This window comes from Streptomyces spinoverrucosus (genome assembly GCF_006539505.1).
Classification (GTDB): Bacteria; Actinomycetota; Actinomycetes; order Streptomycetales; family Streptomycetaceae; genus Streptomyces; species Streptomyces spinoverrucosus.
The window spans coordinates 1-50,871 of sequence record NZ_BJND01000064.1 but is presented as its reverse complement, the minus strand read 5'-3'; the positions used below and the strand labels follow the sequence as shown (position 1 = coordinate 50,871).

Genomic DNA, 50,871 nt, shown 5'->3' with positions numbered 1-50,871 from the left:
CCGGCTGGCGACCCGCCGCCTGCGGCTGATCAGCATCGGCCGCGAGCACTGGCTGGACTGATACGGACAGGTCCGGCCCCTACTGGGCGGCCTGATCGCTGGGCTGCAGGCTCGGCATGGCTCCGCCCGGACCGCCACAACCACCCGCCTGGCCACCACCACCGGGACCACCCTGCCCACCCTGCCCGCACCCAGGCGCCCCGCTCGGCGCACCCGACGGCATCCCCGACGGAGCACCGGACGCCGCCCCGGACGGAACGCCCGACGGCGCCCCGCTCGGCATCCCCGAAGGCGCCCCGGACGGCGCCTGGCAGTTCTGCTGCTGCCCGGAGCCGCCACTGCCGGACGACGAGGAGGAGTCACCGGGCTGTGCGTGCGGCAAAGCGCGCCTCAAGACACCGACGGCCCCTCACCGCCCCATAAAGCGGCCAACCAGCCACGTCACTTCAGCCGCACCCGAGCCAACTGCCGAGACTGCGCCACCAACCGGTCGGCGCTGTCCCACACCTCGGCGTCCTCCTCCAGGAACCCACCGGCGAGGTTGCGCGTCGTGATGGACACCCGGAGCGGGCCCGGCGCCGGACGGCAGCGCACGTGCACGGTCAGCTCGACCGTCGGCACCCAGCCGGAGATCCCGAGTTCGAAGGCCGTCGGCGGCAGCGCGTCCACCGCGAGCAGCAGCGAGAAGGGGTCGGCGTCCCGGCCGTCCTTGAGGCCGAACCACGCCCGCATCTCGCCCTTGCCGGAGGGCGAGCCCAGCGCCCAGCCGAGGGTGGACGGGTCGAGCTTGAGCAGCAGCCGTTCGGTGATCGCCGAGCTGCCGTCGACGGGGGCGGGGCCGTCCTCGGGGCCGAAGCACTGGTCCATCGGCGGCATGGCGGGCGGCCGCGCGGTCGTACGGACGTCGTCCGGGAGGGAGCCGAGGTCGCCGTAGGAGGCGAGGACACGGATCCGTTCGATCTCGCGGCCCTGGTCGTCGTACTGGAAGAGCGAGGCCTGGCCGGTGGAGAGGGTGCGGCCGGTGCGGACGACGTCGGTGCGGACGACCGCGGGGCCGGGCTGGGACGCGGTCAGGTAGTGCGCGGAGATGGTGAACGGGTCGGGGTGCGGCAGGGCGTCGGCGAGGGCGCGGCCCAGGACGGCGAGGAGGTAGCCGCCGTTGACGGCGCTGATGATGGTCCAGCCCGCGGAGAGGTCGATGTCGTAGACGCCCTCGGAGCGCCGGGTGACGGCGGTGTCGCGGTCGAACTCGCTGTTGCCGATGGTCGCCTGGGATGCCTGAGCCATGGCGGTACCGTACAACAGCAAATTACTAAGCGGTAGCTTTTGTTGCGGGCTGCCGGGGCGGCTCCTCCTCGCGGACCGTCGAGCGCCGGTTCCACGCCCGGGGCGCCCGCCAGTGGAAACGCATCGCCAGCAACCGCAGTACGAAGGCGGTGGCGGCGGCGAGCGTGCTGGTCAGCGGGGTGAGGGCGTCGTAGCGGATGCACAGGGCGACCATCGTGGCGCCGACGATCGCGGGGACGGCGTACAGATCGCGGTCCCAGCGCAGCAGCGACGGCACCTCGTTGGCGAGCACGTCCCGCAGGACGCCGCCGCCGACCGCCGTGGCGAGGCCGAGGGCCGCGGAGGCGTGCAGGCCGAGTCCGTACTCGTACGCCTTCGTGGTACCCGCGACGCAGAACAGGCCGAGGCCGGCCGCGTCGAAGACGTTGACGCCGGTCTGGATGCGCTCCACGTGCGGGTGGAGGAAGACGACCAGCAGCGCGGCGAGCAGCGGGGTGAGGAAGTACCCCAGGTCCGTGAACGCGGCCGGCGGCACGGCGCCGATGATCAGGTCACGGAACAGCCCGCCGCCCAGCGCGGTGACCTCGGCGAGCACGGCGATGCCGAAGACGTCGAAGTTCTTGCGGACGGCCAGCAGGGCGCCGGAGATCGCGAAGACGAAGATGCCGATCAGGTCGAGGGTGTGCTGAACGGACGGGGTGAACAGTTGCTGGAGCACCCCAATATTCTTACCTGTCCAGCGGCCCCTGCCTTACAAAACAAGGCAGGGGCCGCATGAACCTTGCGTGTCGTCGAGGCTCAGGCCTCGTCGCCGTCGTCCGTCTTCGCCGGCCGCTCGGCCTCCGGCACCAGTTCCGCCGCCTCCTTGGCGGCGGCCAGCAGCGTGGTGTCCTGCGGGGCCTGGTCCTCGAAGTTCTCCGGGTGGTGGCAGGCCACCTGCTGACCGGGGCGCAGCTGGAGCAGCGGCGGCTCGGTGGTCTTGCAGATCTCCGTGGCCTTCCAGCACCGCGTGTGGAAGCGGCAGCCGCTCGGCGGGGAGATCGGCGAGGGCACGTCGCCCTTGAGCAGGATGCGCTCGCTCTTGGCCGACCGGCGCCGGGGGTCCGGGATCGGCACGGCCGACAGCAGGGCCTTGGTGTACGGGTGCATCGGCGACTCGTACAGCTTGCCGCCGTCGGCGAGTTCGACGATCTTGCCGAGGTACATCACCGCGATCCGGTCCGAGACGTGCCGGACGACGGACAGGTCGTGCGCGATGATCACATACGTCAGGCCGAGCTCCTCCTGGAGGTCGTCCAGCAGGTTCACCACCTGCGCCTGGATGGACACGTCCAGCGCGGAGACCGGCTCGTCGGCCACGACGAGCTTGGGGTTCAGGGCGAGCGCGCGGGCGATGCCGATGCGCTGGCGCTGGCCGCCGGAGAATTCGTGCGGGTAGCGGTTGTAGTGCTCGGGGCTCAGGCCCACCAGCCCCATCAGCCGCTGGACCTCCTTCTTCACCCCGCCCTCGGGCTCCACGCCCTGCAGCCGGAACGGCGCCGAGATGATCGTGCCGATGGTGTGCCGGGGGTTCAGCGAGCCGTACGGGTCCTGGAAGATCATCTGCACATCCCGGCGGAACGGCCGCATGCCGCCCGTGCTCAGATGCGTGATGTCCTTGCCGTCGAACTCGATCTTCCCGCCGGTCGGCTCCAGCAGCCGGGTGATCAGCCGGCCCATGGTCGACTTGCCGCAACCGGACTCGCCGACGACGCCGAGGGTCTCACCCCGGCGCACCTCGAAATCGATGCCGTCCACGGCCTTGACCGCGCCGGCCTGCCGCTGGAGCAGGCCCTTCTTGATGGGGAAGTGCTTGACCAGGCCTTCGACCTTGAGCAGCGGTTTGTCGTCGTCGGTGGTCTCGGCCATCGTCCCTGTCCGGGTGTCGGTCTCGCTCACAGCTTCGGCGCAATCTCTTCGGTCCAGATCCGCGTACGGTCCTCCTGGGACAGGTGACAGGCGGTGAAGTGCCGGCCGCCGACCTCCCGCAGCTCGGGCCGCTCGGTGCGGGTGATGCCGCCCTTGGGGATGTCCGCGTAGGGGCAGCGCGGGTTGAACGCGCAGCCGGAGGGGACGTTGATGAGGCTGGGCGGCTGTCCCTTGACCGGGATGAGCCGGTCGGTCTGCTCACGGTCGATCCGCGGCATCGAGCCGAGCAGGCCCCAGGTGTAGGGGTGCTGCGGCTCGTAGAAGATCTTGTCGACCGGTCCGCGCTCCACGCACCGCCCGCCGTACATCACGAGGATGTCGTCGGCGATCTCGGCGACCACGCCGAGGTCGTGCGTGATGATGATGACCGCGGAGCCGAACTCCTTCTGCAGGTCGCGGATCAGGTCGAGGATCTGCGCCTGCACGGTCACGTCGAGCGCGGTGGTCGGCTCGTCCGCGATGAGCAGTTCGGGGTTGTTGACCAGCGCCATCGCGATCATCGCGCGCTGGCGCATACCGCCGGAGAACTCGTGCGGGTAGGAGTCGACGCGCTTGTTCGGCTCGGGGATGCCGACGCGGTCGAGGAGTTCGACGGCCCGCTTGCGGGCGGTCTTCTTGTCGACGTCGTGGTGGACCCGGTACGCCTCCACGATCTGGCTGCCGACCGTGTAGTACGGGTGCATCGCGGACAGCGGGTCCTGGAAGATCATCGCCATCTGCCGGCCGCGCAGCCGCCGCACCTCGTCCGGGCTCGCCGAGACGAGTTCCTTGCCGTCCAGCCAGATCTCGCCGGACATCTGCACGTTCTTGCCCCGGTTGCCCAGGCGGTGCAGGCCCATGACGGCGAGCGACGTCACGGACTTGCCGGAGCCGGACTCGCCCACGATGCCGAGGGTCTGCCCCTTCTCCAGCTGGAAGGAGAGCCCGTCGACGGACTTCACCAGGCCGTCGTCGGTGGGGAAGTGCACCTTCAGGTCGCGCACTTCGAGGAAGGTCTCGGGGGCCTCGGCGGCGCGCACGGGCTCGCCTACGGCGGCCCCGGTCTTGGACAGGTCGGTCACGAGAGCCTCACCCGCGGGTCGACGGTGGCGTACAGCACGTCCACCACCAGGTTGCAGAGCACGACGAAGAAGGCGGCCAGCAGGGTGACGCCCAGGATCGGCGGCAGGTCGTTGTCGGTGATCGCCTGGACGGCGTACTGCCCGATGCCCGGCAGTGAGAACACCGACTCGGTGATCACCGCGCCGCCCAGCAGCAGTCCGATGTCCATGCCGAACACCGTGACGATCGGCGTGAGGGCCGCCCGCAGACCGTGCTTGAGGACGACCTTGCGCTCCTTCAGGCCCTTGGCCCGGGCGGTGCGGATGAAGTCCTCGCTCATGGTTTCGAGCATGCCGGAGCGGGTGAGCCGGGCGTAGATGGCGGAGTACAGCAGGGCCAGCGAACACCACGGCAGGAAGAGGGTGTTGGCCCACTGGGACGGATTCTCCGTGAACGGCACATAGGTCCGCCCGAAGATGTCCAGCTGGTAGCTGAACACCAGCAGCGCCAGCTGGCCGGTGAAGAACATCGGCAGCGAGACACCGGCGAGCGCCACACCCATCGCGGTCCGGTCGAAGACGGAGCCCGGCTTGAGCGCGGAGATGACACCGGCGGCGACACCGGACAGCAGCCACAGCACGGCGGCGCCCGCCGCCAGCGAGGCGGTCACCGGCAGCCGGTCGACCAGTTGCGGCCAGACCTCGGTGTGGTTCTTGAAGGAGTAGCCGAAGCAGGGCACCTCGCACTTGGCCGTCGTGGGGCCGAGGTTGTACGTGGCGCCGGAGACGATCCCCTTGATGAAGTCCCAGTACTGCTCGTAGACCGCCTTGTCCAGCCCGAGGTTCGCCTTGACCGCCGCGATGTCCTCCGGCGACGGGTTCTTACCGATGTACTGCGCGGCCAGCTGGTCGGGCGTCTGTCCGGCCAGTCTCGGCAACAGGAAGAAGATGCCGAAGGTGACCGCTGTGACCACCAGCAGCAGGATCACTGCCGCAATGGTCCTGCGGATGATGTACGAGATCACGGGGACCGGCGCTGGTGCCCGCGGACGCGTGGCCCGCGGGCACCAATGCCTTCACCTGCCTTCCGGGGCTGCTGCTTTGCCGCTACTTCTTGGTCGTGCCGAGGTTGAGAGCGTCGTACTGACCGCTCCAGGCAGCCGAGGACACCACGTTGGTCGCGTTGGGCGACCGGTAGAGCAGGACCTTGAAGTAGGTCAGCGGCACGATGACGGCCTCGTCCATGGTCTTCTTGTCGACCTCGGCGTAGGCGGCGTTGCGCGCCGACTCGTCCTGGTTCTGGATGGCCTCGTCCAGCAGCTTGTTGACCTCCGCGTTGTTGAACTGCGAGAGGTTGGTGTTGCCGGACTGGCTGATCGCCTTGCCGTTGAGGATCTGGTTCAGGAAGCCGTAGCCGGTCGGCCAGTCGGCGCCCCACTGCATCATGATGATGCCGATGCCCTGCTTCTCGGTGAAGGTGGGCACACCCGCGTAGTCGGTGAAGTACTTACCGGACGGGTACTGCTTCATCTCGGCGGTGATGCCGACCTTCTTCAGCGAGTCGATGATCGCCGTGGCCGCGTCGACCTCCTGCTGGCGGTCACTGCGCGCGGCGATGTAGGTCTTGAAGCCGTTCGGCTGCTTGCAGGCCGTCAGGTGCTCCTTGGCCTTGGCCGCGTCGCCCTTGTTGCCCTCGGTCGGGTAGGCGTCGAACTTCTGGTAGCCGATCACGTCCGGCGGCAGCACCGTGGTGGCGACGTCACCGCGGACCGGGCCGCCCTGCGCGGTCTGCACGGCCACCTTGTCGATGGCGTACTGCACGGCCTTGCGGCACTCGACGTTGTCGAACGGCTTGACCTTGGTGTTGATCGCCGCGTAGACCAGCCGGCCACCGTAGGTGTTGTCGGTGTTGGCCTTCTGGTCCTCGCTGTTGAGCAGCTGGGCCTGGGTCTGGGTGTCCACGCCGCGGCCCGCGAGGTCGACGGTCGTGGTGCCGGCCATCAGGTCCTTGTCGATCGTGGCCTGGTTGACCTTCAGGTTGACCACGATCTTGTCCGGGTACTGCTTGCGCAGCGGGTCGGTCTTCGGGTCCCACTCGGGGTTGCGGACCAGGGTGACCGACTTGCCCTCCTGGTAGCTCTCGAACTTGTACGAGCCGGAGGAGACGATCTTCTTGGTGTAGTCGACGCCGGTGTCCTTCGCCCGCGGCACCGGCGCGGTCTGCGGCGCGGTGACCAGGTAGTCGAAGTCGGCGAACGGCTGGCTGAGCTTGAAGGTGATCGTGTACTTGTCCGGCGTCTGGATGGACGAGATGCCCTTGGTGCTCTTGTCCTTGTACGGGCCCTTGTACTTGTCGGCGCCGTCCAGGAACTGGGCGAAGTAGTTCGGGCCGAGGGAGAGCACGTCACGGGCGAAGTTGGAGCGCTCCACCGCGTACTTGACGTCCGCCGAGGTGACCTCGGTGCCGTCCTCGAACTTCACGCCCTTGCGGATCTTGTACGTCCAGGTCTTGCCGCCGTCCGAGGACTGGCCCTTGGACTCCGCCAGGTCGGGCACGATCTCGTTGCCCTTCTCGCCGGGGGCCGGCTGGAAGGTCAGCAGAGGACGCGCGTAGAGACGGCTGAAGTTGTACATGTACGCGTAGTACGTGTTGCCGGGGTCGAACGAGTCCGGCACGTCGGACATCGCGTAGGTGACCGTGCCGCCCTTCTCCGTAGAGGCGTTCACGACCTCCTTGGTGGCGGCGTTGGCCCCGGCGCCGTTGCCGCCGTTGTCGCCGTTGTCATCGGCCTTGCTGCAGCCGGCCAGGAGCATCCCGGCGCTGCTGATGGCCGCGACTACGGCCATTGCTGACCTTCGCATGATGGTCGTCATTCCCCTTCGTAGTTGGACACTTGAGCTGGACGCGGCAGCGGCCGCGACCGCAGACGTCAGCGGCTGCGGGGGTCGAGTGCGTCCCGGAGGCCGTCACCGAGGAGGTTGAAGGCCAGTACGGTGATGAAGATGGCCAGACCGGGGACGATCATGTACTGCGGATCGACCTCGAAGAAGTCGACGGCCTGGTTGAGCATGCCGCCCCAGGAGGCCTGCGGTGGCTGGATGCCGACGCCCAGGAAGCTGAGCGACGCCTCGAAGAGGATGTTGGTCGGGATGAGCAGCGTCGAGTAGACGATGATCGGCGCGACGAGGTTCGGCAGCAGTTCCTTGAAGAGGATGTACGGGCCGGAAGCGCCCAGTCCCCGGGATGCGTCGACGAACTCGCGTTCGCGCAGCGCCAGCGCCTGACCGCGGACGATACGCCCCATGTAAGGCCAGTTGAAGAAACCGATGACAAAGATCAGCACAAGGATGTGCAGGGGCAGCCCCTCCAGGCCGAACGCGCCGCCCTGCAGCGTCGCCGAGATGGCGATGGCGAACAGCAGCAGCGGGAAGGCGAGGAAGGTGTCCATCAGCCGGCTGACGATCGCGTCCACCCGGCCGCCGTAGTAGCCGGCGATCAGGCCCATGACGGTACCGATGGCCACGGACAGCAGCGTCGCTCCGAACGCGACGACCAGGGAGACCCAGGAGCCCTCCAGGATGCGGGCGAGGATGTCGCGCCCGAACTTCGGCTCCACGCCGAGCGGGTGGTCCCAGCTCATGCCGCCGAAGTCGCCCTTGGGGAGGGTGGTGTTGGGGTCGATCAGATCCTGGTTGAAGGCGTTGGGGTCGAGGCCCAGCAGCGACTGCAGGGGGCGGGAGAGGGCGGCGGTGAGGATGAGCAGCACGACAACGATGCCACCCGCCACCGCGACCTTGTCGCGCTTGAAGCGGGTCCAGGCGATCTGTCCGAGAGAGCGGCCCTCGATCCGTTTGGCCTCGATGCCCTGCAGCACAGCCTCCGGCTGGGCCTCGGCCTGCGATCCGGTGGTCTCGATCGGTGCCGTCACAAGCGCCCTGCCCCTTCTCGCCGGTGGTCACCCGGCCTTCACTTGCCGTCGTTCACGGCCTTGATCGCCATCTTGGCGACGCGGCGACCCCAGATGATGAGGACATGCCCGCGTGCTGTCTGACTGCGGAGTCTTCAACGTCCTCACGATCACTCGCCAGAGTTGTCGGAGAAAGTATGCGCAACCGTGATACCGACCTTCACATTCCGTTATCCGAACACACCTGATCGCCCTGCGAACAAGAGTGGATGATGACCGGAAAGTGACGGGCTCAGAAGGTCCTTGGGCCGGGGTAGCCGTAACCGGCCGCCGGGGCCTGGGCCGGGGCGGCGTGGGCCTCGCGGTCGTAGAAGGGGCGGGCGTTGGCGCGCAGCCACAGCGCGACCGGGTCGTACTCGTCGGACATCGCGACCGTCGACACCGGCAGTCCGTCCGGGACCGCGCCGATCGACTGCTGCATCATCGCGCGCACCGAGTCCACGGCGGGCGGGGAGGTGTCGTACACATCGAGACCGATGGCGAGATACGGCGCCCCGAGCGCGGGCTGGACCCAGGCGCGGCGCAGGGAGCGGACGGCCGGGGTGCGGTGGGCGTTCTGCGACAGCAGGGCGTAGAACTGCGGGATCTGGATGCCGGGTTCGGACAGCCGCAGGGGTCCGGCGGGCTGGCGGTCGAGGCCGGTGGCGATGCGGCGCAGGTCCAGCCAGGGGATGCCGACGCCGCCGCCGGGGGCGTGCGGGTTCAGCCAGAGGCCGTAGTGGTCGGGGTAGAGGGTGCGGGCCACGTCGAGGCCGTCGACCACTTCGTAACTGCGGTTCCAGCCGCTCGCCGAGAGTTCCTGGGCGGAGGTGACGCAGGGGGCGTAGCCGTAGCCGTCGACCTCCATGTTCCCGTACTGGGCGTCGGGGCTGCCGGCCTGGCCGTGCCACAGCAGCATCCACACCTGGCCGGAGTGGGGGGTCGCGAGGGCGCGCAGGAGTGCCTCGTAGGCGTCGTAGCGCCCCGGCGTCACCTGGCGCAGCATGTGCTCGACCTGGCCGGCCGCGGCGGTGCCGCTCGCGCTCACTCTTTTACCGCCCCTTCGTGCAACGCCGTCGTTTTCGCACCTAGCTTAAGGCCGCCCAACAGCTCGGGGCTCGGTGTGTGTGGCGAGTGCGGGTTGTTTGTGGCTGGTCGCGCCCACGCGGCGGAGCCGCACATCGATTGCAGCCCCGCGCCCCTGGGTTGGCTGCCCTCAGGGACGTTTTACAGACCCCGTTGGTAGAAGGGACGCACCCGCTCCCGCAGCCAGGTGACCACCGGGTCCTGGGCCACGTCCATCAGGACCAGGTTGACCGGCCAGTTCACAGGGACGTTGCCCAGGGCGCGGCCGAGGGCGTCCAGGGGGGCGGCGCGCAGGTCGCCCTCCCATTGGGAGAGTTCGACGCCTACGAACATCACCGGGTCCGCCGTCTCGATCGCCGCCAGGCAGCGGCGGGCCGTGGTGACGACGCCGATCGCCTCGAACTCCGTGGCCGCCGCGGTGAGGAAATCGACCGGGTCGTCCTGCCAGTCGGGTTCGAAGAGGCGGACCCGGCCGCCGCTCGCGGGGCCGTCGAGGGGGGTGCGGCCGGCGCGGCCGAGTTCGGCGACCGCCGCAGGGGGGAGCGGGATGCCGACGACGCCGCCGGGGTTCACGGCGATGCCCGCCTGTGGGGGCAGGCCGCGGGCGAACTCGACGGCGGGGGCGATGGTGTACGACATGTGGGAGCCGACGACCTGGCGGAACTGTTCCTCGGAGCTGAAGACGGGGACGTAGGCCTGGCCGTCGATCTCCATGCTCGGCAGGTCGAGGGGGCCGCTGTGCGGGCCGCCGCCGTTGGGCAGCGGCACCCACACGAAGCTGCGGCCGAGCACCTCGACGATGCGGCCACCGGCCGACGGGACACCGAGGGAGGCCGACAGCACCTCCTCCAGCTCGTTGCCGGGCCACCCGCCGTGCGGATGGGGGTGCGCCTGCGCCGGAAAGTCCCCCGGGAAGTCCATCTGCCTACCGCCTGCTCCGTACCAGTACTACCGGCTGAAAAGGCTAACCCGCCACCCGCACGACCGGTTGCGCCAGCCCGCGAAGCCGATCCCGCGCACGACACCGACCGAGGCGCTCACTCCGTAAAGCGCGGCGCATGTGGGCGACGGTCAGCCCATGCAGCCGATCCAGCGCAGCCCGACCGCCGCGGCGCGGTCGCGTGGGCGTAAGCCCGTGCCGCCGATCCGGCGCAGCGCGTCCGCCGCCGCGCGGCGAGCACGCGTCAGCCCGTGAAGGCGACCCTACGCAGCGTGTTCCCGCCGCGCTCAGCCCACAAAGCGCAACCCACCCGCTGGCGCGCTCAGCCGTGCCGCCGGTCCGGCGCAGCGCGTCCGTCGCCGCGTGGCGTGCGGGCGTCAGCCCGTGAAGCCGATTCTGCGTAGTGTGTTCGCTGCCGCTCGGTCGAGGAGGATTGCGGCGCCGCAGCCGCGGGGCAGGTCGCCGCGTTCGGCGCGGTGGACCAGGCGGGCGGCGGCGTGGCGGTGGCGTAGGAAGGCGTAGCGCGAGACGCCGCGGCCGCGGGCGCGCTGGCCGGCCAGGGCCTGCTCGGGCGTGACGTCGAGCAGCAGCAGGTGGAGGGTGCCGCCGCGGCGGCGGGCCTCGCGGGCCAGCCAGGCGCGCACCCAGGCCTGCGTACCGCAGTCGTGGACGACGACGCCCTCGCCGGTGCGAAGGGCGCGGCGCAGTCCGGCGTAGTGGGCGAGGCGGACGAGGGGGCGGTAGATCGCGTACGGCAGCCAGCTCGGCGTACCGCGGTCCCAGCGGTCGCGGGTGTCCTGGGAGTCGATGCGCCTGCCCCGGACCGCCCGCCGCATGAGGGTGGACTTGCCGCTGCCGGGCAGGCCCGTGATCACGACGAGGTCGTGGGGGCCGAAGAGCAGCGCGTGCGGGCTGCGGCCCGCGCGATCGCGCAGGTCGCGGACCACGGGGGACGGCAGCGGGGCGCACGCCTCCCGGGCCCCGGCGGCGGGCTGCTTGGGCAGTGCGAGGCCCGTGGTGGTGGCGTACGCCGTGGTCCTGTTCACCGTGATCGTCCTCCCCTGGGGCGGTTCACGAGTTACCGTCCCCGTCGAGTGTAAAGAGAAGGTAATACGCGGTGTCTCGCATTTCCGTCCGCTTCACGCAACAAGGCTGCTACAGCAAAGGTCCCCCTGCCGCACCGGAACGATGCGTGCAATGATGTGCGCGCCAACTGCATACCGGCCGCTTGAATCCGCGCGGGAGAGTCCCCAGGCACGACGTGCCCGGGGCGCCGAAGGAGCAAGTCCCTCCCTTGAATCTCTCAGGCCCCGTTACCGCGCGGGCGAGGCACATCTGAAAAGCGGGCCGCTGCCGCAGTGGCTCCACCCAAGGTGCAAGCCATGCCCACCGTCCCACGCGGACGGTCATGGCGAACCTCTCAGGTTCCGATGACAGATGGGGAGGAACGACCTCGCCGTCATGCCTTGGGAGACCGACCGATGAGCAGTACCCCACTCCGTCGTACCGCGCTCGATGCCCTGCATCGTTCGCTGGACGCGACCATGACCGACTTCGCAGGCTGGGACATGCCCCTGCGCTACGGCTCCGAGCGCGACGAGCACCTCGCGGTGCGCACGAAGGCCGGGCTGTTCGACCTCTCGCACATGGGCGAGATCACCGTCACCGGCCCGCAGGCGGCGCAGCTGCTGAACTACGCGCTCGTCGGCAACATCGCCTCCGTCGGCGTCGGCCGCGCCCGCTACACCATGATCTGCCGGGCGGACGGCGGCATCCTCGACGACCTGATCGTCTACCGGCTCGCCGAGGCCGAGTACATGGTCGTGGCCAACGCCAGCAACGCCCAGATCGTCCTGGACGCCCTCACCGAGCGCGCGGCGGGGTTCGACGCCGCCGTCCGCGACGACCGGGACGCCTACGCCCTGATCGCCGTCCAGGGCCCCGAGTCCCCGGGCATCCTCAAGCAGCTGACCGACGCCGACCTCGACGGCCTGAAGTACTACGCCGGCCTGCCCGGCACCGTCGCGGGCGTCCCGGCACTGATCGCGCGCACCGGGTACACCGGCGAGGACGGCTTCGAGCTGTTCGTGCAGCCGGAGCACGCCGTCGCGCTGTGGGAGGCGCTGACCGAGGCTGGCGCGGGCGTCGGCCTGGTCCCGTGCGGGCTGTCCTGCCGGGACACCCTGCGCCTGGAGGCGGGCATGCCGCTGTACGGGCACGAGCTGTCCACCGCCCTCACGCCCTTCGACGCCGGGCTCGGCCGGGTGGTGAAGTTCGAGAAGGAAGGCGACTTCGTGGGGCGCGAGGCGCTGCGCGAGGCGGCCTCCCGCGCTCAGGAGAACCCGCCGCGCGTCCTGGTCGGCCTGGTCGCCGAGGGCCGCCGGGTGCCGCGCGCCGGGTACGCCGTGGTCGCCGGCGGCGAGGTGATCGGCGAGGTCACCTCCGGCGCCCCCTCCCCCACGCTGGGCAAGCCGATCGCGATGGCGTACGTCGACGCCGCGCACGCGGCGCCGGGCACGCCGGGCGTCGGCGTGGACGTCCGGGGCACCCACGAGCCGTACGAGGTCGTGGCGCTGCCGTTCTACAAGCGCCAGAAGTAGACACTGGGCCCGGGTCCACGTGATCCGGCGCACGTTTTGCCTGCTCAAAGACAGTTCCAGCAGTCCCCCATTCACCAGCACTCCCCCGCGTACAGGAGAATTCAGGCCATGAGCAACCCCCAGCAGCTGCGCTACAGCAAGGAGCACGAGTGGCTGTCGACCGCCGAGGCCGGCGTCGCGACGGTCGGCATCACCGAGTTCGCGGCGAACGCGCTCGGCGATGTCGTCTACGCCCAGCTCCCCGAGGTCGGCTCCCAGGTGACCGCGGGCGAGACCTGCGGCGAGCTGGAGTCGACCAAGTCGGTCAGCGACCTGTACTCCCCGGTCACCGGTGAGGTCACCGAGATCAACGAGGACGTCGTGAACGACCCCTCCCTGGTGAACTCCGCTCCCTTCGAGGGCGGCTGGCTGTTCAAGGTGCGCATCGCCGAGGAGCCGGCCGACCTGCTCTCCGCCGACGAGTACGCCGCCCACACCGCCGGCTGAGGAGTCGTAACGACATGTCCGCCTTGAACACCCCGCTGCACGAGCTCGACCCGGCCGTCGCGGCCGCCGTCGACGCCGAGCTGCACCGTCAGCAGTCCACCCTCGAAATGATCGCCTCGGAGAACTTCGCCCCGGTCGCGGTCATGGAGGCGCAGGGCTCGGTCCTGACCAACAAGTACGCCGAGGGCTACCCCGGCCGCCGCTACTACGGCGGCTGTGAGCACGTCGACGTGGTCGAGCAGATCGCGATCGACCGCATCAAGGAGCTGTTCGGCGCCGAGCACGCCAACGTGCAGCCGCACTCGGGCGCGCAGGCCAACGCGGCCGCGATGTTCGCGCTGCTCAAGCCCGGCGACACGATCATGGGTCTGAACCTCGCCCACGGCGGGCACCTGACCCACGGCATGAAGATCAACTTCTCCGGCAAGCTCTACAACGTGGTCGCCTACCACGTCGGCGAGGACGGCTTGGTCGACATGGCCGAGGTGGAGCGCCTCGCCAAGGAGAACAAGCCGAAGCTGATCGTGGCCGGCTGGTCGGCGTATCCCCGGCAGCTGGACTTCGCCGCCTTCCGGCGGATCGCGGACGAGGTCGGCGCGTACCTGATGGTCGACATGGCCCACTTCGCCGGTCTGGTCGCCGCCGGTCTGCACCCGAACCCGGTACCGCACGCCCATGTCGTGACCACCACCACCCACAAGACGCTGGGCGGTCCGCGCGGCGGTGTGATCCTGTCCACGGCCGAGCTGGCGAAGAAGATCAACTCCGCCGTCTTCCCCGGTCAGCAGGGTGGCCCGCTGGAGCATGTGATCGCGGCGAAGGCGGTCGCCTTCAAGGTCGCGGCCTCGGAGGACTTCAAGGAGCGGCAGCGCCGTACCCTGGAAGGCGCGCGCCTGCTCGCCGAGCGGCTGGTGCGGGACGACGTGGCCCAGCACGGCGTATCCGTACTCTCCGGCGGCACGGACGTCCACCTGGTCCTGGTCGACCTGCGCAACTCCGAGCTGGACGGCCAGCAGGCCGAGGACCGCCTCCACGAGATCGGCATCACGGTCAACCGCAACGCGATCCCGAACGACCCGCGTCCGCCGATGGTGACGTCCGGGCTGCGGATCGGTACGCCCGCGCTGGCCACCCGTGGCTTCACGGCCGAGGACTTCGCCGAGGTCGCGGACGTGATCGCGGAGGCGCTCAAGCCGTCGTACGAGGCGGACGCGCTGAAGGCACGGGTCAAGGCGCTCGCCGACAAGCACCCGCTGTACCCGGGCCTGAACAAGTAGTCCCGAACACATAGCTCGACTGTGGGCTCCACACCGGCGTGGAGCCCACCGCACCACCCCTGCCCTGAGGAGTCACCGTGGCCATCTCGGTCTTCGACCTGTTCTCGATCGGCATCGGCCCGTCCAGCTCCCACACGGTCGGCCCGATGCGCGCGGCCCGTATCTTCGCCCGCCGCCTGCGGAGCGAGGAGCTGCTGGGCTCCGTCGCCACGCTGCGCGTCGAGCTGTACGGCTCCCTGGGCGCGACCGGACACGGGCACGGCACGCCCAAGGCGGTGCTGCTCGGCCTGGCGGGCGACTCGCCGCGCACGGTGGACGTGGAGACCGCCGACGAACGGGTGGAGGCGATCAGGACCGCCGGCCGGCTGAAGCTGCTCGACGAGCACGAGATCGCGTTCGACTTCGACGCGGACTTGATCCTCCACCGCCGTAAAGCGCTCCCCTACCACGCGAACGGCATGACCCTGTGGGCGTACGACGCCTCCGGGGCGGAGCTGCTGACCAAGACGTACTACTCGGTGGGCGGCGGATTCGTCGTCGACGAGGACGCGGTGGGCGCGGACCGCATCAAGCTGGACGACACGGTCCTGAAGTACCCCTTCCGCACGGGCGACGAGCTGCTCCGCCTGACGCAGGAGACGGGCCTGTCGATCTCGTCCCTGATGCTGGAGAACGAGCGCGCCTGGCGCACCGAGGACGAGATCCGCGCCGGGCTGCTGGACATCTGGCGGGTGATGCAGGCGTGCGTGCGGCGCGGCATGACCCGGGAGGGCATCCTGCCGGGCGGGCTGAAGGTGCGCCGCCGGGCCGCGAACACCGCGCGCAAGCTGCGCTCCGAGGGCGACCCGAAGGCCCTCGCCATGGAGTGGATCACGCTCTACGCGATGGCGGTGAACGAGGAGAACGCGGCCGGCGGCCGGGTCGTCACCGCCCCCACGAACGGCGCGGCCGGCATCATCCCGGCGGTCCTGCACTACTACATCAACTTCGTGCCGGGCGCGGACGAGGACGGCGTGGTCCGCTTCCTCCTCGCCGCCGGCGCGATCGGCATGCTCTTCAAGGAGAACGCCTCCATCTCCGGCGCCGAGGTCGGCTGCCAGGGCGAGGTCGGCTCCGCCTGCTCGATGGCCGCGGGTGCCCTCGCGGAGGTGCTCGGCGGCAGCCCCGAGCAGGTGGAGAACGCCGCCGAGATCGGCATGGAACACAACCTCGGCCTCACCTGCGATCCGGTCGGCGGCCTGGTCCAGATCCCGTGCATCGAACGCAACGGCATGGCCGCGGTGAAGGCGGTCACGGCGGCCCGGATGGCGATGCGCGGCGACGGCAGCCACAAGGTCTCCCTGGACAAGGTCATCAAGACGATGAAGGACACCGGCGCCGACATGAGCGTGAAGTACAAGGAGACGGCCCGGGGTGGGCTGGCGGTGAACATCATCGAGTGCTGAGCGCGTCGCCGGCGCGGCGAAGGGGAATCATCAACTCCCGTCCCCCACAGTCACGTCCGGGAGTCCCCATGCTGCGCGGCATCGACGTCAGCTCCTACCAGTCCACGACTTACGACACCGACGGCCTCTCCTTCGTCTTCGTCAAGGCGACGGAGGGCCGTTCCTACGTCAACCCCAAACTGGCCGCCCAGACCAAACGCGGCCGGGACGCCGGCCTCGTCGTCGGCTTCTACCACTTCCTCTGGCCGGGCAACCTCACGGCCCAGGCCGAGTACTTCGTCAGCAAGGCACCCGAGCGGGCCGGCGACATCCTCGCCGTCGACTGGGAGACCACCGGCGCCGGGACACACGCGAGCAACGCGGAGAAGGACCGCTTCATCCGCAAGGTGAAGGAACTGCGGCCGAACAACCGGGTGGTGCTGTACTGCAACCGCCACTACTGGCTGAACATCGACACCACCTCCTACGCCGGCGACGGCCTGTGGATCGCGGACTACGTCACGGCGGGCAAGCCTCGTATCAAGGCGAAATGGCGCTTCCACCAGTACACGGACGACCCGATCGACAAGAATGTCGCCGACTTCGCGAGCAAGGACGCCTTACGGACGTGGGCCAGGGGCGACTGAACAGGGGGCGGAAGCATGGCGGATACGGATCCCGTGGAGACGGCCTGGCGGATCCATGCGGCGCTTGTCGACTGGACCGGGAAGGTGGACGCCAAGGCCGGGTTCGCGTTGACGTTGGAGTCGGCCGCGTTGGGTGCGATCATCGCGTTCTCCGGGTCCCGGCATCAGTTGGGGCAGGTGGAGGGTGCGTTTCCGACGGTGCTGTTCTGGGTGGGTGCGGTACTGCTGGGGGTGGCGGCGCTCGCCGCCGTTTCCGTCGTCAGTCCGCGGCTGGGTACGGCGCAGGGGCACGACTGGCGGCAGAACTTCGTGTACTTCGGGGATCTGCGGCACTGGGAACCCGACCGTCTCGCAGAGAAGCTCGCCGACACCTCTGCGCTGGCTCCGCTGAGCCGTCAACTGGTCGAGATGAGCCAGGTCATATGGGCCAAGCAGCAGCGGGTGCGGCAGTCGTTGATGCTCGCCGTGGCCGGTGTGGTCGTCGTCGTGCTCGCCTGGCTGCTGGGCCGGTAGCCATGGCTCACCGCCCCGCCTCCTTCTGGGAGGCGCTCGATCCCGCCGACCGGGCCCTGCTGGAGCGTTCGGGCACCCGGCTGTCGCTGCCAGCGGACCGGCTGCTGCTCGCGCAGGGCGACGACTCGGACCATCTGGTCGTGCTGCAGAGCGGCTGGATCAAGGTGGTCGCCCAGTCGCACGCCGGTTACCGTGCGCTGCTCGCCCTGCGCGGTCCGGGCGAACTCCTGGGCGAGCAGGCCGGTCTGGAGGGGCGGCGCCGCTCGGCGTCGCTCCTCACGGCCACCGCCGTCGGCGTACTGCAGCTGACGGCGGCCCGCTTCTCCGCGTACGCCCGGTCCCGGCCGTCCATCGCGGCGGCGCTGGAGCAGACGCTGTCGCAACGGCTGCGCGAGGCCGACGCCCAGCGCACCGGCATCACCGAGCCGGTGCCCGCCCGGCTCGCCGCCCTCCTGCTCGACCTGGTCGAACGCTGCGGCGAGCCGGAACCCGACGGCACCGGCCGCCGGATCGGGCTCCCCCTCTCCCAGGACGACCTCGCCGGACTGCTGCTCACCTCCCGGCGCACGGTGAGCCGGGTCCTGGAGCAGTGGCGCGCCCAGGGCTGGGTGGTGACGGGGCGTCAGTCGTTGCTGGTGGTGTCCGTGGACCAGTTGAAGAGGCTGGCGTTCGGCGGGTGACCCGGGCTCAGCAAGGGGAGTGGCTCACCCCCTCCTTCGGTGCCTTGAAGATGCGGTAGCCGTCGGTGGCGGTCAGTTGGTAGGTGATCGTCCAGTCCGTGCAGGTGCTGTTCTCGTAGCCGGCGGGGCCGTAGCCGGGGTCCTGGTGGCTGCGGAAGGTGACCGTGGCGAGGGTGAAGTCGCCGGAGTCGCGTACGGCCGTGAGGGCGATGTCGGACTCCTCCGTGGTGGCCATGACCTCCTTCCACTTGTCGCGGCTCGAGGCGGAGTCGAGGTCCACCGTGGCGGTGTTGGGGTCGTAGTGGCCGAGCGCCTTGTCGTAGTCCTTGGTGTTGATGGCGCCGTAGAAGTGGGCGAACATGGCGGCCACTTCGGGGGCTTGTGGCGCGTCGGACGCCTGGGAGTAGTCCACGGACGCGCCGGGTGCCTCGGCCAGGTACTCCGGTTCGGGTTCCGGTTCCGGTTCGGGGTCCGACGTGTCCTGGGGTGGCGGAGATGTGCCGCCGGTGTCGGGTGCGGAACGGACGGAGGGGTTGTCGGTCGCCGCTCCCGCACTCGACGTCAGCGAGTCCACGAGCTCGGGCCCGTACTGCACGGCGGCCCACAGGCCCGCGAGCACCAGCAGCAGCACCATGACGGCCTTGCCCAGCCCTCCGCCGCCGCCCGTCCCGGACGGGGCCGGGGGCCGCTGCGGCGGGGTCCAGACCTGGAACGGGGCCGGGTTCGGGACCGGGGCCGGGTTCGGGTCCGGTTCCGGGTCCGGGGGCAACGGCTGCTGCCGGGGCGGCTGGTAGGGGTTCCCGGCGGGTGCGGTCGGCGGAGGGCGGTGCATGCGCAGCTGGGCCAGGTCCAGCGCGGTCAGCCACTCGGCCATCGCGGGCCGTCGCGCGGGGTCCCGGCTCTGGCCGCGCGAGGCGAGGCCGGCCAGCTCGGTGGAGACGGCGCGCAGCGGTGCGAGGTCCGTGCTGTCGTGGTCGCGGTTGAAGACCCGCGCGGCGACCAGGGCGAACTTCCAGGAGTCGGATGCCGTCGTGGCCTTCGCCGGTTCCGGCACCTCCCAGCCGGTGGTCTCCACCTGGCGCATCACGTCCCGGCCCCGGCACCGCATCGAGTCGCAGTCGATCAGCAGGCACTTGGGCGTGCCGATCTGGGTGAACAGGATGTTCTTCGGCGACAGGTCGCCCACGCTCACCCCGTTGTGGTGCAGCCGGTCCAGGGTGCGCGCCAGATCGAGCAGCAGCGCCAGCCGCTGCTCGTCGTCGACGTGCAGGCCGATCCGGGCTGCGTAGCCGTCGTCGTTGAGCAGGAACTCCAGGGCCTGGAGCTTCACCTCCGACAGGTTCGGGCTGTGCAGTTCGTACGCCGGTGCCACGCGCGGCATCAGAAAGCCGACCACGCGCATCCCGGCGTTCTGCGACGGCGGCAGCCGCTCGGGCGGGCGGCCCGTGTAGACCATGGCGCACGGCCAGGTCAGCCGGTTGTCCAGCAGGGCGCGGTCGGACGGGCTCAGCAGGTCGCGCAGCACCACCATGTCGTGCAGGACGTCGGCGTCGTACGCGAGGGACGGCAGGTACTCCTTGTAGGCGAGGTACTCGCCCTGGAACCGGCCGGGCGGGCTGGGCACGGCGTACACCTTGCCCTGCCCGCCGGCGCCCAGGGAGTGCGCGGTGTAGTCACCGAGCTGGTCCGGCCGGACCCAGGACACCGTCGTCATCATGGCTCTGTCCGTTCACGGTCGCGGGGCCACAGGGCGATCAGGGTCCGGTCGTCGTCGAAGGTCTCCCGGGCGAAGTCGAGCAGGTGCGCGAAACCCAGCGGCGGTACGGGGCGGCGCAGCTGGTCGGCGAAGAGCCGGCCGACCATGCCGCGCCCGTCGCCGACCGGGTCGCCGAACCCGTCCGTGCCGACCAGCAGGACGCTGCCCGGCTCCAGCCTGAACTCCAGCGGCCGGAAGTCCCGGGGGACGTACGGCAGTGGCTGCACGGCCGAGGAGAGCAGCCCGTCGGCGCCGGCGGTCTTGCCGCCCAGCATCGGGTAGAGCTCCTCGTGTTTGATCTGCCAGACCCCGGAGTCGCCCACCGACAGCAGGGCGACCTGGACGCCCTCCGGGGTGGGCGTGGCGACCCCGGCGACCAGCGTGGTGGCCAGCAGCTCGGCTGTCTCCGCGACCCCGGCGTCCGGGGTGCGCAACAGACGGCCGGCCTGTTCGCGCAGCTGCCAGTGGACCGTGGACAGCAGCTTCTGCCAGTCCGTGACGAAGCCGCCGCCCTCGCGCACCTGCTTGAGCAGCTCGTCGACCGCGCTGCGGCAGGCCAGTTGGGAGCCGATGTGCGGCTGGCGCGCGTCGGACACCCCGTCGGCGACGGCGATCACCACGGCGCCGGTGCTCGGGTCCCAGGCCGCCGCGGCGTCGTCCTCGCGCGGGCGCCCGTCCCAGCGGTGCTGCTGGCCGCGGACCGAGGCCAGCCGCAGATCGAGGGTGTGCGTCGACCAGCCGTCGCACACCGTGTCGGGGCGGTACGACAGCCCGCCCGTCGGCGGCCGCGGCGGGAAGTCGGCGGTCTCCTCCGCGTCGAGGGACATCCGGCGCCACAGGTCCATGCCGATGTTCTTCGGCGATGTCGGCCGGGGCTGCGGCTGATGCGGGGACCGCCAGTCAGCCGCCCCCTGCTGCCAGTCAGACGCCCCCTGCTGCGAGTCCGCCGCCCCCTGCTGCCAGTCGGCGTCCTGCTGCCAGTCGTAGACACCGGCCTGCGCGGGCTGCTGCGGGCGCAGGGGCGGTGCCGGGCGGGGTGGCGCGGGTGCCGGGCCGGTCTGCTTCGGGGGTTCGTCGGGGGCGCGACGATGGGGAAACCTCACGTCAGATCACATCGATCGCGACGGTGAAGCCCTCGGGCTTGTCCACCACCAGCTGCGGGGACGCCGAGCCCAGTGAACGGCCCGAGGAGATCACGCTCTTGGTCAGCGCCGTGCAGAACTTGGCGATGGCCGCGCCGACGTCGACGCCCTTGTTCGCGACGAATCCGAACTCCGGCCGGGTGGCGACCTGGCTGATCGTCTTCGCGTCGGCGTCCACGATCCCGCAGGCGATGATGTTGGGCGCGCCCAGGGTGGTGTTGCGGTCGGTGAGGCGGCGGTGCGGGTCCTGCCAGTCCTCGCCGTGGTTGGGCAGGCCGTCGCTGAGGAAGAACACCGCGGGCCGGTGCACCTGGTAGCCCTCGGCCTTCAGGCGGTTCACATCGGCCGGTATGCGGCTGATCAGGTCCTCGAAGGCGGCCCGGTAGCTGGTCATGCCGCGGGTGGTGAGCCGCGGGAACTCGGCCGCGCTGCGCAGGTCGACCAGGCGGACGCGTTCGATCACGTCGTCGGAGAAGCCGAGCACCGAGAAGCGCACCTTGGCGGCGGCCATCGGCTCGCCGAGCAGCGCCTGGTGCAGGGAGCGCAGGCCGTCGTTGAGGTCGTCGATGTGCTCGTCCATGGAGCCCGACTCGTCGGCGAGGACGTAGATGGGGAGCAAGTGCCCCCGGTTGCTTTCCATCATCGTCTTCCGTTTCTGTTCCAAGTGGGGACTGCGTGGGGTGCCTTGGTGGTGAGGTGTCCGAGGGTCACAGCGCGTCCTCGGCCCGCCGGAAGCCGTCCGGCGGGTTGATGGAGAAGTTCGCCTCGCCGGACGCGAGGCGCTGCCCGTACGAGACGACGCTGTCCCGCAGGAATGCGGCACAGCTGTGTGCGGCCGAGGCGGCGTCCTGGTGCGGGGCGGCCATGAAGCCGAACTCGGGGCGGGTCGCCACGCCCCGCACGGCCTGCGCCTCGGCCCGGCCGAAGCCCAGCGCGATGAGGTGCGGGGCCGCCCGGTTGCGGTCGGTGTCGGTCAGGTCGTGGTAGTCGCTCCGCCAGGCGGCGCCCTCGTCGGGCGCGCCGCCGGTGAGGAAGTACACGATGGGCCGCAGCACCTGGGCGCCGTCGTTCTTGACGACGGTGACGTCCTGTCCGATCAGCGGCCGCAGGGTGCGGAAGGCCTGGCTGTACGACAGCCCGCGCCGGCCCACGAGGAGGGGGGTACGGGTCCCGGGGCCGACCTCGGCGAGGGACAGCCGCTGTTCGGTGGTGGCGGCCATGCCGAGGACGCCCAGCCGCAGGACGCGGGAGACGTCCGGGGCGTCGGAGAGCGCGGAGTGCAGGGCGTCCAGTCCGCGCTGGAGTTCGTCGAGGCAGGCGCGGTCGAGGGACTCGTCGACGACGAGGTAGATCAGGGCGGTGGGGGCGGTCCTGGCGAGCGGGCCGGACGGTGTGGACGGGCCGACGGTGGGTGAGACGACGGTCGGGGTGTAGCCGGGGGCCGGACTCTGATCGGCCGGGGGTAGTTGCGGTGGGTCCCAGGGGCGGCCGCCGGTGAGCTGGGGGGTGGTCAGGGGCGGGAGGGCGCCGTCGCCGCCGGTGGCGCGGCCGACGGTGCCGGTGAGCTGCTGGCGCATCTGTTCCAGGTCGCCGGCCTGTATCAGGCCCTTCTCGGCCATGACCTGGAACAGGCCTAGCGCGCGCTGGTTCTGCAGTTCGGCGGTGGCCGCGCGGGCCTCCTCCAGTTGGCGGCGCATCTCGAACGCACCCGCGGCGTCGTGCGGGTGGGTGATCAGGTAGTGGCGGATCAGGCCGTCGCTGGTGGTGAAGGTGTCGGCGAGCGCGTCGGCCTGCCGGGCGGTGGCCTCGATCTGGGCCTGCTGCTGGATGGCCTCGATCTCGGCCTGCCGGACGACGGCACCCTTGTTGGGTATGTGCTCGGCCGCGCCGAGGTGTTCGCGCCGCCCGGCCTCGATCAGGGATTCCAGATGGGTCAGGGACTTGGCGTCGGGCCGGACGTGCACCTGGCAGCCGTACAGCTTGAGGCCTTCCTGGAAGACGACCGGCTGGGCGCACAGCTGGTTGAGGTGGTGCTGGAGGCCGAAGGAGTCCTCGATGGCGAAGCGCTGGCCGGCGCCGTGGAAGAGGGAGACCAGGTGGCCGTGCACCACGGGCAGCGGGTCGCGCAGGCCGGAGCGCACGAAGTCCTCGGCGCCCTTCCAGCCGTCGATGCGGAAGGCGAAGTCGACGGTCACCTCGAAGGCGTGCACGCCGTCCCGGGAGACGAGCGGGTTGCGGCCGAGGACGGCGGAGCGCTGGTAGGCGCGCAGGTCGACCTCGTAGCGGGTGCGGTACTTGGAGAACATCTGCTGCGAGGGCTTCATCGGGCGGCCCTCGAAGCAGGCCACCTCGCCGGACGCGGTGGCGTAGACGACCGCGAGATGGGGTTCGGTCGCCTTGGTCGGCCCCACGGCCATGCGGGGCACCGGCGTCTGGCTGACGATCAACGACACCGGCTCGGTCACCGGGCACCTCCAGAGTGAGCGGGGTCGGCGGACGGCCGCAGGGCGCTGCCGAGGACCGCCGCGGCGCGGGGCAGGGGACGGAAGCGGTCGCGTTCGGCCCAGCGCGTCACATAGCGCCGCAGGAGGCTGCCGACGCGGGGACTGCGCGCGGCCACGTCCTGGACGAGGACGCGGTGCAGGTCGTCGAGGAGCAGCGGGTCGGTCTCGGCCTGGGCGGCCCAGGCCTCCAGGACGCCTGCGGACTCGTCGCCGAAGAGTTCTCCGCCGATCACCTCGGCCCACAGGTAGCCGAGCAGGCGGCGCAGTTCGCTGCCGGGCGGGTCCGCGGCGGCCAGCTTCAGCAGGGTGGGGCGGGCGCGCAGGTCCGGGCCTTCCTCCGTGGCGAGGGCGTCGGCGAGGATCAGGAAGACGAGGTGGCCGACGGGGCGGCTGAGCGGTTCGTGGACCATCTCGGCGACGGCCCGCAGCACCAGCGGGGCGTGTGCGGCGACGTCGTCCTCGACGAGGTCGGCGAAGGCGTCCCCGATGGCGATGGCGACCTGGATGTGGTCGACGGTGCCGAGCCGGGTGAGGCAGCGCACGGCGGTGTCGAGGTCGGCGCCGCCCAGGCACAGTCCGTACGCGCGGGCGGCGGCGGCCTGGAACTCCCAGGTGCCGCTGAGATACCAGCCGTTGACGAGGGCGTGCACGCCGAGCCGCAGGGCGGGGTCGCGGGCGCACACGCGCAGGGCGTAGGCGATGGCCTCGCGGCGCGCGGAGCCGCTGTCCTCGTGCAGCACCCAGCCGGGCAGCACCTGCGTGGCGATGTGGTCGAAGGCTTCGGTGGCGATCAGGCCGAGCGCGGTCCCGGCGAAGCTGCGCACCTGCTGCGAGGGCGAGTCGACCAACTCGGCCAGCCAGTCGACGAGTTCCTGCTGGATGCGGTACTCGGACCAGACGTGCCGGATGATCCGGGGCGGGTAGTCGGGGTTGCGGTACTCGGCGACGGTGCAGGGCAGCCAGCCGAAGCTGCCGCGGGTGACCGCGGAGACGGTACGGGCGCGCAGCTTCTCGGCGAGCAGCCGGCGGGACTGCGCGAACGGGTCCTGTCTGAGCGGTACGGGGCCGCGCTCGACGCTCGTGGTGAGGACGCCGCGGTCGCTGCGGAACCGGTCGAGCAGGGCGGCGGCGGCCAGCGCCACGTCCTCCTGCGGCAGCCCGCCGAGGACGGCGAGGGCGATGGCCTGGGTGCGCAGCCCGGTGTCGCCGAGCCCCTCGAACCACTCCTCGGGGCCCTCGCCGCCGGAGCTGTCCATCCGGGCGCGTACCCGGTCCGGGTCGATGCCGCCCCCGCCGTACTCGTGCGCGAGCACCTCCGCGAGTCGGGCGGCGTCGCGGCAGGCGGGGCCGTCGCTCAGGAGTTCCGCGGTGAGGTCGGCGACGCCGTCGGCGGCCAGGGCGCGTTCTGCGTCCGCCTCGCCGAGCCGGTGGGCCAGATGGGCGGCGAGTACGGCGTCAAGGGAGTCGGGGCGGGTGACGCGCTGGACGTACTCGCCGACGCTGCGGTCCAGCTCGGCGTCCGGGCCGGCGATCAGCACCAGGCGGGCGTCGGCCCGCTCCAGCAGGCCCTCCAGGCCGGCCAGTTGGGAGCCGTGCAGCTCGCCGAGGTCACGGGGGCGGTCGAGGATCAGCCCGGCGCCGCTGCCGAGTTGGCGCAGCTCGGTCAGCCGGGTCAGTTCGGCCACCGAGTCCAGCAGGTACCAGGCCTTGACCTGGGCGGAGAGCAACAGCCGGACGGCCGCCGCGGTCTTGCCCGCGCCGCCGGGGCCGCGCAGCACGACCGAGCGGCGCTGCCAGGCGTCGGCCTGGATGTCGTCCCAGCGGGGCGGCGCCTGGAATGTGTGCCGGACGGTCTCCACGAGGGCGGCGGCCAGGGTCCGCAGGACCACTCCGCGCTCGCCCGCGGCATGGATGACGATCTTGTCGCCCTGCACCCGGTCGCCGCCGATGTGCGTCCAGGCCTCACGCAGCAGCCCGGCACGCAGGCTGCCCTGACCGGTGCGCGCGGTGGCAACGCTGGCACTGGCACCGGCGCCGACGTTGCTGGCGGGGGGTTCCGGGGTGGGCGCCTGGGGCCCCGCCGGGGGCTGGCCATCACCACCGGCTCCGGCGCCCGGGGCGGGTCCGGTGGGCGCGGCGGGAGCAGCGCCGGGTGCGGCCGGGGCGGCGGGGGCGGGCTGAGCGCCCCTCGGCGCTGCCGCGGGCCCCGGTTGCGGGGCGGGCGACGGGGTGGCGGGGGCGGGTCCGGGGGGCGTGTTCATGATCCGTCCGCGGGGGTGCGGTGGGGGGCGGGGTTTTCGGGCGCAGCACTGGGCGTCGGAGGAGAGCCGTAGACCTTCTTGTCCCCCGCCACATAGTCACCCCCAACTGCCAACGCGCCGTCCCCCACGGCGAGCTGACCGCCCGTCATGCCCTCGACGTACAGCGTGGGCGGCGGTGCCGGGCTCCCCGGGTCGGTGCCGCCGCCCACTCCTCCCGCGTTGCCGCCCGTGCCGGGGGTTCCCCCGCTTCTTCCACGGTCACGTGGCGACTCCCCCGGGTCCGCGGGAAGTCCGGGAGGCGCCGGATAGCCGGGTACGGTGACCCAGCCCCGGCGCTGCTCGTCGTGCTTGGTGACGAAGTCGGCGGGCAGATAGGCCGCCGGGTCGATGCCCGGGTAGCGGCCCAGCACCACCGACCGGTGCATCTCCTCGGAGACGACCACCACGAGGTGCGCCCGCGTGGCCCGGGCGAGCACCTGCTTGACCGGGGCGGCGTCCACCAGCCGGGCCAGGTCGTTGACGGCCGTGCCGGTCCACCGCTGGCCGCGCTGGATCACCAGCCCCTGGTGCAGACCGACGCGCAGCCGCATGCGGTGGTCGTCGTTGTACTTGCCCCGGTGTTCGACCAGCGCGTCCTCCAGGCCCCGCACCAGCTCCCGCAACAGCCTGGTGGGGCTGGTGCCGATCGGGATCAGGATCAGCATGCCGTCCCCGCGGTCCTGCACGGAGCACCCGTCGAGGTCCAGACCGGCGCGCGCCAGCGCGAACTCGACCACGTGGTACAGCTCTTCGTGCAACGTCGCCTGGGCGGTCTCCGCACGCAGACTGAAGTCCTCGATGTCGAGAAGGACGATCCAGTGGCTGAGAGGATCCGGCGCGACCATCGGCGACCTCCTGTGCTCGGCCGGGGCCACGTCCGCCCCGCGAATACCTGGATAAAAGCTGCGAGCGCGCCTGTCTACGCCAACTGGCGCACAACGCGGCGCATGTGCCCCCTCCGCACGGCGCATCCGGACAAGACACCACACGGACCTCTACGATGCCCACCGCCCGGTTCACGCAACCCATCCGCCCGCAACTGCCATACCGTCATACCCTGTCTCTCACAGGGGAGTTGGTGGCCAGTCGACGCACGAGGGAGGGGGCCCGGTGCGCGCGTTCCGCATCCCGGCACCGCTGCTGCTGGGCTTCGCGCTCGGGCTGGTGATCATCCTGCTGCTGCGCGACTGGTCGGGGGGCACCGGCGGCGAGGGCGATACACGGGCGGCTCCGCACGACGCGCGCCCGCACACCGACGAAAGCACCCCGGTGCCGACCCTGTGGCCCCCACCGCGCGTCGTACGCGACGACCGGGGCTCGGTGGCCATCGGCCGCAGCGTGGCGGTGCGCACCGGGGACGCGACTGATCCGGCCACCCTCGACACCGTCGTCCGGGCACTGCGCGCGGGCGGTGCCCGCGAGATCCGCATCGGCGACGAGCCCCGCTCCGGGGAGCTGCTCGTGGTCACCGACGGGACGTCGGCGGACCTGGACGCCGGTTCACCGAAGGGCCTGCCCAAGGGCGGCTACGTCCTCGCCGTCGGCCACGCCGACGACGCCCCCCGCGTCGTCCTCGCCGGAGCGGACCGGACCGGCACCTTCCACGCCGCACAGACCTTCGCCCAACTGGTGCGCCCCGTCGGCACGGCCACCGCCCGCACCACCCTGCCCGCCGTCCGCATCCGGGACTGGCCCGCCACCGCCACCAGGGGCATCGTCGAGGGCTTCTACGGCACCCCCTGGACGCACCAGGAGCGCCTGGCCCAGCTCGACTTCGCCGCCCGCTGGAAGCTCAACACCTACCTCTACAGCCCCAAGGACGACCCCTACCTGCGCTCCCGCTGGCGCGACCCGTACCCGGAGTCACGCCTGACCGCCCTGCGCGCCCTGGCCCGACGCGCCACCGCCCGCCACGTCTCCTTCGTCTACGCCCTCTCCCCCGGCCCGACCGTCTGCTACTCCTCCGCCGCCGACCGCGCCGCCCTGCTGCGCAAGTTCCGCCAGCTCTGGGACATCGGCGTGCGCTCGTACGCCGTCCCGCTCGACGACATCGACATCACTCGCTGGAACTGCGCCGCCGACGGGACGACGTACGGCCATGGCCGGGCAGCGGTGGCCCGCGCCCAGGCGGACCTCCTGAACGACATCCAGCGCGACTTCCTGACCCCCCGCCCGGAAGCCACCCCCCTGATCACGGTCCCCACGGAGTACGACGGCACGCGCGCCACCGACTACAAGACAACCCTCGCCTCCACCCTCTCCCCCGACATCACCGTGATGTGGACGGGCCCCCTGGTCGTCTCCCCCACCCTGCGTACCGACCAGGCCCGCGAGGCCGCCCGCCGCTACGCGCACCCGGTCCTGATCTGGGACAACTACCCGGTGAACGACTACACGCCGGGCAACCTCCTCCTCGGCCCCTACGAGGGCCGCGACTCCGGTGTCCCCGGCGCGGTGGCGGGCATCACCGCCAACCCCATGAACCAGGCCACCGCCTCCGTCCCCGCCCTCTTCTCGCTCGCCGCCTACGCCTGGCATCCGGAGGCCTATCGCCCCACCGCCGCCCTCGACGCGGGCCTGAGGCTCCTCGCCGCCGGCGACCGCCGCGCCCTCACCGCCCTGCGCGCCTTCGCCGACCTCAACCACGCCTCCCGCATCGACACGACCCCGGCACCGAAGCTGGCCGCGCTGATCGAGGCGTACCGGCGCGGCGCCCCGAACGCGAAGGCGGCCCTGCGCAACCACCTCACCACCCTCGCCACGGCCCGCGACACGGTCCCACCGGCGCTGCGCACCTCCGCCGCTCCATGGCTGGACGCCACCCACGACTGGGCGCGAGCGGCCCTGGCCGCCCTGGCCCTCCAGGACGGCACGGGCACCACGCGCAGCCAGGTCCGCGCCCTGCGCGACACCGCCCGCTCCCACACGGTCACCGACTGGCAGGGCCGCACGCGCACGGTGGAGGTGGGAGCGGGGGTGCTGGACGCGTTCGTGGCGCGGGCGCTGGGCTAGCTTCAGACCCGTACGACGATCTTGCCGGTGTGGGCGTTGCGCTCCATCAGCCGGTGGGCGTCGGGGAGTCGGTGGAGTCCGTCGAGGGCCTCGGCGACGACCGGGCGCAGCGTGCCGTCGAGGAGGCCGGAGTTGACGTAGTGGGAGGCCCGGCGGCGGCCTTCCGCGGTGTCGGCGGCGGCGAGGTTGTTGTAGCCGTGCACGGTGAGGGGCCAGTGCATCGGGAGTTCCGTGGGCCGGCCGTCCAGCCAGCCGTAGTTGATCAGTGTGCCGCCCTGGACGACGGCCTCGCCGAGGGTGCGGAAGCCGGGCCCGCCGATCGCGTCGAAGACGACCTCGACGCCACGCCCGCCGGTGAGCCGCCGTGTCTCCTTCACCACGTCCTCGCCGTCACTGACGACGACATGCTCGGCGCCCAGGTCCAGCAGCCGCCGCCGCTTGGCCTCGGTGCGGGTGGTGGCGATCGGTACCGCGCCGGTGCGGCGGGCCACCTGGATCGCGGCGGTACCGGCGCCGCTGGAGGCGCCGGTGATCAGGACATGGTCGCCGGGCGCCAGGGCGGCCTGCCGGACCAGGGCGCCGTACGCCGTCGAGTAGGTGACCCAGGCGGCGGCCGCCGTCACCGCGTCCACCTCCCGGGGGCGCGGCAGCACCGCCGTCTCGGGCATCAGGATGCGGTCGCCGTACACACCACGGGCGCTGAGCTCGAAGTTGCCGCCGGTGAGGACCGGGTCGCCGGGGGCGAACGCGGTCACGCCGGGCCCGACAGCGACGACCTCGCCCGCGGCCTCGTAGCCATTGCGGGAGCCGGGCAGAGTCGGCGCGTAGAAGTACTGACCGGCGCGGAACAACAGGTCCGCGCGGTTGAGCCCGACTGCGGCCACGTCGATGAGGACCTCGCCCGGGCCGGGCTCGGGCAGCTCGGTCTCCTCGACGCTCAGCACGTCGGGGCCGCCGGTTTCGTGAAAGAGCACTGCACGTGCGGTAGTTGACATGCCGTCGACGCTAGGCGCGCCGGGAGAGACGAACCATGTCCACCGGTCTCGACTTTCTGTCCGTACGTCTTCGCCATCGGGTTGGCGGGCTACGGTACGGACATGGACGTGCTCAGTGACGCGGTCGCCGCCATGCGCACCGGACGGCCGCACTCGGGACGCCGGGACATGTACGCGCCGTGGGGGCTGCACTTCGAGGCCTCGGACGGTGCCGGGTTCCATGTGGTGCTGCGCGGGTCGGCGTGGCTGATCCCGGCCGAGGGCGAGCCGGTGGCGCTGGCGCCGGGCGATGTGGCGTTCCTGGCCCACGGGCGCGGGCACGCGCTGGCCGCCGATCTCGACGTACCGCTGGAGGACGTACGACGGACCCCGGACGGCCTGTGGCCCGAACTCCGCGCCGAGCCGCGGGAGTCGGAGCCGGACGCGGTCATCCTGTGCGGGGCGTACATGCTGGACCGCAGCCGGGCCCATCCGCTGCTGACCGAGTTGCCGGAGGTCGTGCACCTGCCCGCCCGGGTCGGTGCGCACAGTCAGCTCCGTGCCGCGGTGGACCTGCTGGGCGCGGAGCTGGCGGAGTCCCGGCCGGGCGCGGACACGATCGTCACCTCGCTGCTCGACACGCTCCTGCTGTACATCCTGCGGGCCTGGTGGGAGCGCGAGCGGCACGGCTCGGGGCATCCGACGGGCTGGTCGGCAGCGCTCGCCGACCCGGCCGTGGCGGCCGCCCTGCGCGCCATCCACGCCGACCCGGCCCACCCCTGGACCGTCGAGGAACTCGGCGCCACCGGCGGCCTCTCGCGCGCGGCCTTCGCCCGCCGCTTCACCGCCCTGGTCGGCGAGCCCCCGCTCGGCTACCTCACGTGGTGGCGCATGACCACGGCGGGCCGCCTCCTGCGCGACGACGACACGCCCCTGCGCCTGATCGCCCAGCGCACCGGCTACACCTCGGAGTTCGCGTTCGCCAAGGCGTTCAAGCGGGCGTTCGGGGTGGCGCCGGGGCAGTACCGGCGGCGGGCTTCCTGACCGCATGACGAAGGGGCGCCCAAGCCGCTCCCGGCGAGAGGCGCCCCTTCGGACGGGCTCACTTGTTCAGGTGCGCCCAGAACTCGTCGAACGACAGGAGCTTGTCGCCGTCGAGGTCGCGGCCGGCGATGATGGCCTCGGCGACCGCCTCGGTGACGTTCCAGTCGCCCCCCTGCGCCAGAGCGGTCTTGAACTCCTTGGCGGTGATCCGTCCGTCACCGTCCGTGTCGATCCGCTCGAACTGCTTGCGCGCTTCCTCGATGTCCGCCACCGATCCGCCCCTCATCTCGTGCTCTTGCCGTCGTACTGACGCAGGTCAGATTAACTGCCCACGCGCGCCTCCAGTGCGGCGACCACCCACGCGAACTCCTCACGGTGCGCGGCGGCCGGTCCCCGGCCCTTCACCACGGCGAGCAGTTCGCGGTAGCGGGCGACGCGATCGTCGGCGCTGGAGCGCAGGCGCTGCAGTACGTCGGCGGGGTCGGCGTCACCGAGGACGGCGCGCAGGACGTCCGCCGCCTCGGGCGAGGCGGGGGCGATCCCGCGCTGCCGGGCCTCGGCGGCCAGCTGCACCAGCCGCCGCGCGAACCACATCGACGCCCCGGCGGGCACGTCCGGCCCCCGGTCGGCCGCGTTGAACTCGGCGACCTTCCGCATCCGCGCCCGGAACTGGGGATCCTGGAGCATCTCGGCCAGCTCCACCCAGGCGTCCACCTGCTCGGGCGTCGGTTCCTCCGGCAGGTCCACCGCCATGGTGCGCATCCGCTCCCGGATCACCGGGTCCGCCGTGTCCAGTCCGTGGAAGATCTCGTCCACGAGCTCCTCCAGGATCCGGCTCCGTTCGGCGGCCGAGAGCCGCGCCAGCTTGTTCATCAGGGTCATCTCCTTCGCGGTCGAGCCGCGTCGCGCCACGGTCGACAGCACCGCGCGGGTCACCCGCAGCGAGCGGATCTGCGCGTCCAGCGCCGCCACGTGCGCCGCCGCGACCTCCGCGACGGTCCGCTCCCCGGCCAGCACCTTGCGTACGTCGCCCAGGCCGAGGCCCAGCTCACGCAGTGTGCGGATCAGCTCCAGGCGGGCCACGGACGCCGCGTCGTACAGCCGGTAGCCGCCCGCGGAGCGGGCCACCGGGTGCAGGACGCCCTCGTCGGACCAGTAGCGGATGGTGCGCACGGTCAGTCCGGTGGACCGGGCCAGCTCGCCGATGGTGAACAGACCTGTGCTGTCGTCGATCATGTCTGCGAGTCTGTGCCTTCCAGTGGGTGGAGACTCAAGGAGCACTGCGGTGGAGACCTTGCGGGACATTCTGGACGCGGCGGCGCGGGGCGTCTTCCCACCGGCGAACGGCCGGACGACGGTCGTGCCGCAGCACTGCGCCCGGGACGCGGGCGTGATCGCCTTCACCGGCCACTCGGTCGTCTTCACGGACGAGGACCCCCAGTGGGTGTACGACACCCTGGGCGCCCTGGACTGCGACACGCTCGCGGCGACGATGAACGCCCGCTTCCTCGCCGCCTTCATGGACCGCACGGGACGTACGACGGACACGATCGACGTGATGACGGTGGCCTCGCCCCTGCCGGGTGAGCCACCCCTCACGCTGCGGGAGATCCGCGACCCCGGTCACCCGAGGGTCGTCAGCTCCCTGCGGCGCCGTGACGAGGTGCGAGTGTGGGCCACGGACGGCGGTGTGCTCGTGCTGGGCCGCGGCATCGCGGGACGGCTGGAGGCCGCGGTGGAGGTGACGGAGACGGTACGGCACCGGGGGCTGGGCCGGGCCCTGGCGCTGGCGGCGCGGCACCTGGCCGGTGGCGAGCCGGTGTGGGCGCAGATCTCCCCGGGGAACGCCCGCAGTCTGCGCGCGTTCCAGGCGGCCGGTTACCGACCGGCGGGGTCGGAGGCGCTGCTCAGCGCCGGGCCTGGTTGCTCTCGCAGCCGCTCGTGATCTCGACTTCCGCCGTGCTCGGTTCAGCCGTCCGCAGGACGCTCTCAGCGTTCCGCAATCCTCATCTCGAACCACGTCGTCTTGCCGCGCGGCAGCAGGTCCACGCCCCAGCGGTCCGAGAGTTTGTCGACGAGGTAGAGGCCCCGGCCGCTGACGTCCATCTCCTGGACCGGCATCAGGCAGGGCAGCCCCCGGGAGGGGTCACGCACCTCGACGCGGATCCAGCCCTTGCGGCGGCGCATCCGCAGACCGAACACGCGGGCGCCGGTGTGACGTACGGCATTGCCGACCAGCTCGGAGACCAGTAAAACGGCCTCCTCGGTCGTCTTGGCGGACAGGCCCCACTGGCGCAGTACGACGACCTGGGCGAGCCGGCGTGCCGTCGCGGCGGACTCGGGACGGGACGGCAGCGGAATCTCCGCCTCCGTCGGATTGCCGAACAACTCCAGCGCCTTGAGCGCTCGTTCGTCCTCGGCCGCCGGCGACCAGCGCGCCGCGGTCGTACGGCCGCGTCCTTGCGGCTGTTCGATGCCCTCCAGCCCCGCCATGCCCCCATCATGGCCGCCCGGCGCGTCCTCCGGGGCCGTTCCCGCGGAATACGCCTCCCTCGAATCGTCGTTCCGGGCGCTTCGGTTGGCATATGCCGATGGCAGTTCGGAGCCGCCAACAGCCCCTGTGACGTGGGAAGAAGGGTCGGTCGGCGGCAAAGGACGGACTCCCTCGACAAGGTAGGCTTAAGGCTGCTTTAAGGCTTCCATAAACCGCCCCATCGAGGGACCCGGATCAGACAGCGCGTCAATTGCAAGCTTGACGCGCGGCTTACAGGAACTTGGCCTTGCCCGGCCCCTCCTCCACGAAGCTGCGCATCCCCCGCTCACGGTCCTCCGTGGCGAACAGGCCCGCGAACCAGTTCCGTTCGACGGCGAGGCCGGTGTCGATGTCCGTCTCCAGGCCCGTGTCGATCGACTCCTTCGCCGCGCGCAGGGCGAGCGCGGGGCCCTGCGCCAGCTTCGCCGCCCACGCGTGCGCCGTGTCGTACACCTCGGCCGCCGGGACGACCTGATCCACCAGCCCCAGGGCCAGCGCCTCGTCGGCCTTCACCATCCGGCCGGTGAAGATCAGGTCCTTGGCCTTGGACGGGCCGATCAGCCGGGCCAGCCGCTGGGTGCCACCCGCGCCCGGAATCAGGCCGAGCAGGATCTCCGGCTGGCCCAGCTTGGCGTTGTCGGCGGCGATGCGGTAGTCCGCGCACAGCGCGAGTTCGCAGCCGCCGCCGAGCGCGTAACCCGTCACGGCCGCCACCACGGGCTTGGGGATGCGCGCCACCGCCGTGAAGGAGTCCTGCAGGGCGCGGGAGCGCAGGACCATCGCGGTGTGGTCCATGTTCTGCATCTCTTTGATGTCCGCTCCGGCCGCGAACACCTTCTCGCCGCCGTAGACGACGACCGCGCGCACGTCGTCGCGGCGCGTGGCCTCCTCGGCGAGTTCCTTCAGCCGGTCCTGCGTGGCGGTGTCCAGCGCGTTCATGGGCGGGCGGTCGAGACGGAGGGTGCCGACGCCCTCGGCGACTTCCAGATTCACGGTCATGCCAGCAGGTTAACGGGGACTAACGGCGACGGGCCCGGTGCGGTCGCTCACACCGGGCCCGTCCTCGTCAGCGGGTCACGCCGTCACGCCTTCCACTTCTCCCACGACATGTTCCAGCCGTTGAGCCCGTTGTCCGGGTCCACGATCCGGTCGTTGGAGTTCTTCACCACGACCACGTCGCCGATCATCGAGCTGTTGAAGAACCACGCGCCCGGTGCGCCCTTGTCCCAGCCGCCGCGCACATCGCGCAGGCCGATGCAGCCGTGGCTGGCGTTGTAGTTGCCGAAGGCGCCGCCCGCCCAGTAGTTGCCGTGCAGGAAGGTGCCGGAGGTGGTCAGGCGCATGGCGTGCGGGACGTCCTTGATGTCGTACTCGCCGCCGTAGCCGACGGTTTCGCCGTTCATCCGGGTCACCACGTGCTTCTCGCTGATGACCATCTGCCCGTTCCAGGTCTCCATGCCGGCCTTGCCGGTGGTGATCGGGATGGTCTTGACGACCTTGCCGTCCCGCATGACCTTCATCGTGAGCTTCTTGGCGTCGACGACGGAGACCTGGCTGCGGCCGATGGTGAAGGAGACGGTCTTGGCCTGCTCGCCGTAGACGCCGGGGCGGCCCTCGACGCCGTTGAGGTTGAGCTTGACGGTGACCTTGGTGCCGGCCTTCCAGTACTTCTCGGGCCGGAAGTCGAGCCGGTCGTTGCCGAACCAGTGGCCCTCGACGTCGACCGCCGGTTCGGTCTTGATCTCGATGGCCTTCTCGACCTGCTCGGGGTTGGTGATGCCCCGGGTGAAGTTGAGGGAGAAGGGCATTCCGACACCGACGGTGGAGCCGTCCTCGGGGGTGAAGTGGCCGATGAACGTGTTCTTCGGCGTCAGCGTGGTGAAGTCGGCGTCCTCGGCGGCCTCGCGGCCCGCGGAGTCCTTCGCGACCGCGTGCACCTGGTACTTGGTGGCGGCGGCCAGGTGGGTGGACGGCGTCCAGGTGGCGCCGTCCTTGGATATCTCACCGGCGATCTCGGTGCCCTTGGCGTCCTTGACGACGACCTCGGTCAACTTGCCCTTGGCGGCGGTGACCTTCAGGGCCCCGCTGGTGTCGACGGACTCCGCGCCGTCCTTGGGGGTTATGGTCACGGCCGCCTCGGACTGCTTGCTCTGTGCCGTGGCCGCACCCTTGCCCTTGCCGTCCCCGGACCCGGCCGCGGAGCCCGACCCGGAGTCCGATCCCCCACCGCACGCCGTGACGGCCAGCATCAGCACGCCCGCGACGAGCGCCAGGCCCTTGCGTCCGCGCCCGCCCCTGCGGCTCGTGCGCGCGTCAACCGACGCCCCCGATATCGGTCGCACGTTCAAGTTGTCTCCCCTCAACGGGCCTCTGACCGGGCCCTCATCGGACCCCGTCGGGCCCCCTCCCCTGCGCGTCCCGCGCGTTCGCGCATATTAACCACATGGTCGGCGCGGTCGAGGCCGCACGATTGTCACCGTTCAGTCCCAACATCGACCGGCAACAGTGAGCCACCCCGCCCCCGGCAGGCTCACATCAGAGCACTGCCCGCTTTCCACGCGTTCCACCCCATGTTCCAGCCCCCGAGTCCGTTGTCGGGAGCGACCTTTTTGTCCTTGCTGTTGACGACCTCGACGACGTCCCCGACCAGCGTGCGGTCGAAGAACCAGCCCGCCGGGGTCTCCGAACTGCCGCCCTTCTCGTCCCGCAGCCCGATGCACCCGTGGCTGACGTTCGTGTCGCCGAAGGTACGGGCCGCCGCCCAGTAGTTGCCGTGCAGGAAGGTGCCGGACTCGGTGAGGCGCATGGCGTGCGGGACGTCCGGGATGTCGTACTCACCGCCGAAGCCGACCGTGCTGCCGTTCATGCGGGTCACCTCGTACATGTCGGTGACCACCATCTTCCCGTTGTACGTCGGCGTCTTGGGCGCCCCCGCCGTGATCGGCACCGTGCCGAGCAGCTCGCCGTCCCGGCGCACCTCCATGGTGTGCTTCTCGGCGTCGACCAGGGAGACCTGGCTGCGGCCGACGGTGAAGGTGACCGTCTTGTACTGGAGCCCGTAGACCCCGGGTGCGCCCTCGACGTCCCTGAGCCGCAGGTCGACGGTGACCTCGGTGCCGGGTTTCCAGTAGTGCTCGGGGCGGAAGTCGAGACGGTCCCGGCCGAACCAGTGCGGGCGGATCTCGACGGCGGGCTTCGCGGTGACGCGCACGGCCCGTTCGACGGCCGCGCGGTCGGTGATCTCCCGGTTGAACCCCAGACTGACGATCATTCCGGTACCGACCACCGAGCGGTGCTCCGGGGTGACGTACGCGATGAAGCGTTCCTCGGGGACGTACGTGGTGAAGGTGGTGTGCCGGGCGAAGCGGCGGCCCTGGTCGTCCCGTGCCACCGCGTCGACGGTGTACTCGGCGGCCAGCGCCAGCCTCGTGTCGGCGGGTTCCCAGCGCCGCCCGTCGGCGGAGAGCCGGCCGGGCACCGGCTGCTCCTGGGCGTCCTGGGACTTGACGACCCGCACCGATTCCAGGCGTCCACTGGACACCCGTACGGACAGCGTCTCGTCGGGGCGGACGCCCTTGCTGCGGTCGTCCGGCGAGATCTGGATGACGTCCTTGGGGGACTGGGGCTTGCCGAGCGTGCCGAGCCCGTTCAAGCCGTCCGTGGTGCAGCCGGTGGCTCCGGCCAGCAGCCCTGCCCATGTCAGTACGGCGGCCAGTGCGGCCCTCGCGCGCCGCGCGCGCCCATGTACGTGCCTCACAATCGTGTTCAACGACCGGGCCCGCCCTGGGGAAACGTGAGTGCGAGCCAAGCTCTGGGCAGAACAGTGGGGAGGACGACGGGACGGGCTCCGCGGAAGGGACGCCGTGCCCCCGCCGACGTCGTCGCCACGAGCCGCGGGAGGCTGACAGGTGTCCAGCGCAGCCGAGCAGGAGACGGTGGCCGGGCAGGGCGGACGCCCGGCCACCGCGTTGAACGGCGCGCCGCGCGCCGCGCCGGCCGCCGCGGTGCCGGTGTGGCCGGGTGCGCCGACACCGCTGGGGGCCCGGTTCCGGGTCGGCCCGGACGGGGTGGCGGGGACCAACTTCGCGCTGTGGGCGGGCGGGGCGGAGGCGGTCGAGCTGTGCCTGTTCGACGAGGAGGGCACGGAGCGGCGGCACCGCCTGACCGAGCTGACCCATGAGATCTGGCACGGATTCGTGCCGGGGGTCATGCCGGGGCAGCGCTACGGCTATCGGGTGCACGGCCGCTGGGATCCGTGGACCGGCGGCCGCTGGAACCCGGCGAAGCTGCTGCTCGACCCGTACGCGCGTGCGGTGGACGGCGACTTCAGTCTGCCGCCGGAGGTCTACGGGCATGTCCGGGACTGGCCGCAGCAGCAGGTCGCGGACACCGTGCGCGACGAACGGGACTCGGCGCCGTACGTCCCGAAGGGTGTCGTCGTCCACGATGACGCTCCCGACGACGAATGGGCGGACGACCGCCGCCCGAAGACGCCGTGGGCGGACTCGGTGATCTACGAAGTGCATGTGCGCGGCTTCACGAAGCTGCACCCCGGCATCCCCGAGGAGTTGCGCGGCACGTACGCGGGCCTGGCCCACCCGGCGGCGATCGAGCACCTCACCAAGCTGGGCATCACGGCCGTCGAACTGCTGCCCGTGCACCAGTTCGCGCACGAGGACCATCTGCTGCGCCGGGGCCTGAAGAACTACTGGGGCTACAACTCCATCGGCTACTTCGCCCCGCACGCCGCGTACGCCGCGTCCGGCACGCGCGGGCAGCAGGTGGGCGAGTTCAAGCGGATGGTGCGCGCGCTGCACGCGGCCGGCATCGAGGTCATCCTCGACGTCGTCTACAACCACACCGCGGAGGCGGGCGAACTGGGCCCGACGCTCTCCCTGAAGGGCATCGACAACCGCGGCTACTACCGGCTCCAGTCCGACGCCCGCCGGTACGCCGACTACACCGGCTGCGGCAACACGCTGCACGTCGTCCAGCCGCACGTGCTGCGGCTCATCACCGACTCGCTGCGCTACTGGGTGACGGAGATGGGCGTGGACGGCTTCCGCTTCGACCTGGCGGCGGCGCTGGCCCGGTCCATGCACGACGTGGACATGCTGTCCCCGTTCCTCGCGGTCATCGCGCAGGACCCGGTGCTGCGCCGGGTGAAGCTGATCGCCGAGCCCTGGGACGTCGGCTCCGGCGGCTACCAGGTGGGCGCCTTCCCACCCCTGTGGACGGAGTGGAACGACCGCTACCGCAACGCCGTCCGGGACTTCTGGCGGCACGCGCTGCCGGACGTACGCGAGATGGGCTACCGGCTGTCGGGGTCCAGCGACCTGTACGCCTGGGGCGGGCGGCGGCCGTACGCCTCGGTCAACTTCATCACCGCGCACGACGGTTTCACGCTCCGGGACCTCGTGTCGTACGAGCGCAAGCACAACGAGGCGAACGGCGAGGGCAACCGGGACGGCACGGACGACAACCGCGCCTGGAACTGCGGGGCGGAGGGCGAGACCGACGACGAGCGGGTACGGGCGCTGCGCAGGCGGCAGCTGCGGAACCTGCTGACGACGCTGCTGCTGTCGACGGGCGTGCCGATGCTGGTCGCGGGCGACGAACTGGGGCGCACCCAGCGGGGCAACAACAACGCGTACTGCCAGGACAACGAGATCAGCTGGGTGGACTGGGGGCTGCTTCAGGATCCGGGGTGGCGGGCGCTGTTCGACCTGACGTCCCGTCTGATCGAGCTGCGCCACCGGCATCCGGTGCTTCGGCGCCGGGCGTTCTTCTCCGGGCGGGCGCACTCGGCGGACGGGCTGAGGGACCTCGCCTGGTTCACCGCGCGGGGCACGGAGATGACGGAACGGGACTGGTACGCCCCGGCGGCGACGGTCGGCATGTATCTGTCCGGGCGGGACATCCCGGGCCGGGACGAGCGGGGCGCGCCCATCCTCGACGACAGCTTCCTCGCCGTGCTGCACGCCGGGGAACGGCCGGTGAGCTTCGTCCTGCCGGGTCCGCCGTGGGCGGAGCGGTACGAGGTGGTCGTCGACACCTCGCGGGAGGAGCAGTCCGAGGCGCCGGGGGTGACGCACCGGGCGGGGGCGGCGGTGACGGTTCCGGCGCGGGCGGTGTTGCTGTTGCGGGTGGTGGGGTGAGCGTCGGAGGCAGCCGTGTGGTCAGCCGAGGATCCCCCGGTCGTAGGCCACCGCCACCGCAGCCGCGCGGTCCTTCACGCCGAGCTTGGCGTACAGGTGGGTGAGGTGGGTCTTCACGGTCGCCTCGCTGATGAACAGCTCGCGGGCGATCTCGCGGTTGGAGGTGCCCCTGGCGACCAGGGCGAGGACCTCGCGTTCGCGGGCGGAGAGGGGCTCGTTGCCGGGAGCCCTGGGCGCACGGACCGCGGAGACCAGGCGGGAGGCGACGGCCGGGGAGAGGACCGTGCGGCCCTGCGCCGCCGCCCGTACCGCGGTGAACAGTTCCTCGCGCGGGGCGTCCTTCAGCAGGTAGCCCGTCGCGCCCGCCTCGATCGCGGGCAGGGTGTCGGAGTCGGTGTCGTACGTGGTGAGGACGAGGGCCTTCGCCCGGGCGCCGCGCCGGGTCAGCTCGGCGATCGCGTCGACCCCGCCGCCGCCCGGCATCCGCAGGTCCATGAGGACGACATCGGGGTCGAGGGTCCCGGCCAGTTCGACGGCCGCCACGCCGTTCGCCGCCTCGCCGAGGACGTGGAAGCCGGGTGCGGAGTCGAACATGCCGCGCAGGCCGTCCCGTACGACGGGATGGTCGTCGACGATCAGCACGGAGACGGTCGTGTCATCGGTCATGGCGCACCAACGGTACGCGAGCCGAGACCGCCGTGCCGTGGCCCGGTTCGGACTCGACGGTGAGGAAGCCGGCGATGCGTTCGGCGCGGGCGCGCATGCCGTCGAGGCCGAAGCCGCCGGTCCCGGTGCGTTCCCGAGCGGCACCGGGGTCGAAGCCGCGGCCGTCGTCGCGGATGTCGAGGGTGACCTCGTCGCCCATGTAGGACAAGGTGACGCCGGCGCGGGTGGCGGCCGCGTGCCGGGCGGTGTTGGACAGGGCCTCCTGGGCGATGCGCAGCAGGGTGGCGGCGACCTCGTCGTGAAGTTGTTCGGCGGTGCCGGTGAGGGTGAAGTCGGCGCGTACGCCGGTGCGTTCGCCCCACTCCATGACCGTCTTCTCCAGGGCCTCGGGCAGACCGTCGCTCGCCAGCGCGACCGGGGCGAGGTTGTGCACGGAGCGGCGGGCCTCGCCGAGGCTGTGGCGGGCGAGGGCGGAGGCACGTTCGAGGTGGGTGCGGGCGCTCTCCAGGTCGGTCGCGGCCGAGACGACCTGGAGCTGGGCGATGATGCCGGTCAGGCCCTGGGCGATGGTGTCGTGTATCTCGGCGGCCAGCCTGCGGCGTTCGTCGGCGACGCCCGCCTCCCGTGCCTGGACGAGGAGTTGGGTGTGGAGGGCGGCGTTCTCATCGAGGGCCTGTTGCAGGGCGGCGTTGGTGCGTTCGAGTTCGGCGATGCTGGCGACGCGCTCGCGGGAGCGCCGGTCCTCCTGCTCGGTGAGATGGGCGACCGCCATCAGCACCGCGTTGTTGGCGACGAGGAGCCCGGCGAACACCGCCCACTGGGTCGGTCCGTGGAACGGCATGCCGCCGGCCTGCGAGCCCGCCACCACCACGGTCGTGGCGAACAGGGCGAGCCTGCGGCGGCGTCTGCCGGCGATGACTTCGTCGGCCTCCCAGTAGCCGGTGGCCGCGTAGAACGCGAAGAACGGGTTCAGCCAGGTGAGGGTGAAGGCGATCGTCCAGCGCAGGATGTAGTAGACGGTTCCGCGGCGGGACGGGGTCCGGGGGCCGCGGCGGGGCCCGTGCCACAGCTGGAGCACCACGGCGGCCACCACCAGGGCCCCGGCCGCGTACAACTCGGCCGGACCTGCCATCAGTTCGGTCGTGCCGGCCGAGAGGAGGGTGCTGATGGCGAGCAGCACGTAGGGACCCCAGGTGTGGAACTGGTCCCAGCGCCGCTCGATCTGCGTGTCCGCCGCGGTCATGTCCCCAGTCTGCACGGGCCCTCGCCTACTCCCACCGGAACCAGCGCGAGGCGGCGGCCGTGAGCAGCACCGTCCAGACGACCAGGACGAACAGGTGGGTCCAGCCCGGCCAGTCGCCGGCCGCGGCCCGGTTCAGGGCCTCGGCGCCCGCGCCGAACGGGGTGTACCCGACGATCCTCGCGAGCACGTCCGGCATGGCCTGCACCGGCAGCCACAGGCCCGCGCAGAACATCGCCGGGAACAGCAGGGCGGACCCGAGGGCACCGGCGAACTTCGACGTCCGGGACAGCGCGGAGACCACCGCGCCGAGCGCGAGGGCGGCCAGCACGGCCAGGACCAGGGCGAGGAGGTATCCGAAGGGCTGCTCGGGCAGTCGTACGTCGAAGACCAGGCGGCCGACCACGAGGGCGAGCAGAGCCGACGCCAGGGCGGCCCCGCCGTACACCAGCATCTGCGCGGACAGCAGGGCGGACGGCCGTACCGGTGTGGTGGCCATCCGGCGCAGGATGCCGTGCTCGCGATAGCCGGTGAGGGTCTGCGGCATGGCCTGGACGCCGCCCAGGATCAGGCCGAGCAGCACGGCCACGGGGACGTAGATGTCGATGGTCCTGAGGCCCCCCAGGTCGGCCTCGGGGTCGCGGAAGGACGGGATCGAGCCGAGGATCACCAGCAGCAGGGTCGGGAACAGCAGGATCCAGAACAGGCTGCCGGGTTCCCGGCGGAAGAGGCGGGCCTCGGCCTTCAGTACGGCGGTGTTCATGCCCGCTCCTTGTCGGTGAGGTCCAGGAACGCGTCGTCGAGGGTGGCGTCGGTGACGCGGAGCTGGTGGGCGGTGATGTGGGTGCGGGCGAGGAGGGTGAGGACGGCGTTGACCGTCTCGTCGGTGCCGGAGAGCGTGACGCGGCCGTCCTTGTGCTCGACCGACGCGAGCGCGGGCAGGGCGTTCAGGTCACGGTCGTCCAGCGGGGCGGACGGGGTGAAGCTGATGACGGTGGCGCCCGCCGAGCGGTGGATCAGCCCGGCCGGCGTGTCCAGGGCCGCGACGCGCCCCTTGTCGATCACGGCGATCCGGTCGCACAGCCGCTGTGCCTCCTCCATGAAGTGCGTGACGAGCAGGACGGTGACGCCGTTCGCGCGGATGTCCTCGATCAGCTCCCAGGTGTCCCGGCGGGCGCGTGGGTCGAGGCCGGTGGTCAGCTCGTCGAGGACGACGATCCGGGGGTTGCCGATCAGGGCGAGCGCGATGAACAGACGCTGCTTCTGGCCGCCGGAGAGCTTGGCGAACCGGGTGGTGAGCTTGGCGGTGAGGCCGAGGCGCTCGGCCAGGGGGCGCCAGTCGGCGGGACGTTCGTGGAAGGCGGCGTACAGCTCCAGCGCCTCGCGGACCGTCAGTTTGGCCTGGAGTTCACTCTGCTGGAGCTGGGCACCGAGCACGCGGGCGACCTTCCGGTGGTCGGCGATCGGGTCGAGACCGGTCACCCGGACCCGGCCCGCGTCGGGAGCACGCAGCCCCTCGACGCACTCGACGGTGGTGGTCTTGCCGGCGCCGTTCGGGCCGAGGATGCCGAAGATCTCGCCCTCCTCGACGGCGAAGGAGACACCGTCGACGGCAGGGCGGCCGGCGTAGACCTTGCGCAGGTCGGTGACTTCGATGACGGACATGGCAACAGCGTCGCGGCGGGAGGGCCGGCCGCACATCGGCCGTCGCGCTCGGACCGGCATCAGCCGATCGGTTGATACGGGCGTACGACCCCTCGAACACGCAGGTCGTAGGACCATCGGCGGACCGTGGTCCGGCCGAAACTCGGTGGGCGTTGTCAGAGGCAATCCGTAGGCTCGCCACTGATGCCCACGACACGTGCCACCACGACCCGAGACCGCTCCGCCGTGCGCTCGCTGCTGCGCCTGTGGCCCTACGTCAGGCCGGTGCGGGCCCGTCTGTTCACCGCCGCGTTCGTCGCGATACTCGCGTCCTGCGCCGGGCTGGTGATCCCGCTCGTGCTGAAGTGGCTCGTGGACGGGCCGATCGCCGGCCGGGACCCGGCGGGCGTGTGGCTCGGCGCGCTGTTCCTGCTGCTGCTCGGGCTGGCGGAGGCGCTGCTGTTCGGGCTGCGGCGGTGGCTGGTGGCGCGGCCGCTGGCGGGCGTCGAGGCGGCGATGCGGGCGGATCTGTACCGGCATCTGCAGCGGCTGCCGGTGGCGTTCCACGACCGGTGGGCGTCGGGGCAGTTGCTGTCCCGGGGGACCACCGATCTGATGCTGCTGCGCATGTTCCTGGCCTTTCCGCTCACGTTCCTGCTGGTCAACGGGGTGACCATTCTCGTCGGCGTGATCATCATGCTGGTGCAGGACCTGACGCTGGGTCTGGTGATCCTGGGGCCCGCCGTGCCGGTGGTCGTCAGCTGCTTCGTCTTCGAGAAGCAGTACGCCGAGGTGGCGCGGCGCGCGCAGGACCAGGTCGGTGATCTGACGACGGTCGTCGAGGAGGGCGTGCTCGGCATCCGGATCATCAAGGGGTTCGGGCGGCACCGCAGTCAGGCTCGGGCGTTCTGGGAGCTGTCGCGGACGCTGCGCGGGACGGAGCTGCGCAAGGCACGGCTGCTGGCGACGATCCTGGCCGTCATCGTCACCTTGCCCGAGGTGGCCATCGGGGCGGCGCTGGTGCTGGGGTCCGTGCGGGTGGCGGACGGGGATCTGTCGGCGGGCACGCTGGTGGCCTTCCTGTCCACGGCACTCGCCCTGCGCTGGCCGGTCGACTCGATCGGCTTCCTGCTGGCGATGAGCCAGGAGGCGGCGACGGCGACGGAGCGCTACTTCGAGGTGATGGACGCGCAGGCTGAGACGGCCACCGCCCCGACCAGCACCTCGAAGGCCTCGGCCGATCGCGGACTGCGCTTCCACAACGTCCAGTTCCGCTACCCCGACGCACCCGCGGACTCCCCGCCCGTCCTCCAGCACATCGACCTGCACATCCGCCCCGGCGAGTCCATGGCCCTCGTCGGCGCGACCGGTAGCGGCAAGACCACGCTGACCGCGCTCATCCCCCGGCTGCACGAGGTGACCTCGGGGCGGATCACGCTCGACGGTGTCGACATCGCCGCGATGTCCCGGGAGCAGCTGCGCGCCAAGGTCGCCGTCGCGTTCGAGGAGCCGACCCTGTTCTCGGCGAGCGTCGGGGAGAACGTCCTCATGGGCGCCCCGGACAAGGCGGGAGCCGCCGAGCTGAACCGCGCCCTGGCCGTCGCCCAGGCCGAGTTCACGCACGCGCTGCCGCAGGGCACGGACACGCAGGTCGGCGAGCAGGGGCTGAGCCTGTCCGGCGGTCAGCGGCAGCGGCTGGCGCTGGCCAGGGCGGTCGTGGGACAGCCGGATTTCCTTGTCCTGGACGACCCGCTGTCCGCGCTGGACGTGCACACCGAGGCCGCCGTGGAGGCGGCGCTGCGGGACGTGCTCGCCGGCACCACCGCCCTGATCGTCGCGCACCGCCCGTCCACGGTGCTGCTCGCCGACCGGGTCGCCCTGCTGTCCGGCGGCCGGATCGCGGCCGTCGGCACGCATCACGAACTGCTGCGCGACAACGCCGAGTACGCCCATCTGATGTCCGGGACGGAACTGGAGGCAGCCCGATGACCGCGTCCACATCCACCCCCGTCCCGGTCGCCGACGACGAGCCGCGGAAGCCACAACAGCCGCACAAGGCCGACGACCCGTTCGACAAGGACGTCCTGCCCGCCCCGCCCGGTGCCACCGGGGCCCTGCTGCGGTCCCTGCTCGCGCCGATGAAGGCCCGGGTCGCCCTGACCACCCTCCTGCTGCTCGTGCAACAGGCGGCGGTGCAGGCGGGCCCGCTGCTGGTGGCGTACGCCATCGACAACGCCGTACCCGCGTTCCGCGCCCACGACAGCGGGCCGCTGATCGCGGTGGCGGTCGGCTATCTGCTGTGCGCGGCCGCCTCCGGCGGGCTCCAGTACGCCTTCGTCGTCACCTCCGCCCGGGTCAGCCAGGATGTGCTCCTCGATCTGCGCGGCCGGATCTTCCGCCACGCGCAGGCGCTGAGCATCGACTTCCACGAGCGATATACGAGCGGCCGCCTGATCTCCCGCTCCACCACGGACGTCGAGTCGCTGCGCGAACTGCTGGAGGAGGGCCTCCAGGAGCTGGTGATGGTGATCCTGTCCTGCGTGTACGTCGCGGCGATCCTGCTCTGGCTGGACCTGGGCCTCGGCGCGGTGGCGGTGGCGTCGTTCGGGCCGCTGTGGTGGCTCGTACGGCTGTACCGGCGGCGGGCGCGGCGGGTGTACACGACGCGGTCGACCGCGATCGCCGCGGTGATCGTGAAGTTCGTGGAGACGATGAACGGCATCCGCCCGGTGCGCGCGTTCCGCCGCGAGGCCGCCAACGACGCCGAGTTCCGCGTGCTGAACCGGCGGCACGAGCGGACGAACGGCGACGCGCTGCTGGAGATGGCCCGCTATGTAGTCGGCTCACGGATCGTCGGCAACACGGCGGTCGCGCTGATCGTGCTGTGGGGCGCGTACCGCGTCGCGGACGGCACGCTGGCACTCGGCGTGCTCGCGGCGGCGGTGCTGTATCTGCGCCGGATGTACGACCCGATCGACCGTTTCGGCATGTTCCTCAACTCCTACCAGTCGGCGGCGGCCTCCCTGGAGAAGATCGCCGGGCTGCTGGCCCAGACGCCGTCGGTCCCCGAGCCGTCGGCGCCCAAGGAACTCCCGGCCCTCGCCTCCGAACACCCCGGCCGTGAGGTCGTCTTCGAAGGCGTCCGCTTCACCTACCGCACCGGCGGCGAGGTGCTGCCCCGTTTCGACCTCACGCTCCCGGCCGGGCAGACGGTCGCGGTGGTCGGCTCTACAGGCGCGGGCAAGTCGACGCTGGCCAAGCTGCTGGCCCGCTTCTACGACCCGACCGACGGGCGGGTGCTGCTCGACGGGGTCGACCTGCGCGAGCTGGCCGTGCCCGAGCTGCGGCGCGGGGTGGTGATGGTGACGCAGGAGTCGTTCCTGTTCTCCGGCACGGTCGCCGAGAACATCGCCATCGGGCGGCCGGACGCGAGCCGCGAGGAGATCGAGGGCGCGGCGAAGGCGATCGGCGCGCACGACTTCATCGCCGCGCTGCCCGAGGGATACGACACGGACGTGCGCAAGCGAGGCGGCCGCATCTCGGCCGGTCAGCGCCAACTTGTCGCATTTGCACGGGCGTTGCTCGCGGACCCGGCGGTGCTGATCCTCGACGAGGCGACGAGTTCGCTGGACATCCCGGGTGAGCGGGCCGTGCAGCGAGCGATGGCGACCGTACTGAAGGGGCGTACGGCCGTCGTGATCGCACACCGGCTGTCCACGGTGGAGATCGCGGACCGGGTGCTGGTGATGGAGCACGGCCGGATCGTGGAGGACGGCAGCCCGGCCGAACTCATCGCGGGGACGGGACGGTTCGCGGGGCTGCACCGGGCGTGGCGGGACAGCCTGGCGTGAGCACGGGGAATCCAGGATCCGCGACTGCGGGCTGCGCCGGAACCGATTCTTTATCAAGATCACTACAACCGTTTCCGCCTGTGGCGCACATCACGACAGACACCCCGGGGGTTGCCCAGTTCTGCCCGGTTTCTGAATTGGACGACCCGCCAAGCCCCGGCTTCGATAAGGGACGCGAACCGCAGGGGGGGGCGGCGAAGAACTCCCTGGTCGGGATCAGTGGAGTAGAAGGGAGCCGTCATGTCACAGCCTTCAGGACGGGTGTTCACCAGACGTCAGATGCTGGGCATTTTCACCGGGGTGGCGGCCGGTTGTGCGCTGCCCGCCTTGACGATCGGGGCACGCCCGGCGTACGCGGCAAGCGAGGCGGGCAACATGGCGGTGCCCGAGGGAACGGGTCTTCCGGATACCGACCGCGGCAAGGTGGTCTGGGCATACAAGTCGGGCGGTCGGGCCGTTCGTACCGCGGCGGCCGCCGCGCTGGTGGGCAGCGCGGCGGACGTGACTGCGTTCCTCGACCAGAAGTTGCCCGTTGCCCGGGCCGAGGACAACAGGTTCACGCTCGCGAAGTCCCTGGTCGCGTCGGGCAGGGCGACTCGCGAAGGCATCAATGGCGCGTTGTCCGGCGGAGACGCGGCGATCGAGACCTTCCTGAAGGGCGGTTTCCAGACCGCGGTGCACGAGGATCTCAGGGTGGCCGTGACCACGGTCCTGACCCACGGTGGTCGTGCCGTGACGCGTGAGGCAAACGCTGCGCTGGACACCGATTCGGACTTCGCGTTGCGCGCCTTCCTCAGTGGCGGGCAGTTCACAGCTCTCGAGGAGGACGAACGTGTGCAGGTGTTCTCCATCCTCACGACGGCGTCACCACAGGTGCGTGAGTACGCGGAGCGTGCACTGAACGACGGGTCGCCGAGGGCGATCCGGTGGTTCCTGGAGACGGGTCAGTACATCGCCCGGGCGCGTGACGAAGAAACAGCGACGATCGAGCAGCTGGTCAAGGTCGTTGAGACGGAGGGGCGCCGCGCCGGCCGGAAGACCGACGAGGCCATAGAGCTGTCCGCCCAAGCAGTCGAAGCTGCCGAGAAGGCGAAGGCAGCGGCGTTGGAGGCCAAGGCGGAGGCCGAGGCCGCCGAGCAGGATGTCCAGCGCTCGGCGGCCGCGGCGAACAAGGCGGCGCAGGCTGCCAAGGGTGCCGCCGCGGCCGCGTCGACCGCTGTGTCGGCCTCGCGGACCGCGCAGGCTGCCTCGCGCCGTGCGGTGGCGGCCGCGCAGGCCGCTGCCGCCGCTGCCGCAGCGGCGGGGCGCGCCGCGACACGGGCGTACCGTGCCGCGATCGCCGCCTCCAAGGATGCGTCGATGGCGTCCGCGGCCAGAACGGCGGCAGAGGCCGCGCGGAAGATGGTCAGCTTCGTCCGCTCCGTGGCCTTGAAGGCCGACATCGCGGCGGTGGCTGCCGCCGCGGCCGACCAGGCGGGCGCGGCTGCCGCCAACTCGGCGATCAACGCGGCCGCCGCCGCTCGTGCTTCGGCCGACGCGGCCGCGGCCTCCGGTGCCGCGCGGGCCGAGGCCGCCGCCGCGCAGCAGGCCGCCGCCGAGGCAGAGGCCGCCGCGAACAGGGCGACTCAGGCCGCGAGCAGGGCGCGGACCCTGGCCGGGAAGTCGGCTGCCGCCGCCCGCACGGCGCGTGACGCGGCCAACAGCGCTGCCGATCATGCCGAGCAGGCGGCCGCCGCCGCCGAGGAAGCGGCCGACCACGCCGGCGAGGCGGTCGACTACGCCAACCGGTCAACGGCCGCCGCCAACGCCGCTGTCGAGGCGGCGAACAAGGCCGCCGACGCCGTCGCCGAGGCACGTGCCGTCGAGCAGGCGGCTCGTGAGGCCGAACTCGCCAGGCTGGCCGAGGAGACCGACGAGGCGATCGAGCGGGCGCGGCTCGAGGCGAGCGCGGAGTCGGATCTGCTCGAACGGTCCAACCAGCAGCGGACACAGGAAGCGCGCCTGTCCGAGGAGCTCCTCGGACTCATCAGCTCCGCGGAGTCGGCGCTGCAGAACGGAAACACCGCTGAGGCCGTGACGACCGGACGCAAGGCGGCGGTCCAGCTCATCGACCGGTCGGGTACCTGGACCCGGCAGGCCGCGGAGTTCGCGCTTGCCGGCTCGGACGAGGACGTCATCCACTGGATCGAGGCCGACCGTGCCATCGCTCTGAATCAGGACAACGCCGAGAACGTCGCGGCGATCGCCGCGGTGTCGACGAAGAACGTGGCCACGGCGGCCCATGAGGCTCTGAAGACCGAGGACGCCGCCCAGATCAGAGGGTTCCTCGAGAGCGGGGCGGTCGCGGCAGCCAAGGAGGACAACCAGTTCGAGATATTCACGCTCCTGGCCGACGACTCCACCGGTAAGGCGGAGCGAAGTGCGGCCCAGGCCGCGCTCGACGCGGGAACCGCCGAGGCCCTGCACACCTTCCTGCACGTCGAACGTGCCGCTGCCGTCCGCGAGGACGACCGGGTGGCGGCCACGACCCTCCTGGCGAACGGGGGCCCCTACGTCAAGGCGGCAGCCCAGATCGCGCTCGAGGGCGACACGCACATGCTCCGCCAGTTCATCGGGACGACGCAGCACGATTTCGCGCGGCTCGACCACGATCACGCGACGCACATCAGCGCGATCCGTGCGGCGATCGCCCGCGCGGCCAAGATCGCAGCGGACGCCCTGGAGGACGCGGCACGGGCCTCCGAGGCAGCGGCCCTCGCACGCAATGCCGCTGCCGAGGCGACCGACTGGGCCAACCGCGCGCAGGGTTACGCGGACGACGCCGAGCTGTCCGCCGAGGAAGCACGCCAGAACGCCGCGGCCGCCGAAGGGTCCGCGGCCGCCGCCGCGCAGTCCGCCGAGACCGCACGTCAGGCGGCCGCCGCGGCACGCCAGGCGAGCAGCGTGGCGAGGCACGCGGCGACGCGGGCCGTGCGGTCCGCCACCGTTGCCGCGTCCTACGCCGCGGACGCCGCGGCGTCGGCGACGGCTGCCCGGAAGGCATCGCTCGATGCGGGCAAGGACGCCACCGCCGCCTCTCGGGCCGCGTTCGAGGCCAAGGTCCTGGTCATCCAGGCCGCGATACGCGAGGCGATCCAGAACGCGCAGGACAATTCGACCGTTCCCATCAATCCCGACGAGAACGGCCTTCCGGAGGGCGCCGAAAGCTGCCTGACGCCGTTCGGCGACCCCATCGCCTCCGGCAACGACACCAACCCGTGGGAGTTGGGGTGGAGTTGGCTCACCGGGAACGGTCCCCGATCGCAGTGTTTCGGCCCGGACGACGAGTTCACCGGCATCTACCGTGAGCACCAGTACACGCAGGAGGTCATCGCCTTCTTCGCCTCCCGCACGCAGGCCGGGAACTACGAGCTGGGCCACACCTACATGTACGACTACCAGCTCGGCGGCTTCGACGGTGTCGGGAAGTACCTCACGGACTACGGGACGCTCACCACGGCCGGGCTCACCGGAAACCTGGCGTACACGTTCCTGGGCTCGCACTACGTCAGGATGACTCCCATCCGCGAGAACACGGACGGCTCCGTAGTGTGGCGGTACACCGCGTTCAACGAGTCGGACATCGAGTCTGCGACCCACCCGCCCGTCATCGGGTACACGGACTGGTGGAGCGACACCGTCGGTTCGCTCGTCGACAAGGTCGTCGGCGATTCCGGGCCGATGTCACCCAAGACCCAGGTCATCGAGTTCAACGTTACGCTGGGGCCGTGATGCGCAAGAGGACCGGTGGACAGTGGCTGGTCGCCACAACCCTGACCGCTTCCACGGTCCTCATCTCAGGGTGTATGGGCATGGGCTCGGTCGACCCCGACGAACTGCCCGGCGTGTACCGCAACGACGCGACCGGCGGCAAGATCGTGCTCGAGTCCGACGGGACGTTCTCTGCCACTGACGTAGCGGAAGACGCCATGGGGGGTGGCGGTGCCGACCCCGTCGACTTCAGCGGCCGATGGGAGTTCGTCGACAGCAGCGGGTCCGGCGATTTCATCTACCTGACGGTCGATGACGGTGAACTCGGCAAGGTCGGCGGCATGAAGCTCTACCCGAGCGGTCGGTCGGTGGAGTTCCATGCCGATCCGGACGGGCCGCCGT

The 50,871-nt window shown here is 71.3% G+C and carries 42 protein-coding genes and 2 riboswitches; of the genes, 15 read left to right on the top strand and 27 right to left on the bottom strand.

What is annotated here, in order from left to right; all coding sequences use genetic code 11:
* Positions 1-441: 441 nt before the first annotated feature.
* From SSP24_RS33790 to SSP24_RS33745, 10 genes are all read right to left on the bottom strand, one after another.
* Positions 442-1,287 carry a thioesterase family protein gene (locus tag SSP24_RS33790; RefSeq protein WP_141313785.1) on the bottom strand — a complete coding sequence of 282 codons (846 nt, stop codon included), beginning with the start codon at positions 1,285-1,287 and terminating at the stop codon, positions 442-444.
* Between the two features lie 25 nt (positions 1,288-1,312).
* The gene (locus tag SSP24_RS33785; protein ID WP_141313784.1) at positions 1,313-2,005 is read right to left on the bottom strand and encodes a trimeric intracellular cation channel family protein; all 693 of its coding nucleotides are present in this window, start codon (positions 2,003-2,005) and stop codon (positions 1,313-1,315) included.
* An 80-nt stretch (positions 2,006-2,085) separates the two neighbouring features.
* Positions 2,086-3,225, bottom strand: a complete 1,140-nt coding sequence (locus SSP24_RS33780) for an ABC transporter ATP-binding protein (protein WP_373306776.1) — start codon at positions 3,223-3,225, stop codon at positions 2,086-2,088.
* Positions 3,222-4,316, bottom strand: coding sequence for an ABC transporter ATP-binding protein (locus SSP24_RS33775; RefSeq protein WP_141313783.1), 1,095 nt, complete (start codon positions 4,314-4,316; stop codon positions 3,222-3,224). Before SSP24_RS33775 ends, SSP24_RS33780 begins: the two co-directional genes overlap by 4 nt.
* Positions 4,313-5,320, bottom strand: coding sequence for an ABC transporter permease (locus tag SSP24_RS33770; protein WP_141313782.1), 1,008 nt, complete (start codon positions 5,318-5,320; stop codon positions 4,313-4,315). The genes SSP24_RS33775 and SSP24_RS33770 overlap by 4 nt, the downstream gene beginning before the upstream one ends.
* 82 nt (positions 5,321-5,402) lie before the next feature.
* Positions 5,403-7,157, bottom strand: coding sequence for an ABC transporter substrate-binding protein (locus tag SSP24_RS33765; RefSeq protein ID WP_174864769.1), 1,755 nt, complete (start codon positions 7,155-7,157; stop codon positions 5,403-5,405).
* 68 nt (positions 7,158-7,225) lie between these two features.
* Positions 7,226-8,224 carry an ABC transporter permease gene (locus tag SSP24_RS33760; RefSeq protein ID WP_141313780.1) on the bottom strand — a complete coding sequence of 333 codons (999 nt, stop codon included), beginning with the start codon at positions 8,222-8,224 and terminating at the stop codon, positions 7,226-7,228.
* 271 nt (positions 8,225-8,495) lie between these two features.
* Positions 8,496-9,290: an enhanced serine sensitivity protein SseB C-terminal domain-containing protein gene (locus SSP24_RS33755; protein WP_141313779.1), complete on the bottom strand. Its 795-nt coding sequence runs from the start codon at positions 9,288-9,290 to the stop codon at positions 8,496-8,498.
* A gap of 179 nt (positions 9,291-9,469) precedes the next feature.
* Positions 9,470-10,249 carry an enhanced serine sensitivity protein SseB gene (locus SSP24_RS33750; RefSeq protein WP_141313778.1) on the bottom strand — a complete coding sequence of 260 codons (780 nt, stop codon included), beginning with the start codon at positions 10,247-10,249 and terminating at the stop codon, positions 9,470-9,472.
* A 396-nt stretch (positions 10,250-10,645) separates the two neighbouring features.
* Positions 10,646-11,314, bottom strand: a complete 669-nt coding sequence (locus SSP24_RS33745; protein ID WP_141313777.1) for an AAA family ATPase — start codon at positions 11,312-11,314, stop codon at positions 10,646-10,648.
* A 183-nt stretch (positions 11,315-11,497) separates the two neighbouring features.
* Positions 11,498-11,597, top strand: a riboswitch (glycine riboswitch).
* Positions 11,598-11,715: riboswitch (glycine riboswitch) on the top strand.
* Positions 11,716-11,749: 34 nt separating this feature from the next.
* Between SSP24_RS33745 and gcvT the strand changes: the two genes are divergently transcribed.
* The 7 genes from gcvT (at position 11,750) to SSP24_RS43130 (ending at position 17,895) form a co-directional block, all read left to right on the top strand.
* On the top strand, positions 11,750-12,868 hold the full coding sequence (gene gcvT, locus SSP24_RS33740; protein WP_141313776.1) for a glycine cleavage system aminomethyltransferase GcvT: 1,119 nt from the start codon (positions 11,750-11,752) through the stop codon (positions 12,866-12,868).
* A gap of 108 nt (positions 12,869-12,976) precedes the next feature.
* Positions 12,977-13,354, top strand: a complete 378-nt coding sequence (gene gcvH / locus SSP24_RS33735; RefSeq protein WP_141313775.1) for a glycine cleavage system protein GcvH — start codon at positions 12,977-12,979, stop codon at positions 13,352-13,354.
* Positions 13,355-13,368: 14 nt separating this feature from the next.
* Entirely contained in the window at positions 13,369-14,631 is a 1,263-nt protein-coding gene (gene glyA, locus SSP24_RS33730) for a serine hydroxymethyltransferase (protein ID WP_141313774.1), read from the top strand.
* A gap of 77 nt (positions 14,632-14,708) precedes the next feature.
* Positions 14,709-16,076, top strand: a complete 1,368-nt coding sequence (locus SSP24_RS33725; RefSeq protein ID WP_141313773.1) for an L-serine ammonia-lyase — start codon at positions 14,709-14,711, stop codon at positions 16,074-16,076.
* Between the two features lie 68 nt (positions 16,077-16,144).
* Positions 16,145-16,702 (top strand): glycoside hydrolase family 25 protein, encoded by a 558-nt coding sequence (locus SSP24_RS33720; RefSeq protein ID WP_141313772.1) that lies wholly within the window; start codon positions 16,145-16,147, stop codon positions 16,700-16,702.
* Positions 16,703-16,717: 15 nt separating this feature from the next.
* The gene (locus tag SSP24_RS43135) at positions 16,718-17,215 is read left to right on the top strand and encodes a Pycsar system effector family protein (RefSeq protein WP_167529780.1); all 498 of its coding nucleotides are present in this window, start codon (positions 16,718-16,720) and stop codon (positions 17,213-17,215) included.
* 2 nt (positions 17,216-17,217) lie between these two features.
* On the top strand, positions 17,218-17,895 hold the full coding sequence (locus SSP24_RS43130) for a Crp/Fnr family transcriptional regulator (RefSeq protein WP_167529779.1): 678 nt from the start codon (positions 17,218-17,220) through the stop codon (positions 17,893-17,895).
* A gap of 7 nt (positions 17,896-17,902) precedes the next feature.
* Here SSP24_RS43130 and SSP24_RS33710 read toward each other — a convergent pair whose 3' ends face one another.
* From SSP24_RS33710 to SSP24_RS33680, 6 genes are all read right to left on the bottom strand, one after another.
* On the bottom strand, positions 17,903-19,612 hold the full coding sequence (locus tag SSP24_RS33710) for a lipopolysaccharide kinase InaA family protein (protein ID WP_141313770.1): 1,710 nt from the start codon (positions 19,610-19,612) through the stop codon (positions 17,903-17,905).
* Positions 19,609-20,754 (bottom strand): protein phosphatase 2C domain-containing protein, encoded by a 1,146-nt coding sequence (locus SSP24_RS33705; protein ID WP_141313769.1) that lies wholly within the window; start codon positions 20,752-20,754, stop codon positions 19,609-19,611. Before SSP24_RS33705 ends, SSP24_RS33710 begins: the two co-directional genes overlap by 4 nt.
* Before the next feature lies 1 nt (position 20,755).
* On the bottom strand, positions 20,756-21,436 hold the full coding sequence (locus SSP24_RS33700; protein ID WP_141313790.1) for a vWA domain-containing protein: 681 nt from the start codon (positions 21,434-21,436) through the stop codon (positions 20,756-20,758).
* 64 nt (positions 21,437-21,500) lie between these two features.
* Positions 21,501-23,258: a hypothetical protein gene (locus SSP24_RS44995; RefSeq protein WP_141313768.1), complete on the bottom strand. Its 1,758-nt coding sequence runs from the start codon at positions 23,256-23,258 to the stop codon at positions 21,501-21,503.
* Positions 23,255-25,558 carry a hypothetical protein gene (locus SSP24_RS33690; protein ID WP_167529778.1) on the bottom strand — a complete coding sequence of 768 codons (2,304 nt, stop codon included), beginning with the start codon at positions 25,556-25,558 and terminating at the stop codon, positions 23,255-23,257. Before SSP24_RS33690 ends, SSP24_RS44995 begins: the two co-directional genes overlap by 4 nt.
* Positions 25,555-26,442, bottom strand: coding sequence for a nucleotidyl cyclase domain-containing protein (locus tag SSP24_RS33680; protein ID WP_141313766.1), 888 nt, complete (start codon positions 26,440-26,442; stop codon positions 25,555-25,557). Before SSP24_RS33680 ends, SSP24_RS33690 begins: the two co-directional genes overlap by 4 nt.
* Positions 26,443-26,707: 265 nt before the next feature.
* On the opposite strand from SSP24_RS33680, the gene SSP24_RS33675 reads away from it, so the two are divergent.
* Positions 26,708-28,609 (top strand): glycoside hydrolase family 84 protein, encoded by a 1,902-nt coding sequence (locus tag SSP24_RS33675; RefSeq protein WP_141313765.1) that lies wholly within the window; start codon positions 26,708-26,710, stop codon positions 28,607-28,609.
* A gap of 2 nt (positions 28,610-28,611) precedes the next feature.
* Here the strand turns inward: SSP24_RS33675 and SSP24_RS33670 are convergent, their stop codons facing one another.
* Positions 28,612-29,604 carry a zinc-dependent alcohol dehydrogenase family protein gene (locus tag SSP24_RS33670; protein ID WP_141313764.1) on the bottom strand — a complete coding sequence of 331 codons (993 nt, stop codon included), beginning with the start codon at positions 29,602-29,604 and terminating at the stop codon, positions 28,612-28,614.
* 102 nt (positions 29,605-29,706) lie between these two features.
* Between SSP24_RS33670 and SSP24_RS33665 the strand changes: the two genes are divergently transcribed.
* Positions 29,707-30,627, top strand: coding sequence for an AraC family transcriptional regulator (locus SSP24_RS33665; RefSeq protein WP_141313763.1), 921 nt, complete (start codon positions 29,707-29,709; stop codon positions 30,625-30,627).
* Between the two features lie 58 nt (positions 30,628-30,685).
* Here SSP24_RS33665 and SSP24_RS33660 read toward each other — a convergent pair whose 3' ends face one another.
* Entirely contained in the window at positions 30,686-30,898 is a 213-nt protein-coding gene (locus SSP24_RS33660) for an EF-hand domain-containing protein (protein WP_141313789.1), read from the bottom strand.
* 50 nt (positions 30,899-30,948) lie between these two features.
* A complete protein-coding gene (locus tag SSP24_RS33655; protein ID WP_141313762.1) occupies positions 30,949-31,863 on the bottom strand; it encodes a MerR family transcriptional regulator in 915 nt (304 codons plus the stop codon).
* Positions 31,864-31,912: 49 nt separating this feature from the next.
* Here SSP24_RS33655 and SSP24_RS33650 point away from each other — a divergent pair, with 49 nt between their 5' ends.
* Positions 31,913-32,572 carry a GNAT family N-acetyltransferase gene (locus tag SSP24_RS33650; RefSeq protein ID WP_244951804.1) on the top strand — a complete coding sequence of 220 codons (660 nt, stop codon included), beginning with the start codon at positions 31,913-31,915 and terminating at the stop codon, positions 32,570-32,572.
* A 44-nt stretch (positions 32,573-32,616) separates the two neighbouring features.
* Here the strand turns inward: SSP24_RS33650 and SSP24_RS33645 are convergent, their stop codons facing one another.
* The 4 genes from SSP24_RS33645 to SSP24_RS33630 all read right to left on the bottom strand — a co-directional run bounded on the left by SSP24_RS33645 (position 32,617) and on the right by SSP24_RS33630 (position 36,917).
* Positions 32,617-33,120, bottom strand: a complete 504-nt coding sequence (locus tag SSP24_RS33645) for an ATP-binding protein (RefSeq protein WP_141313760.1) — start codon at positions 33,118-33,120, stop codon at positions 32,617-32,619.
* Positions 33,121-33,391: 271 nt separating this feature from the next.
* On the bottom strand, positions 33,392-34,159 hold the full coding sequence (locus SSP24_RS33640; RefSeq protein WP_141313759.1) for an enoyl-CoA hydratase/isomerase family protein: 768 nt from the start codon (positions 34,157-34,159) through the stop codon (positions 33,392-33,394).
* A gap of 83 nt (positions 34,160-34,242) precedes the next feature.
* Entirely contained in the window at positions 34,243-35,508 is a 1,266-nt protein-coding gene (locus SSP24_RS33635) for a L,D-transpeptidase (RefSeq protein WP_174864768.1), read from the bottom strand.
* 182 nt (positions 35,509-35,690) lie between these two features.
* Positions 35,691-36,917, bottom strand: coding sequence for a L,D-transpeptidase (locus SSP24_RS33630; protein WP_141313758.1), 1,227 nt, complete (start codon positions 36,915-36,917; stop codon positions 35,691-35,693).
* A 151-nt stretch (positions 36,918-37,068) separates the two neighbouring features.
* Between SSP24_RS33630 and glgX the strand changes: the two genes are divergently transcribed.
* Complete coding sequence (glgX, locus tag SSP24_RS33625; protein ID WP_141313757.1) at positions 37,069-39,318, top strand: glycogen debranching protein GlgX; 2,250 nt, start codon at positions 37,069-37,071, stop codon at positions 39,316-39,318.
* 21 nt (positions 39,319-39,339) lie between these two features.
* On the opposite strand, the gene SSP24_RS33620 is transcribed toward glgX, so the two are convergent.
* Genes SSP24_RS33620 through SSP24_RS33605 form a run of 4 tightly spaced genes read right to left on the bottom strand, consistent with a single transcriptional unit; the run spans position 39,340 to position 42,889 of the window.
* Positions 39,340-39,984 carry a response regulator gene (locus SSP24_RS33620; RefSeq protein ID WP_141313756.1) on the bottom strand — a complete coding sequence of 215 codons (645 nt, stop codon included), beginning with the start codon at positions 39,982-39,984 and terminating at the stop codon, positions 39,340-39,342.
* Positions 39,974-41,227: a sensor histidine kinase gene (locus tag SSP24_RS33615; RefSeq protein WP_141313755.1), complete on the bottom strand. Its 1,254-nt coding sequence runs from the start codon at positions 41,225-41,227 to the stop codon at positions 39,974-39,976. The genes SSP24_RS33620 and SSP24_RS33615 overlap by 11 nt, the downstream gene beginning before the upstream one ends.
* 25 nt (positions 41,228-41,252) lie before the next feature.
* A complete protein-coding gene (locus SSP24_RS33610) occupies positions 41,253-41,987 on the bottom strand; it encodes an ABC transporter permease (RefSeq protein WP_141313754.1) in 735 nt (244 codons plus the stop codon).
* Positions 41,984-42,889 carry an ABC transporter ATP-binding protein gene (locus tag SSP24_RS33605; RefSeq protein ID WP_167529777.1) on the bottom strand — a complete coding sequence of 302 codons (906 nt, stop codon included), beginning with the start codon at positions 42,887-42,889 and terminating at the stop codon, positions 41,984-41,986. Before SSP24_RS33605 ends, SSP24_RS33610 begins: the two co-directional genes overlap by 4 nt.
* 183 nt (positions 42,890-43,072) lie before the next feature.
* Here SSP24_RS33605 and SSP24_RS33600 point away from each other — a divergent pair, with 183 nt between their 5' ends.
* The 4 genes from SSP24_RS33600 to SSP24_RS33585 all read left to right on the top strand — a co-directional run.
* A complete protein-coding gene (locus tag SSP24_RS33600; protein ID WP_141313753.1) occupies positions 43,073-44,857 on the top strand; it encodes an ABC transporter ATP-binding protein in 1,785 nt (594 codons plus the stop codon).
* Positions 44,854-46,719 carry an ABC transporter ATP-binding protein gene (locus tag SSP24_RS33595; protein WP_141313752.1) on the top strand — a complete coding sequence of 622 codons (1,866 nt, stop codon included), beginning with the start codon at positions 44,854-44,856 and terminating at the stop codon, positions 46,717-46,719. Before SSP24_RS33600 ends, SSP24_RS33595 begins: the two co-directional genes overlap by 4 nt.
* A 240-nt stretch (positions 46,720-46,959) precedes the next feature.
* The gene (locus tag SSP24_RS33590; RefSeq protein ID WP_229865925.1) at positions 46,960-50,490 is read left to right on the top strand and encodes an ALF repeat-containing protein; all 3,531 of its coding nucleotides are present in this window, start codon (positions 46,960-46,962) and stop codon (positions 50,488-50,490) included.
* A gap of 80 nt (positions 50,491-50,570) precedes the next feature.
* The coding region (locus SSP24_RS33585) for a hypothetical protein (RefSeq protein WP_218037128.1) at positions 50,571-50,871 on the top strand (301 nt) is incomplete at its 3' end.

Coding starts and splice junctions, on each gene's coding strand:
- SSP24_RS33790 (WP_141313785.1), bottom strand. CDS start 1,287: ATGGCTCAGGCATCCCAGGCGACCATCGGCAACAGCGAGTTCGACCGC.
- SSP24_RS33765 (WP_174864769.1), bottom strand. CDS start 7,157: ATGCGAAGGTCAGCAATGGCCGTAGTCGCGGCCATCAGCAGCGCCGGG.
- SSP24_RS33750 (WP_141313778.1), bottom strand. CDS start 10,249: ATGGACTTCCCGGGGGACTTTCCGGCGCAGGCGCACCCCCATCCGCAC.
- gcvT (WP_141313776.1), top strand. CDS start 11,750: ATGAGCAGTACCCCACTCCGTCGTACCGCGCTCGATGCCCTGCATCGT.
- gcvH (WP_141313775.1), top strand. CDS start 12,977: ATGAGCAACCCCCAGCAGCTGCGCTACAGCAAGGAGCACGAGTGGCTG.
- glyA (WP_141313774.1), top strand. CDS start 13,369: ATGTCCGCCTTGAACACCCCGCTGCACGAGCTCGACCCGGCCGTCGCG.
- SSP24_RS33720 (WP_141313772.1), top strand. CDS start 16,145: ATGCTGCGCGGCATCGACGTCAGCTCCTACCAGTCCACGACTTACGAC.
- SSP24_RS43135 (WP_167529780.1), top strand. CDS start 16,718: ATGGCGGATACGGATCCCGTGGAGACGGCCTGGCGGATCCATGCGGCG.
- SSP24_RS43130 (WP_167529779.1), top strand. CDS start 17,218: ATGGCTCACCGCCCCGCCTCCTTCTGGGAGGCGCTCGATCCCGCCGAC.
- SSP24_RS33710 (WP_141313770.1), bottom strand. CDS start 19,612: ATGATGACGACGGTGTCCTGGGTCCGGCCGGACCAGCTCGGTGACTAC.
- SSP24_RS33700 (WP_141313790.1), bottom strand. CDS start 21,436: ATGATGGAAAGCAACCGGGGGCACTTGCTCCCCATCTACGTCCTCGCC.
- SSP24_RS33690 (WP_167529778.1), bottom strand. CDS start 25,558: ATGAACACGCCCCCCGGACCCGCCCCCGCCACCCCGTCGCCCGCCCCG.
- SSP24_RS33680 (WP_141313766.1), bottom strand. CDS start 26,442: ATGGTCGCGCCGGATCCTCTCAGCCACTGGATCGTCCTTCTCGACATC.
- SSP24_RS33670 (WP_141313764.1), bottom strand. CDS start 29,604: ATGTCAACTACCGCACGTGCAGTGCTCTTTCACGAAACCGGCGGCCCC.
- SSP24_RS33665 (WP_141313763.1), top strand. CDS start 29,707: ATGGACGTGCTCAGTGACGCGGTCGCCGCCATGCGCACCGGACGGCCG.
- SSP24_RS33655 (WP_141313762.1), bottom strand. CDS start 31,863: ATGATCGACGACAGCACAGGTCTGTTCACCATCGGCGAGCTGGCCCGG.
- SSP24_RS33645 (WP_141313760.1), bottom strand. CDS start 33,120: ATGGCGGGGCTGGAGGGCATCGAACAGCCGCAAGGACGCGGCCGTACG.
- SSP24_RS33640 (WP_141313759.1), bottom strand. CDS start 34,159: ATGACCGTGAATCTGGAAGTCGCCGAGGGCGTCGGCACCCTCCGTCTC.
- SSP24_RS33620 (WP_141313756.1), bottom strand. CDS start 39,984: ATGACCGATGACACGACCGTCTCCGTGCTGATCGTCGACGACCATCCC.
- SSP24_RS33615 (WP_141313755.1), bottom strand. CDS start 41,227: ATGACCGCGGCGGACACGCAGATCGAGCGGCGCTGGGACCAGTTCCAC.
- SSP24_RS33610 (WP_141313754.1), bottom strand. CDS start 41,987: ATGAACACCGCCGTACTGAAGGCCGAGGCCCGCCTCTTCCGCCGGGAA.
- SSP24_RS33605 (WP_167529777.1), bottom strand. CDS start 42,889: ATGTCCGTCATCGAAGTCACCGACCTGCGCAAGGTCTACGCCGGCCGC.
- SSP24_RS33600 (WP_141313753.1), top strand. CDS start 43,073: ATGCCCACGACACGTGCCACCACGACCCGAGACCGCTCCGCCGTGCGC.
- SSP24_RS33595 (WP_141313752.1), top strand. CDS start 44,854: ATGACCGCGTCCACATCCACCCCCGTCCCGGTCGCCGACGACGAGCCG.
- SSP24_RS33590 (WP_229865925.1), top strand. CDS start 46,960: ATGTCACAGCCTTCAGGACGGGTGTTCACCAGACGTCAGATGCTGGGC.